Genomic DNA, 57,671 nt, shown 5'->3' on the forward strand with positions numbered 1-57,671 from the left:
AAAACACCACCCCTTTTTTAAACCAAGAATCACGAAACTTATCTTTCGTATCATTTTCTCTATCTTCATAAACAAACGTTCCAAAAGAATAATTCCAACCATTTATATAAAAATCTAGCAACTCTTTCTCATACAATTCAACAAATTCTTGAATTGCTACTGAACTTTTATTATCAGAAAATGGATAAGTTGGACGAAAAACTTCACCCGTTTTTTTATTAATAATTTCTATCCCCCAGAACGAACAAATCGGCTCACACATATCATCAAAACGCCATTTCTTAATTACTTTCACACAACGAATTTTAACTCACCCACTCACTAACTTTCTTTTTATTCATTAAATAATAGCGTTTGATAGTATTTAAAGCCCAACTGCGTAAACCTGATGTTATATCTTCACTACCATATGCTTTTTGATAAAGTTTTTCAATTTCATCAACCGCTTCTTGATAACAAGCGTCATAACAATCAGACATTGAACCATAAATTGATATGTTCCAAATAAACCGATTGACAATTCTTTCATATTCTTTTTTATAATAATCATTTTTTGTATTAACCATAAAACTTACCTCTTTCATTGTTATTTATGACGTGTATCTCCACCATAAACAATCGCCCACGTTGCAAACGTTGCTAAACCAAATAAAAATATCACTTCAAATCACCTCTACTTAATTCTCCTTATTTTTTTGCAAAAGAAAAAGCCATGAATTTTCTTCATGACCTACATATAACTAATAATCTTTATCCAACTCTCGTTCAACATTCCTAATAATGATTTGTAAATTTTCAATCAAAACTGGAATATCTTTTAAAGCAATTTGAACAATCTCATATGAATCTGTTCCACCATAGTGATGATATGCTTTATCCCTAAATCTTTTTATCTCAGACCAAGGCAATAAATCAGCATATCTTTCTTGAAGCTCACTAGATAACTTACGAGAATCTAATTGCTCACCAATTTGCCCAATATGCATTGCTAACGAAGCAACAACCATTTCATCATATAAATCAATACCATAATGTTTTACTTTATCTAAAGTATTTTCAATTTCTTCTGCAAAGCTTAACATCTGCCTAAGATAAGAATAATCCAGTTCCAACTGCTCTCTTCTCATATAATAATACCTTATCCTTTTCAAAATTCTTATAAACTTCTTTACCAATATATGTAGAATTTGTTGAAAGTCCTTCCATAGTCATTAAATCAACTTCTACATCATCAAAAACAGCCTCTAATTCATCATAAAGTTTATAAAATGCAAAACCTAAAGCTCCTGAACCTTTTGAAACAATAACTAAATCAATATCACTATTCTCATCAGCTTCACCTCTTGCATATGAACCAAAAAGATAGACAGCAGATAGGTTATACTTCTCTGCTAATGGATTAATCTTTTCTTGTATCTGTTCTATTGTATAAACCATAACTACATACCTCTCTTTCTAGTACTATTATAACATACAACATTAGACTTTACTGTTTTCATACGTTCCTAAAGCCTTTCCCCTCACCAACTTTACCCGTTACAAAAACATGAGGATTGACACTATTTCCTTGAATATTATCTTCATCAACTGTAAGTGGATTAGCAGGTAATTCTTCTACTCTTTTAATCAATTGTTTTAATTCTGATTCATAGCTTCCTCTAATTCTTTCATACTGTTCTACTACATCATCAGGAATTAAACTTATAATAAACAAATCAAGATTCATTGGTTTATCAGCTAAACTATAAATACCACTATTATGCTCATAAAGTAACTCTAAAAAAGCATCTAATATTTTATGCTTAAGATAGTAATCAAGCTTATCAGTATCATATACTAACTTATTATTTACATCTTCTTTCAAATAAACATCACCTCACCTATTGCAAAATTCAAAACACAAACTAATATGCTTTAAGAAACCTACTAAGATTCTTAGTAGGCTTTTCAAAACAAAAAAGTGACTTATTGCTAAGCCACTTTAATATTTTAAGTACTTATTAAACCAACTTCAACTAATATGACAAACTTAACATTAACTGATACTACTTTTAAAATTGGAAAAAAGTACACTAAAAACAACTTTAACTTCAATACTGATTTTAAGTACAGTGAAAACACCTACTTAAAATCAAAGAAAACACAATGGTTAAAGCAATCATGGGCTCATATCTTCGCCAAATGCCATTTACTAAAGTAAACAGCAACACTACATTGCGTTTTCTTTTGGGATAAGTCACCAAGTTCCGTATTACTCAAAATACTCCCCTTGCTAGTGCTAAAAAGGCACTATTAAAACACCTTATCCCATAGCCCTTTCTTTTTTAAAAGAAAGAACATACCGTCCACCCTCGCGGGTCTCTTCATGCTTTTGACATGAAACAGTTCGTGGTTTTTGTACACATCAAGGAAACCAAAAGCAGTTCCAACCCATTTCTGAATCTTTCCTACCTTGAGCTTTCGCTCCGCCCAAACCTTAATACATTGTCAGACTTATCAATTTTCCACAAAACAATATGACATTATGTAGTAAACTAAACATCATACCGATTCGCAAAAGTCTTGACAAAATCAATTAAAATGCATACAATAAAGGTGTCGAATTTTTTATTGTACGTTGGATTTAACTGATTGTCAGTGAGAATCTGACGTATTTTTTATTCAATTAAGTTTTCTATACCTAAACATCTTTCGTTCACGAGATACTTTTTCATTTTACTTTTTTTTAAAAGCACCTTTATCTCTCTGAACAACAGAATTTAATAGAAAACCAATAACCTACTGGCTATAATCATAGTATATACCCAGCTGGATATTTTGTCAACCCCTTTTCTCAAACTTTTTTATATTTTTTTGAAAGGCTAAATTTATGTTCCCTGAACGCTTAAAAGCCCTGCGCAAAGAAGCAGGTTTAACACAAAAAGAAGTTGCAAAAAAATTGCAAATGTCACAACCACAATATGCAAGAACTGAAAACGGTGGTCGTAAACCTAATGGAGAGACACTAGAAAAATTTGCTGATTTCTTTAACGTATCAACCGACTATTTATTAGGAAAAACAGACATAAAAGAAAGAAACGAAAATAATTCTATAGAATCAACTGCTAATGTTCTTTTTAGGACTACAGTTAAAGATTTAAACTTAACACCTGAACAAGAAGAACAACTAAAAAAAGACCTTAATGAGTTTATTAAGAAACGTCGAAAGGCATTTGAAGATGATTTATGAAAATGGACTACCAAAAAATTTATCAACAAATTTCAAAAAAAGCACATACTGAAATTTACCATTTCATGAAAATGAATCAAATTTCAGCAAATGATTATATTTTTCAAACCTATTTTGACTTTATTGTAAAGAAGTATAAAATTAAAATACTAGAACACTACACATTAGATAGTTTAATATTGGGAATTACTATGATCGATGAGTATGGAATCTCTATATCTTATGATAAAAATTCTATTCCAACTCGTCAAAATTTCACTAAATGCCACGAAATCGGTCATCTTGTTTTAGAACATGAAGGAACTACATTTACAGAAATAAACAATAGCAATAAGAAAGATGAAATTGAAGCTGACTTCTTTTCATCTTTTGTCCTTATCCCTGACATTGTTTTATTCCATAAAATTGTTAATCAAAATAAAAGTTTTCCTACTATCTGTCAAGAACTTCAAATCTCACAAGAAGCTTTCAAATATAGATTAATTAATTTTTTACAATATCAAACGAAACTTCCACGTAATATTGCTGAAAAATACACTAAAGATTATCGATTCAAAAATAATAGTTCTAATCTCATTGCTATCTTTAACGACTACAAACCAACTATCATTAACAGTTATCAATCCGTAAAAATTGATTCATACTTGCAAGCAATAAACTTAATTCAAAAAAATGGTTTTATTACTCAATTAGACTGTACCCAATTAAACAATAAAGATATACAAGAAAAACTCTTGAAACAAAATAATATCAAAATTTGGTCTTACTATGATAAAGGTAAGACACTTTGGTATGCTTGGAATACAGATAAATTAACGGATATAGAAGCAAAACAAAAAGCAAAATTAATTCATACCTTAAAACTTCTTTGAATGTCCGTTTTATCAGACTTTTTAAAGAAAGTCCATTATAACAGCAATAAATATTAAAATTGAATCAACAAAAAAAGGCGACTAAAATTTTTAGTCGTCTTTTATTCATATGTTCCAACCTCTTTATAACCATTTTTCTTCAAAGCTTTCTTACAAGCTTCTGAATCTTTTTTATAATATGAGGCTTCATAAGAAGAACCATACAATGAATCTTCAGTTAATGTTAAAATGCCATCTTCATATGTATAAGGTACTACGTAATCCGAACCAGCATTAACTGTTATCTGTTTTTTATCTGTATCAACATTAGTAATTGAATATGTAACACCATCAACATCAATTGTACCACTAGCATTATCTGATATAGTAACCATTAATTCATTTCTATATTCATTAATCCAATAATATTCCCCACTTAAATCATCTTTTGATGAACACGCAACAAGCAAGAATACCGACATAACCGCTAACAACGTTGCTAACAACTTCTTTTTCATAAAAGCACCTCGCTTAATATATATCCCTATCTGATAGAAAAACTTTTAATCTATCAATATCACGTTCTGATAAGTGACCAATAATTTTTATTTTTACCTTATCACTATCAATCTCATAAAATCTTACAGTATCAATCCATGATGGCTTTCTAAGACCCGCCTTATACCAATCAATAATTTCAAAATATTTAGCTTTTATAACGTCTGACTTAAACTGATACTGACTTGTTATTCTAAAAGTTTTTACAACTTCATCTCCAACACTTACCACTAAAGCAGGACGAACTTTTGAACCTGTTCCATCAGCATACTCTATTCTAGCAACTACTATAGAATAGATATTTAAATCAGTCATTAAATACCTCCTCATATTCTGAAAAATCCTCATCACCGAAAAATTCTTGAACATCAACAGGATTATCAAAATCTACCTTTTTAGATGGTATTTTTTCTTCTATCATTTTGAGAAACTCCTCATCAGAAATAGCTGGCTTATCTAAAACGACATCAAAAGGCAAACTGCGTGTTCTCACACTTTGAATCAAAAACATTCTAACTGCTGTTGCCATATCAAGCCCTAAATCTTTATATATCTTTGAAGCTTCTTTTTTTAGTTTGTCATCTACACGTACTGTTACCATTGACATAACTAAAACCTCCGTACTCTATTTGTACTTATATTGTACTACTATTTTATACTTTTTTCAAATATAATATACAATAAATACACAATAAAATCTATTATTTTTTTAATAAATTGTATTCTATATTCACACTTAAAATACCAAAATTTGGTCAATTTTTGGTCAATAAAATCTAATTTAGTCTGATTTTTTATAACAAACAAAAAACGATAAGCTCCTTGATATGACAACATTTATAAGACTTTAGATATTTTCTTTAATTAACTTCAAATTTCTATAGGGAGGATTTTCCCACATCCCTGAAACCTTGCAACAGCAAGGTTTTTTCTTTTCTCAAATAAATTCTCACAATCAAAAAGCACGCCAAAAACAGCGTGCTTTTATAGTTATTGAAAAAAAAGAAAAGTTTTAAAGGATTAATACTATTGTATCATATTTCCTTCTCTCAACAACATTAGCTTTTAATATAAAGATTGTCACAGTGTAAATTCTGACCATGTCAGTCAAAACAACACAAAAAAGAGAACCAACAAAAAATGTATTATAGTATCACTCATCCAAAACAATCCTACCATCTTATACCATCAAAAAACGGCACTGTCCCCAGTGCCAATGGAGATGTAAACAATAATGTTTCGGATGAATTTATTTTATCATAATTTCTCCTAATCAAATCATACTTCACCAATAAATAACTTGTCAGACTGACAAAAACAGCTTTTATTCTCTTTTTTAATTACTTTATGCTAGAATGTAGGTGAAAAATTGTTCATGGAGGTTAAGCAATGGACACTCTCATTATTTACTCACATCCTTATGACAAAAGTTTCAACCATGCTATTTTAGAAAATGTCGAAGGGAATTTGATGCAAAAATAACAAAAGTTTACCCTTATTGACTTATACAAAGATTATTTTAACCCAGCCTACACGACCGAAGAATTGGCGTTATTCAAAGATGGGGGAACCACCGATCCCCTTGTCGTTCAATATCAAAAATTCCTCACCAATGCGAATCATGTCATTTTTATCTTTCCGATTTGGTGGAATGATACACCAGCAATGATAAAAGGTTTTATCGATAAAGTCATGAAAAAGAAATTCGCCTACGAAGTCGGAAAAACCGGAGTCGTTGGCCACCTGACACATATTGAAAAAGCTACTATTCTTACCACGTCTACATCACCAACTTGGTATCTAAAACTTTTCTGTGGTAACGCTATTAAGAAAGTCTTTATCAATGCTACCTTGAAACAACTTGGCATTAACCATATCACTTGGCAAAACATGGGAAATATCGATAAAAGCACAGCACAAGATCGCCAAGATTTTTTGAATAAGATTGACCTTTAACAAAAACAGCACCCCAAAAAGGGTGCTATTTTTAATCTCCGTTATGATACTCAAAAGCAATGACATAACTTTTTTCTTCATTAGCATGTAAGACAACATCCCCAAATCCCTTATGGTTAATAGCATCTGGTAAGAATTGGGCTTCGAGTGCTATCGCTTCAAATTCTTTTGCCATTTTTCCTTTATCACGCGCTGGGTAAATCCCATCAGGAATACCAACCATACTGTAGGCTACCCAGGCGTTACGGTCTGAATAAAGTCGAACAGCATCACCACTTTCTTCATCCTTTAATTCGCCGCAAGCTTTGTCAAGTGATGGAGCCACAAGAAAGGCATCATCAAAACCACCTGTCGCATTAATAGCATCTCCTAAGTTTTGACCATTTCTAAAATCGTAAGCTGTATCAGTCACATCAATAAGATTACCCGTTGGAATAAGGTTATCGTGTGTTTCCAAATAGTGGTTAGCTGCTAGTGTAAAGGTATGACGGCTCAAATCCTGTCTTTCACCAAGATTGAAGTAAACATGATTTGTTGGGTTAAAGAGAGTCGCTTGACCACCGTTTTTACCAGTGTAGATAATCGTAAAGCGATTGTTATTATCTAGGGTAAAGCGCACTTTAACAAGCATATCTCCCGGAAATCCATCAATGCTTTCTTTGGCATTATAAGCCATCTCTACACTTGCCTGATTACACTTAGTTTCAACGCTGGCTTTCCAAAGTTGCTTATGAAAACCTTGAGGGCCACCATGAAGCGTATTGCCATTTTCATTTTGTGGCAATCGAATATTTTCTCCATCAATGCTACATTTTCCAGCTCCAATACGACCTGCAACACGTCCAATGGATTGTCCCGCACACAAAGTATTTTTACCATACTCGGCTGGATTATCAAAACCAATGATAATATTTTTATGTCCACCTTTCCCATCTGGAACCAAAAATTCTTGCCAAGTTGCCCCCAAGGTTAGTAAACCAACTTGGACATCATTATCATTGATAATCGTGTATTTTTCAATATCTTTCCCATCAATATTAGCAACAACTTCTTGTACTACTTTCATTTTTCTCCCTCTTTCTTAGGTCTTGTCTTTATTTTACTCTTTGAAAAATAAAATGTAAACGTTTACCTGGTTATTTTACTGAGGTTTTACTAAAACCCCTTTACTAAAAAAGAGAGAACCCTTATCAGTCCTCCCTTGTTATTAATGTTTAGAACCGTTAATCATTTCATACCGTTAATAGCAATTGATAATTCTTGTCTAAAGGAGATTATGTTAGACAATATTGCAATTCTAAGTTTTTAGGTATAAGGTATATGTCATTTTGTTATTAAACTACTAGGTGAGTCTCAATTGCCATTAACCAATAGAAAAGATACTTTTTCTAAACACAATGCAGATTAATACAATGGGTGTTAAAAGGAGTTCTAAGTTTTTGCGTTAAAAATTAAAGAAAACATAATGTCTACACCCATCAAAAAACATTTTTAATAACTGTTTTGATAAACCACTCCTTTCAAAATTATTCCTTTATCATCTAAAATTTATTAGTAAGATACCCCAAAATATCTCAACCCACCCACGCTTTAACAACTAGTCTTATTTTTATCTACAACATCAATTAAACGTTTTTTGTAAATAATAGCTGAAGGTATTAAAATAACAACACTGCCACACCAAGCTGCTGGATTGGCACAAACCACACCAGCATAACCGACAGTTGCGAGTCCAACAATTGAAACCACAACACGCATGATTAATTCCATACCCCCTGCAAGTGTCGGTGCAAAACTGCGTCCTAATCCTTGAATGAAACTTCGTACGATAAAAAGAATAGCCAAAATCCAGTAACACAAACCGTTAATCATATAAGCAATTTTTGCTAAATGATAGACATTTTCAGAAGGATGATTGATAAAAAGTCCGGAGAAGAAACGGTCAAATGTCACCAGAAGTAGGGCGAAGGCGATTGCCCAAATAACAACAATGTACAGCGTGTGGCGAAGTCCTTCTATTAGGCGTTTAAATTTGTGGGCTCCGTAGTTTTGCGCTGTAAAGGTTGACATGGCTTGCGCGAGATTCATCATTGGAAGCATAGCTAATTGGTCTGTTTTTGCAGTAATGCTTTGAGCAGCAATTGCAACTGTTCCCAAATTATTTAAAACAATTTGGAGTGTTAGCGAACCAAGGGCAATAATACTGTTTTGAAATGCCATTGGAAATCCTAACCTCGCATGAAGTTTCAAATCAGCAGAGTTCAATCTGTAGTCGCTTCTTTTCAGATGGAAGTACGGAACTTTTCTTTTAATGTAAATAAGTAAAAAAATTACTGAAAAAAGTTGTGCTTCTACTGTTGCAACCCCTGCACCAAAAACTCCCATATGCAAAGCTAAAATATAGAGAAAATCAAGACCAATATTCATCAGACAAGCTAAGACTAGGGCAATCAGAGGCGTCGTTGAATTCCCGACTGCTCGTAATACATTTGATAGATAGTTAAATAGTACTGTAAATACTGCACCACCAAAGATAGATATTAGAAAGCGCTCACAATATTTTATTAGGCTATCTGGCGTTTGCATCAATTCCAGTAACTGTCTTAAAAAGAGTAATGAAAAGATACTCAAAATCAAACTAACGACTATCGTATAAAACAAGCCGTGAACGTAACTACGTTTCAGACCGACATAATCTTTAGCGCCAAAGCGCTGGGCGACAATGATGGAAAAACCACCTGTCAGCCCTTGAGCAAATCCGATAATTAAGAAAGTCAAGCTTCCTGTCGCTCCAATACTTGCAAATGCTGTTTGACCTAGTGTGTGGCCAACAATCATAGCATCAGCAAAGTTATAAGCCAGTTGAAAAAAGCTCCCTACAATTAATGGAATCGTAAATAGAATAATAACCTTAATCGGTTTTCCTTGCGTTAAATCCTGCATGTAACACCTCTTAAAAGGACAAAGCTACTTAGATAACTCTCCTTTCGTGCTACCATATCGCTCCTTATTCTGGAATACGAATAGTTGCTACAGACATTGGTGGGATTGTGATTGATAATTGACCATCAACCAATTTTGCACCATCAAAGTCTTTGATAGTAATGTTTTCTGGATGTTCAAAATTATTGTGTTCATCCATTTTATCAGCTGTAATGTAACGTGCTTCTGCGATAGTATCACCAAATTCACCAGCCACATCAAGTGTTTGTGTATCAGTCAATGAATAGTTGCAAAGTGAAATTGAAATCATGCCATCTTTCTTAGAAACGGTGTAAGAAAGTGTGTCAGATTCATCACCATATGATGCCACTACATCAGCATCTTGGTGAACTTTGTACAAATCAAAGACATGATAACTTGGTGTTTTCACCATTTTATCGCCTTCAGTCAAAATCATTGCTTGCAAGACGTTAACAGTTTGCGCAATATTTGCCATATGAACACGGTCAGCGTGTTTGTGGAAGATATTCAATGTCAAAGCAGCAACCATGGCATCACGAATTGTATTTTGTTGGTAAAGGAATCCTGGGTTTGTACCTGGTTCGACAGCAAGCCATGAACCCCATTCATCAACAATCAAACCAACACGTTTTTCAGGGTCGTATTTATCCATGATAGTGCTGTGTTTTGTGATGAGTTCATCCATTTTCTTAGCACTTTTAAGAAGTGACCACCATTGTGATTCTTCAAAACCAAGTGCTGGTCCTTTGTCTTCCCAAGCACCAGTAAGTGCATAGTGGTGCAAACTAATACCGTCCATAAATGGTGCAGCAATTGACATGACACGGTCCATCCAGTTGTAGTCATCAATATTTGGACCACAAGCAATTTTATAAATTTTGTCTTTACCATATTGGCGGACAAATGTTTGATAGCGACGGTAAACATCTGCGTAGTAATCTGGACGCATGTTACCACCACAGCCCCAGCTTTCATTACCAACACCGAAGAATTTTACTTTCCATGGGTCATCATGACCATTTTCACGACGAAGGTTTGCCATTGGAGATTCGCCGTCCATAGTCATGTACTCAATCCATTCTTGCATTTCTTGGACTGTACCACTACCGACGTTACCATTGATGTAAGCTTCACAGCCGAGTTGGCGAAGCAATTCAAAATATTCGTGTGTACCGAAGTGGTTATTTTCAGTTACACCACCCCAGTTAGTGTTAACGATTTTTTTACGGTTTTCTTTTGGACCAATACCATCTTTCCAGTGATATTCATCCGCAAAGCAACCACCAGGCCAACGAAGAACTGGGATTTTAATATTTTTTAGAGCTTCGACGACATCCGTACGCATACCGTTGACATTTGGAATTGATGAATCTTCACCGACATAAATCCCTTCATAAATACAACGTCCTAGGTGTTCAGCAAAATGCCCATAAATGTATTTTGAAATTTTAGGTCCTTTTTCTTTTGTTAAGGTAATTTTCATTTTTTCTCCTTATCACACTAAGTTTATTTACCTTGGAATGCTTTCCAATCTGCCATGAATTGTTTCAAGCCATTGTCAGTTAGTGGGTGTTGTGCCATTTTGTCAAACAATGGTGCTGGGATAGTCGCAATGTGTGCACCGCATTTTGCAACACCTTCAACTTGAGCTCGATTACGAATACTTGCTGCGATGATTTCCGTATCAAAATCATAAAAATCAATAATGTCTCGCAAATCTGAAATCAATTCATAAGCATCTGTTCCAATATCTTCAAGACGTCCAACAAATGGGCTAATAAATGTCGCACCAGCTTTGATTGCCATGAGCCCTTGAGACACTGTAAAAATCAGCGTCACGTTTGTTTTAATATGTTCTTTAGAAAGGACATTAACAGCTTTCAAACCTTCCATAGTCATTGGGATTTTGACAACAATGTTATCAGCCCATTTCGCAATGTCATGTGCTTGAGCAATCATTTCTTCGGCTGTTGTGCCAGTGACTTCTGCTGAAACAGGACCATCGACAATCTGACAAATTTCTTTGATGACTGTTTCGAAATCACGTCCCTCACGTGAAATGATTGTCGGATTTGTTGTCACACCATCCACAATACCTAATTCATTTACAGCTTTGATTGCTGCCACATCTGCTGTGTCTAAAAAGAATTTCACTTTTTTCTCCTTACCTTTTCTTATTTCACTGCAACTCGAATCATATTCCAAGATAAACCATCAAGAGTAACCTTAAGTTGGTCACCGTTAACAGCGTATTTATCAGAAGCAACTGGTTTAATGTCATCAGAAGTTAGGCTGTTGACTGCTTTAATATCGTGACCTGACATGTGAGTAAATTCAAGCACGTCTCCAAAAGCGAGCCCTAAACTATCCACAGACAAATCCATTTCTTCACGTGAACGGTTGACTGCAAAAATTGTCAATTCTGTTTCATCTTCATTCAAAACTGAAATAGTTTCAAGATATGGTACTTTGTCATAGTTTTCAGTCTTGTAACCATCACATGAAACAAGCGGTGTCATAACAGTACCTTTACCATGTTGTGCAGCTTGCATAAATGGATAGAAAATTGTTTGACGCCATGCTGGGCTTTCATTGTCATTTTCTTCAGTGAAGATTGGAGCAATAACATTAACAAGTTGTGCTAGGCAAGCAATCTTGATACGATCAGCGTGCTTCAACAATGTGATTAAAAGTGTTCCAAGTACCAAAACATCTTCAAAATTATAATGATCTTCTAGTTGTGGTGGTGCGATTAACCAAGGTTTGATTTGTTTATCATTTTCGTTTGAGTGGTACCAGATATTCCATTCATCAAATGAAAGATTCATCTGTTTCTTGCTGTGTTTTTTAGCCTTAACCGCATCACAGATAGCAACCACACCTTTGATAAAGTCATCCATATCAAGTGATGAGGCAAGATATTCTTCAAGGTTGTTAGCTGGATTGCCATAATATTGATGAAGTGAAAGGTAATCAACGTAATCATAAGTATGGTCTAGAACAGTCAATTCCCAATCACCAAAAGTTGGCATATGGCTGGTAGAGCTACCACAAGCAACAAGTTCGATAGAATCATCAACCAATTTCATTGCTTTAGCTGTTTCTGCTGCTGCACGACCATATTCTTCAGCTGTTTTGTGACCAATTTGCCATGGACCATCCATTTCATTTCCGATGCACCATGTTTTGAAACCAAACGGTTCTTTTTGACCGTTCTCGATACGTTTGTCACTCCAATAAGTTCCACCTTCAAAGTTACAATATTCAACTAAATGGCGGGCTTCGTCGATGCCTCTAGTTCCCATATTGACTGCCATATTGACCTCAACACCGACTTCTTTTGCCCATTTTGCAAATTCGTGAATACCGACTTGGTTGGTTTCAATTGCACGCCACGCTAAATCTGTTCGAACAGGACGTTTGTCTTTGGGACCTACACCATCTTCCCAGTTATAACCTGATAAGAAATTTCCACCAGGATAACGCACCAAAGTCACACCAAGTTCTTTAACTAACTCTTTAACGTCGTTACGGAAGCCATCTTCGTCACTAGAGATGTGATCAGGTTGGTAGATTCCTCCATAAACAGCTCTTCCCATGTGTTCAATAAATGAACCAAAGAGCCTTTTATCAACTTTTGAAATTGTCATATCTTTGACAACTCGTAAAGAAGCTTTCTGCATAATTTTCTCTTTTCTAAGACACCTAATAAATTAGGTCCCAAAACTTTAAATCTTTCTTGCTATAATGCCATAACCTTCAGTTGTCATCCCCGAAAGGACTTGTTCAGTATTTCCATCAACCATTTCTAACCAAGTTTTTACGAGATTTCCTTGCCACTTGAACTCATTGTCATCTGTTTTTTGATAGTCATTCTTTTTAATCGTTTCAGTAGTACTTTCTTGTAAATGACTGTATTTATCAAAACGGATGACCTTCCAATCACCAGCAAGTTCCAAACTTTTCTGTTCACAATCTTCTTCATACAAACAAGGCGACACCACTGGCCAGCCATTTGATAACCAGGTTAATTTTCTAACATTTAGGAAAAATTCATCCGAAAATGCTTTTCGTCTAGCATGGTGCACCATGAATAATTGATTATCTGAACGTTTAAAAATCGAATTGTGCCCCGGAGCAAGTACCACCTTTTCACCAGAAAACTGATAACTGCCTAGCACTTTCATACCAATTTCATCAGGATGATGTGTAAAATCATCCATCGCATAACCTTTGCAATCAATATAAGGACCGTCGATGTGACGTGAACGCGCAACTCGAATATTATAAGTATCATTCAAAGAATCATAAGAACAAAATAGATAATAATAATCCGTATCTGGATTGTAATAAATAAATCCACCTTCAATGGCTGTATCGACACTTTGCGGACGCATGGCTACGCGTCTGCCAAAACCTGTTTCACTAGGTTTACCTGTTTTTTTATCCAAAGGCAAAATGTACAAGCCACCAAAGAATGACCCATACAACAACCACTGACTGCCTTCTTTGTCTGTCACAACATTTGCATCAATAGCATTATGATGACAAAGTTCAGAACTTGTCTTAACAACCAAACCTTGGTCTTTAAATGGACCAATGGGTGTTTTTGCAGTGGCTAAGCCAATATAAGATTTCGTACTGCCAAATGTTGACGTTGAATAATACATGCGATATTCATCGCCATAATGAATAATCTCAGGTGCCCAAAGGCCAAGAGCGTTACTCCACTCTTTAGCCTCTTTTGGAACACCAGGTAGGGCTTGCCCGATGAATGCCCAATCAACTAAATCTCGTGACATTCGTATAGGCACTCCTGAAGTTTCAGGTTGTCTAGTATCTGTCGAATACAGAAAATACCGCCCATCATGCTCTATAATCGTCGGATCATGAACACCAAAGGTTAATTGATTCTCTTGCATCTCAATTCCTTTTTATCGTCTTTTCTTTTCATAAAAAATTCCTAGAACACCAGCTGCTACAACACCACAAACTGCTGATAACAAGCTTGGTTTTACAGAATTTTCTTTTCTCATCTCTTTAGTTTTATTAGTAGATGCTGCAACTACTGAACTCTTTTGGATTTTCTTAACTGTTTTAACTTTAGGAGAGTTGGTTTGATTTTGTTTTTCATGAGGAGTTGTCACATTATCAGAAACACTCATTTTTCGTGCAGCATGAGGAGTTGCTGCTAAAGTATTTGTTTTTGATAAAAGTGTTTGATTAATAATTTGTTTAAATCCAAAAGTTGTATCAGCTTGTGCTTTTGCTACTACTATTTTTTGATTAGCTCGAGTCGTTTTTGTCGCCGATTTTTGAGTGACCTTGTAAGGTTTAACACCCCAAATCACTTCGTTATTATTGCCGACTAGGGCAAAAACAAGGCAAGGATTATGACTAGCACTTTCATCTTTTTGAACATCAAAGACACCTTTGTAAGTGACATTTTTTGTCTTGATGGTAATGTAGTAATTATTTCCTTTTTTAGTTTTTGTCCAAGTACCTGTCAAAGCTCCAGTCACGGTACCATTCGCATTTAATTGTAGACGTGATTTTGGTAACGGTTGACCCGAAGTATCACGACCATGATTAACAAATTCATAATCACCTACGAATTGACTTTCGCTTGCTTTTGTTAATGTCAAGTCTGATTTACGGTATTCAAACGGCAAAGCAACTGGCCAATTATCTTCTGTCATGCGCATTGGGTGCACACGAACTTCGTGGTATTCAGTTCCTTGATTAAATCTAGTATGGTTAACCAAATACCAATTACCATCTTTATCAATGAATGCTGAATTGTGTCCTGGTGACATATAAGCTGACTGCAGACTATCTAAGTTATAGTTCCCCATAACCTTGATACCGTAGGCATCATTAACAGGATCAGCAGTCCAACTTGTGTAAGTTGGGTGTTTGCCTTTAGCATCAACATAAAGTCCATCCACGCGTTTTGAACGGAATAAACGCATGTTGTAGCCACCTTCACGACCAAGACCACCATAAGTGATAAACATGTAGTAATAGTCAGTGTTCTTATCATAAATGATATAAGGTGCTTCACCTGATTGGTGATAGCCACCAATTAAATGAGTACCAAAGTATTTATCAATATGACGTCCATCAGCTGTCTTACCATCTTTTCCTGGATAAATAGCTTTACCAGTTGTTTTATCCAATTCTAGAAGGTAAATACCGCCTGACCAAGAGCCGTAACTCATATAAAGCTTGCCAGATTTATCATAAAAGACATTTGGGTCAATAGCATTTGGTGCGTAGTCATTATTGTAAGTATGACCATTATCACGGTTCCAGATTTCTGAAAATCCTGGTTCAATAACGCCAGCGGCCATCAATTCATCAATGTTAGTACCTTTGTAATTAGTATTACGAGTGCTGCCGTCTGTCGAATCTTCTCTTGTAAAACCAGAATAAATCAAACTGTCAACGTAATCATATGGTCCTTCAACTGTTTTTGAAACAGCGTAGCTAATGACTGAACGTCGCCAAGTTGATGACGTACAGAAATAATACATGTAAGCACCAGTTGAACCATCAGCCCATTTATAATCTGGATTCCAGACCACATCAGGCGCCCAAATTGCATAATGTCCGCCAGCACAATCCGCATCATCATATCCAGCCCATTCAAACGGCTTAGCAAGATTTTTATTTAAATCACCAAGAACACTTGATGGATTTTCATACTCATGATTGAAAAGCGGTGTCCAGTTTTGTAAATCTTTTGATTTTGCTTGCCCCAAATGAGAACCAAAGATGTAATAAGTTCCTGTTTTTTCGTCGTAAAAAATAGAAGGGTCGTGAACAGAAACACGTTTAAAATCTTTATCTTTGGCAGTTGCTGTGACAGTCACCTTGCTATCTGTTAAATCAACAGCAGGTGCTTGATTATCAGCAAGTGTCTTTGTTTCAAGAGTCGTGCTTTCGTTATCCGCTGCTTGAGTAGGATTAACGTCAGAAGGAGTTTCAACTGACTCAACAGTTTTGTCTTGAGTTGTAGAAACTACTGTTTCTGACTGTGATTCAAGCTCTGTATCTACTTGATTTGCTACTTGTGTGTCAGTAGATACTTGTGACTCATTGTCAGAAGTCTGTGAATTAGCATCAACTTCTGTAGGATTTGTTTGATTCTCTTCAGGCAATGACTGCGATTGGCTGAGCAAAATCGGTGGCTCAGAAACTGCATTAGTTTCTTCTGCTTGGACAGTCACACCGCCTGATAACAAAGCAATGGACACTCCCAGTAGTACACTGCTTGCACCAAGATGACTTTTGCGAATTGAAAAGCGTTGGCGAACATTTCCATTTGTCTGCATGATTTTTCCTCCAAATACCCTTTTTAATATCCTAAAACCATGTCTTTTATCAACTATTACATTACTTGACCAGGCTCACCAAATACTGGAAATCCTTTATCATCCCAAGAAAAGATTTGAGCATTGGCGTGTCGGTTTGGATTATCAAGCGGATCACCTGCTTTATTTTTTTCAGGACGCGCATGGAAAATGAGAACATCTTTCGTATCATCTTCACTACGTGTGAATGAATTATGACCTGGACCATAAAGGTGATGGCGTTCAGATGAAACAAATACTGGTCTTTCTGATTTGTGCCAAGAATAACCATCTAGCAAATCATCATCAACATTTGCCCAAAGTAGCCCCATCGCATAATTTTCATCCGTTGCGCTGGCTGAATAAGTCACAAAAACTTTACCGTTTCGGATTAAAACTGCTGGTCCTTCATTAACCAAGAATCCTATTTTCTCCCAATCATACTCAGGAATGGTCAATAATTTTTGCGGACCTGTTAGTGTCCATGGATTTTCCATTTTTGAAATATAAAGGTTTGAATTGCCTGGAATGCGTGGATCAAGTTGTGCCCAAATGTAATACAAGTCATCTCCCAATTCAAAAGCTGTCGCATCAATGCTAAAGCTTTCGTACTGTGTTTTCACTTGTCCTTTTTCCACCCACTCACCCTCCATAGGGTTAGCGCTTTCATTTTCAAGTACAAACATACGATGATGATGAAATTGACTACGTTCAACCGCATCATCACTCGCTGCAAAGTAAATGTACCATTTACCTCGTAGATAATGAATTTCTGGCGCCCAGACCAATTCACTTAGTGGTCCAGATTCGTGCGCATGCCAAATCGTTTTAACCTCAGCTGACTCCCCCAAGCCATTTAAGGTTTTTGCACGACGCAACTCAATCGTTTGATAACCAGGAACAGAACCTGTAAAGTAATAATAACCATCTGTGTGTTTATACACCCAAGGGTCAGCACGCTCCAGTACAATTGGATTGTGATAATCCTCAACATTATTCATATTTATCGTCTCCAAACTTTTTCTTAAAAAACATAATCTCATCTATCATAAATCGAAAAACTTCTACTTTTACTTCTCTCTCATCAAAGTTCTACACCATTTTTAACTTTGTAATATGCCTTTGTACGTGCAGCATAAACAATCAAAGCTGACAAATAGAAGAACACTCCAATCAAATCAAACGAAGCAAATTGAACAATAATACATACGATAATCCAAGCAATGATTTTTTTATTGAGAATCTCATCATCAATAAAGCGTGTCACGAGAAATGTGATAATCCCCATTACTAAGATTACTAAGCCGAAAATCATAATAAATTTTGTCAAACTATCTAACAAGCTAACTGAAGCATAGCTAACTTGTTTATGATGTTCGAAACTAGACATGCCTTCTTTTTGAAACCAATCAGAATATCCAAAAATCGTCAACAAAGCGGTAATAACATTCCAAATTGATCCAAGTATAAGTAGAATTTTTTCTGATTTACGTTTCATGAATTATACTAACCTTTCACACCTGCGTTTAAGTTCATTGATTGTACGAAGTATTTTTGTGCAAACAAGAACAACAAAACTGTTGGGATAATTGCAAGTAATGCAGAACCCATCAATTGACCAATCAAACGGTAGTTACCGTAAATATCTTGAAGTAGCAACAAACCTGCTGTGATTGGCATTTTTTCAACATCATTGTAAACAATTACTGGCCACAAGAAATCATTCCAAGAACCTGTAAATGAGAACAAAGCACATACAATCAAGACCGGTTTAATAAGCGGTACAATGATTCGAGAGTAAATAACAAACTCACTAGCACCATCAACCCTTGCTGATTCGTCAAATGACTCTGGAATACCTTTCATGAATTGTCGTGCCAAGAAGATATTACCAACACCAGCCAAACCTGGGATAATCATTGCCATTGGTGAGTTTACCCAACCAAGAGTTTCAATGATTTTGTATGATGGAATCAAGTTAACGACACTTGGGAACATTGAAATACCAAGTACTGTGAAGAAAATTTGGTCACGGTATTTGAATTTCAATCGTGAGTAACCGTATGCTGTAACTGAAACTACAATAACAACTAGAATTGTGTGGCTTGTAGCGATAAACAAAGAGTTCCACAACCATCTAACGATTGGTGCTGTAGAGGTATTATTTAAGATTTCAACATAGTTGTCCATAATCCAGTTAACTGGCAACAATCTAAATCCGACAGATACAACTTCTGTTTGTGAACGAAATGATGTTATAAAGCCAAACAATAATGGAACAATCCAAATAATACTTAAAGCTATTAAGAAGATGTATGATAGCCATTTTGAAATTTCTATTTTTTTCATCTTTACCTCCTCAGTCCGCATTCTTATTCATGACATAGTATTGTGCGGCAGAGACAATCAAGATGACAACACCAAGGATAACCGCCATGGCAGAAGCCATACCTGCGATAGATTCCCCTTGTCCAAATGCAAGTGATCTGATGTACATCATTAGTACGTGAGTTCCTTGTTCTGGACCACCTTTAGTCATCATCAATGGTTGAGCGAATACGTTGAACGCTCCAGCTGTTGACATTACAAATGTGTAAATCAATGGGAAACGAATAGCTGGAAGTGTGATATTGAAGAATTTTTGAACAGGAGTTGCACCATCAATATCAGCAGATTCGTATAAGTCTTGAGAGACACCAGCAATCGCTGCGCGGTAGATAATCAAGTTACCACCAATTCCTCCCCAAAGAGAAACAAAGATAATCAAAAGCCAAGCATAAGGTTGTTTAGCTCCCCATGAAACATCCAAACCAAACAAGTTATTAACAATACCTAGTTTTGAGTGGAAAAGTAAAGACCAAATCAAAGCTGCGGCTGAGATTGAAATCAATCCTGGCACATACAAAATAGCTTGGAAAAGATTTTTAAATTTAACTTTCTTATGTTCTAGTGCTACTGCAACGAGCAACGGAATGATAATCATCAACGGTACGATTAACACCACATAAACCAGTGTATTTTTCATACCATTAAAGAATTGAAAATGGAAAGTTGATTTTGCATTAAACAAAATAGTTTTATAGTTAGCTAACCCAACCCATTCAGGCTGACCAACTAAGTTCCACTTTGTAAATGACACGTAAATACCGTAAACAGTTGGAATAACAATAAAAGTTAAAAATAGCAACATGTGTGGCCCAATGAAAAACAGAGGTTTTAAATTCAGTTTTTTCTTCGTTTTCAACTTTCTCCCTCCTTCTAAAGATGAGGTGGTATTCCAGCCACCTCATCCTTTCTTTTTATTTGATAAAACACCTAAAATCAATTAACTATTCTTGAGGATTTTTTTCGTTTTCAGCGATTTTATCTTCAGCAAATTTTTGAATAGCTTTTAGACCTTTATCGATATCTTTCTTACCGTAAATAATATCCATTGCGTAAGTGTTAACTGCTTCATCTACATATGAGTAGTATTTGTAGTCATAAATGTGAAGTGAGTTAATTTCTTCTGGAGATGAAGTGAAGAATGATTGTTTGTAGTTCTTGAAGTCATCACTTTCAACAACATCTTTACTTGCTACGATTTGACCAGCTTTGGCCCATTCGATAGAGTTTTTACGAACGTATTCCAAGAATTTACCGATACCTTTTTCTTTACCTTTTGTACGTTCAGAACTCTTCAACAAAGCAAACATATGAGAAGAAGCACGGTTAGTGAATTTATCAGGAGAGAATGAGTAAACGTTTGTTACACCATAGTTCAAGCCTTTAACAGCATCGTGAGCTGTTGAAGTCCAAGTACCATCAGTTGAGAAGAGAACGTTTCCTGATTGGAACATCAAGTAACCATCTTCACCATTTGGAGTCATTAGACCTGCACTAGCCAAGTTTTTAAGTGATTCAAATGTTTTACGCATTTCAGGTGTATCCAAGTTTGGTTTACCATCTTTTTCAATAGTACCGCCTTGGTTAGCAATTTCACCTAAGATAACCCATGAAATCAATGAGTTGTTCAAAACGTAGTCACCTTTTTTCATTTTACCTGCAAGTGACATCATTTCATCGAAAGTTACAACATTATCATCTAGGAAGTTTTCACAACCATATTTTTTAAGAAGATCTCTGTTGTAGTACATTGCATTAGCATGGATATCAAGTGGAACTGTGTATTGTTTACCATCGAATTGTCCAGCATTCCAAGCTTGTGGAAGGTAGTTTTCTGATTTAATATTCTTTTGTTGTTTCAAGATACCAGTCATTGGTTTTAACATGCCTGAATCAGCAAAAGCTGGAACACGGTCAGCGTGAATCAATGTCAAATCAGGAATACCTTTTTTAGAGTTCATCGCAGTGTAGATTTTTGTGTACATATCAGAAGTTACCACTGCTTTAACTGGATATTCTGGTTTAGTCTTGTTATATTCTTTAACAATGTTGTTCATGTAGGCACCGTCGTCACCTGTCAACGGGTTCCAAAATGTAATTTCTTTTGGATTAGTTTTTTGTCCACATCCAACTAAGAGTGTTGCTGCAAGTGTTGTTGCTGCAACCATTGCAATCTTTTTAAAAACTTTCATTTTTTTACCTCAATCAAATTCCCTTTTTAATTTACGTTTTTGTTTATCCCAATATAAATTCCCCTTCTGAAATAAACAAAACATTTAATTTTAAGATTGACATTTTTATTAACTTTCTTGTTCCATCTGCACCTCTCTCTTTTGCGTTAAAAGCGCTTTCATGTTTCGTATGATTTTATTATAGCACTTTAAGGTAACATTTCAAGTATTTTTTCTAGTTTTTTTGATATATTTTTATTCTTTTTTCTCTAAAATTAAGTTAATCATAAAGTTTATTTTTAGTTAATTCATAATATTACCGTTTACAAACATTAATAAATGTATTAATATTAATTCAAAAGGAGGTTCTTAATATGCAACTTGAAATCAATTCTGAAGCTCTGCCTGTTTACGAAGCACTCGCAAGTAAGGTAAGATTACAAATCATTCAACTGCTTTCTAAAAAGCGGATGCACATCAAAGAAATCGCCGATGAATTACATTTGAGTAGTGCTATTATCACACAGCACATAAAAAAATTAGAAGAAGCTCAAATTGTAAAAACTGAACGTATCGGCCACCAAAAAGTGGTTAGTCTTGGAATTGACCGCATCGAAATTAATTTTCCTAAGAAAATTTTTAATGCGTATTCAACTATTGAGACATCTATCCCTGTCGGTCACTACACAGACTACTCTGTTGAACCGACTTGTGGTTTAGCTAGCAAAGATGACTTTATCGGTCCTGTAGATGAGCCTCGTTACTTCATGGTTCCTGAACGTATGAAAGCCCAAATCGTTTGGTTTACTCAAGGTTTCTTGGAGTATCAGGCACCGAACTTGCTTAAAAAAGATGACACCTTGAAGATGATGGAAATTTCTTTTGAAATCGCATCTGAGTTTCCATTTACCAACAACAACTGGCCATCTGATATCACATTTTCACTAAACGACCAAGAATTAGGTTCATGGACAAGCCCAGGTGACTTCGGAGATATCCGAGGAAAATACACTCCAAAATGGTATCCTGATCATCTAAATCAATACGGTCTTCTAAAAACAATTCGTATCACCGAGCACGGAACTAACATCGACGGCGACTTCCTATCACCACTTAAAATTTCTGACTTGGATGCTTCTGCTGATACTTGGAAATTCCGTTTTGAAGTTAAGGGTGATGCCAAAAATATCGGTGGCTGTACACTATTTGGCGAAAACTTTGGTAATTACAAGCAAGACATTAAAGTTAAACTCTTTTATAGCTAATAAAGACATAAAAGGGACGGCTAAAAGCCATCCTTTTTCTTACCATTTTCCTTCTGGGCATGTTTTAACAGCTAAGGCTGTTCTGAATTTATAGTAGCAGCCACATTTTCCGCAGGTGTGACCTACGCGTTGTGGACAAATCTGACAGATTTCCTGACGACGTTGCCACTCAGTATCATCAACCAAATTAAACTCTAAAGCCAATTGTTGCTCAATTGACTCTTCGATTTCTTGGTCTGACAAGGTCACTTTTGCAGCGCAGCCAAAGCATGGTGCGGTCATGGTACATTTCTCCTTATTTCTGGAAACCAAACTTGCATATCTGTCTCACCTTGATTGCCCCAAAAATAATAAGGCATCATGACCAAATCAGATAAACGTGAGGTTTCTTCATAATCAAACTGATAAAGTGTCTTCTCTTGCCAAGCATCAACTTTTTGGCAAGGAAGCGCCAAGCTAGTACATACTCCAAAATCTTTTGTCTCTTTTACAGCATGAGCTTGATTAACCAATTTAGAATCTAAGCGACAGTACTTCAAATTTGGATTGTCAACAGCTTGCGCACAATAAATAAATGGTCCTTTTTGAATAGCTACTTTGCCAATATCAGCTCGTACTTCTGGATTACTATGCACAGCTAAGACAGGCTGACCAAAATGCAAAACAATATGAGCACCGTCTTCTAGATAAACTTTTATGCGACGACCTTCACGTTGTAAAACTTTAGCATTCTCACAAGTCACAACAAGGTCTTTTGCCCAATAAGGCTCTTGCAAATACAAAGTCTTCTGTACCCCAGAGTAAGTAATTTCAAGTTTGTTTTCAAATGGAAAATCAGTTTTTTGTTTCAAAACAAAATCCTTACCCTTCAACTGACTTGCGATGTAAAGATTAATAAACAGTTCATTGCCACTTTCTAGATAAATATAGCGCCCAATCGAGCCGATGGTGCGAGCAAAATTTGGCGGACAACAAGCACAACCTAACCAATCAGGACGTTGTGTCTTAACGTGACCTTTACCAGGATTATGGTGACAAGAAACAACATCAACTTCTAAAGGATTAACATAAAAGAAATGCTTTCCATCGGCAGAAGCCCCTGACAAAATGCCGTTATAAAGCACGCGCTCCATGACATCGATATACTCTGCTTTTGGTGAAATTTGAAATAGCTCGTAAGCAAAATAAAGCAAAGCGATTGAAGCACATGTTTCACAGTACATGGTATCATTTGGCAAATCATAAGGACCAACAAAAGCTTCGCCGTGGACTGTCGAGCCAACCCCACCAGTTACATACATTTTACGATGCACAATATCATCCCAAATATCTAGACAAGCTTGATAAAGCTCAGCATCAAAATCACGCGCCACAATCTTTGCCATACCAGTTGCCATATAAAGCATACGCACCGCATGCCCAACAGCGTGTTTTTGGTGTTTTGGCTGCGTGTAAGCCTGCAAATACTCCAAATCAATCATTGGATTATCATCTGATAAACCATCAGCCAAATTTGCAGCTACTTCTTCCCGATAAAAATCTGGATTTTTTCCACGAACATCAATAAAGAATTGTGCCAAACGCAAATAAGACTCATCCTTGGTATAATCATATAATTTTACAAGCGCTAATTCAATTTCCTGATGTCCATCGGCACCTTGAATCTGATTGTCACCATAACCAAAATGCTCAGCGATATTGCTAACAAAGCGTTTAGCGACCTGCAATAACTTATCTTTCCCTGTCGCCTTATCGTAAGCAATTGCAGCTTCAATCAAATGCCCAGCGCAGTACAATTCATGACTAAAATAAAGCTGACGGTATTTCAATTTAGGAAATTTCAATTGGAAGTAAGTATCCAGGTACCCATCGTCTTCCTGAGCCTGATCAATAATAGCAATCACTTCATCAGCTTTTGCTTCAAGTTTCGCATCTGACTGGCTTTGTAAAATAACACCAACTGACTCTATCCATTTGTAAACATCGCTATCTTGGAAAAACCACCCAAAATGCTCTCCCGCAGAAAGTCCTGCAGCAATTTTAAAATTCTCAATCGCATGACTTTTTCCTGCTGGCAAACTATCATCCTTGCGCTCTGCTTGGACATCTACTGCAATCTCATCTTTTAGAACTTGCAATTGATAAGGAATCGTTTTTTCCTTGATTAAACGTAAATAATCTTGCCAAAAAGGCGAGGTAATTGTAACATCTTTTAAATCGAATTCTTTCATAACCTATTCACCTGCATTAAAACTTCCAACTACCGAAAAAAGAGACCGCCAAACACATATCACACATGATTGACGACCTCCCTTCTCGTGTTAGAATAGTTAGATTTATAAGTATTAGTTTTTAAATATTAAAATGAAATCATTAGCAACAATTAATTAATATTTTCCCATTGCCAATTTTGAACTTCAGGAATATCATCACCATTTTCACGGATGTAAGCAGTGTGATAAGCCACTTTGTCATCCATTTCTTTAGCAAATTCAACCGCTTTGTCACCAAGAACAGCTTGGGCAGCATCTTTTGCGATATGGAATCGGTCCATTTCTGAAAGAACACGCATATCAAATGGTGTTGTGATATCACCATTTTCACGGTAACCATGAACGTAAACGTTGTGGTTAGCACGATTGAAGAACAAATCGCGAATCATGTTTTCATAGCCGTGGAAACCAAAGATGACTGGTTTATCTGTTGTGAAGAGTTTGTTAAATTCTTCATCAGAAAGACCACGAGGGTCAACTTTTGGTGAACGAAGTTTAAGAATATCCACAACATTAATAAAGCGAATCTTGATATCTGGGAAAGCTTTGTGAAGAATTGAAATACCAGCTAGAACTTCCAAGTTTGGTTCTGTACCAGCCGCAGCAAAGACAACATCAGGTTCTTGACCGTGGTCATTTGAAGCCCAGTCGATTACTTTATAACCTTCACGCACCAATTCTTCTGCTTCTTCAACAGAATAGAATTGAGGACGCGGGTGTTTAGATGTGACAAGGACATTGATTTTATCTTCATCAGCAAGAGCTTTTTCCATGACTGCAAAGAGTGTGTTTGAGTCAGCTGGCAAGTATTCACGAATGAATTCTGGTGTTTTTTCTGCCAAGTGAGTCAAGAGCCCTGGGTCTTGGTGAGTGTAACCATTGTGGTCTTGTTGGAAAACAGTTGATGTTGCAATCAAGTTAAGTGATGGGTAGTTTTTACGCCAATCAGTGTGTGTTTTTGATTTACGCAACCATTTGAAGTGTTGGGTAATCATTGAATCAACAACACGAAGGAATGATTCATAAGATGCAAAGAAGCCGTGACGTCCAGTCAAGACATAACCTTCCAAGAAACCTTCTGCTTGGTGTTCTGACAATTGTGAATCAATAACACGACCAACTGGTGAAATCCATTCATCATATGAGTCATCACGACGACCAAGCCATTGACGATTAGTCACTTTGAAGACATTGTTCAAACGGTTTGATTTTGTTTCATCAGGACCAAAGATACGGAAGTTGTCTGGATTTACTTGCATCAAGTCAGCAACATAATTACCAAACTCAATCATATCTTGTTTCATGACGCTACCAGGTTTTGTAGTATCAATAGCGTGTTTGCGCCAATCAGCAAGGTCAAGTTTTTTAACAACACCGGCATTAGTGATTGGGTTCATTGACATACGGCGGTCATCTTTTGGTGAAATCGTGCGGATTTCTTCTTTGATGTAACCTTTTTCGTCAAAGAGTTCTTCTGGACGATATGAATTCAACCAACTTGTCAAATGGTCAATATATTCCATGTGACCTGCTTCAACTGGAATTGGAACTTGGTGAGCACGGAAACCACCTTCAATTGGTTCACCATTCCATTCTTTTGGACCAGTCCAACCTTTTGGAATACGAACAATAAGCACTGGCCAAACTGGTTGTGCAGCTTCTTCTGCTGGATGTTTACGAGCTTCAGCTTGGATAGCTTTGATTTCTTCGATAACAGCATCAAGCGTTTCTGCCATTTGACTGTGAATAACTTCAGGGTCTTTACCTTCTACAAAGTAAGGTTTCCAACCAAATCCTTCAAACAAGTGAGTCAATTCTTCATCTGTTTTACGAGCAAGAATTGTTGGATTGTGAATTTTACCACCATTTAGGTAAAGGATTGGAAGAACAGCACCATCATTAACTGGGTTGATGAATGTATTTGAGAACCAACCAGCATTAAGCGGACCAGTTTCAGCTTCACCATCACCGATAACAGTTGCGGCAATCACATCAGGATTATCAAGGATAGCACCTGTGGCATGTGAAAGAGCATAACCAAGTTCACCACCTTCGTGGATAGATCCTGGTGTTTCTGGCGCAGCGTGTGATGCAATGCCGCCAGGGAATGAGAAGATTTTACAAAGTTTTTTAAGACCTGCTTCATCTTGTGTAATTTGTGGATAACGTTCAGTGTATGAACCGTCAATGTATGAGTTAGAAACCATAACTTGTCCACCGTGACCAGGTCCTTCAATGTAAAACATGTTAAGGTCGTATTTATTGATAACACGGTTCAAGTGAGCATAAATAAAGTTTTGCCCAGCAATTGTTCCCCAGTGACCAATTGGGTGAACTTTAACATCTTCTTTAGTCACTTCACGACGCATCAATGGATTATCTTTCAAATACATTTGCGCTACTGAAATGTAGTTAGCTGCTCGCCACCAAGCATCAACTTTTGATAGGTATTCTTTTGAATTAAAGTCTGTCATAACCATCGCTTTCTTTTCTAAAAAATTTTTTAAAAATAATGGGAGAAAGACTGATTGCACACAGTCAATCTCTCATCGATACAAACAAATAAATAGGAGTGAGGAGTATTTTCTTCTAATTAGGGATTATTATTTAATGACTACGTAATCAACACCGACCATTTTAGCCCAAGCAACAACTTGGTCAGATGTAGCGTTAAGTGAAACAACTGTGTGGTGACCGCCACCAGCTTCAATCCAAGATTTCACACCTTCGTGGAAGTTTGGTTTTACTTCCCAAAGAACACGTGCTACTGGAAGGTTTGGTGCAGCTTCTGTTGGTTCGAAGGCTTCAACTTCGTTAATCAAAAGTTTGAAGTTTGTACCGAAGTCAGCCATTGAAACGACAACACCAGAACCTGCTTTACCATCAAAGATTAAACGAGCTGGATCTTCTTTACCACCGATACCAAGTGGGTTAACACTGATTTTTGGTTTGTTGTGAGCAAGAGTTGGGTCAACTTCAAGCATGTGAGATTCAAGAGCAGCTTCTTTACCTGCAGCAAGTTCATAAGTGTAATCTTCCATAAATCCAGTGCTTTGGTTGTGAGACATTACTTTCATGAAGCGGTCAAGCGCAGCTGTTTTCCAGTCACCTTCACCAGCAAATCCATAACCTTGTGCCATCAAACGTTGAACAGCAAGACCTGGAAGTTGTTTCATACCATGAAGGTCTTCAAAGTTATCTGAGAAGGCAGTGTAGCCACCAGCATCCAAGAAACGTTTCAAAGCAATTTCATAACGCGCTTGTTCTTTGACATGGCTTTCCCAAGTTTCAACATCGTAATTACCATAATCAAAGTCATAAAGTTCTTTGTATTCAGCAAAGAGAGCATCGACTTCTTCGTCAGTGACTTGATTAATCACTTCAACCAAATCTCCGATACCAAAGTAATCTACTATCCAACCAAATTTAATTTGTGCTTCGATTTTATCACCGTCAGTAACAGCAACGTTACGCATGTTATCACCGAAACGAGCAACTTTGATTTCAAAACCAGAATTGTAAGCTACAGCGACATCCATCCAGTCACCGATTTGTTTTTGAACATCTTCGTTTTTCCAGTAACCAACAACGACTTTATTATTTTTTTGGAGACGAGCATTGATATAACCATATTCACGGTCACCGTGAGCTGATTGGTTCAAGTTCATGAAGTCCATGTCGATTGTTGCCCAAGGAATTGATTCGTTAAATTGAGTTGCCAAGTGCAACAATGGTTTTTGAAGCAATTTTGTTCCACGAATCCACATTTTAGCAGGTGAGAATGTGTGCATCCAAGTCACAACACCAGCAACTTCATCACGATAGTTAATTTCTTTCATCAATTTTGTGATGTTGTCAGCTGAAACAGCCAATTCTTCTTGGAAAACAAGTGGGTAAGGAAGGTTACCGCTAGCATTCAAAGTTGCGACCATTTCACGCGCATGTTTTTTAACTTCTTCAAGAGCATCTTCACCATACAAATGTTGTGAACCAACGACAAACCAAAATTCTTTTTTTGCTTCTAACATAATAAACTCCTTTATATTTTTCTTTAATTCTTAATCACAAGTTAACGATTTGCTTGACCGTAATAGGCATTTTTACCATGTTTACGGTTATAGTGTTTATCAGAGATGTATTGTGGCAACTCTGGTGCAAATGGGTTTAGGAAGCGTGTGATAGCATTCATGCGACAAACTTCTTCCAAGACCACTGCATGCATGACAGCGTCATAAGCATCTGTTCCCCACGTAAATGGACCGTGCCCTTGCAAAAGCACTCCAGGAACAGCCATCGGGTCCAAGCCACGTTCAGTAAATGTTTCGACGATAACATTACCTGTTTCGTGTTCATATCCTGCATCCAATTCTTCTTTTGTTAAGAAGCGTGCGCAAGGAACTGAACCGTAAAATGTGTCGGCATGAGTTGTTCCCATCGCTGGAACATCAAGACCAGATTGTGCCCAACTTGCTGCCCAAGGTGAGTGAGTATGAACGATACCACCAATCTCTGGGTAAGTTTTGTAGAGCACCGCATGGGTTGGCATATCTGATGATGGTCGAAGGTCACCTTCAACAACATTTCCATCAAAATCACAAACCACCATATCATCTGCTGTCATCTTGTCATAATCAACACCTGATGGTTTGATGACAAAGAGTCCTGACTCACGGTCAACCTCACTGACATTTCCCCATGTGTATTGGATAAGGTGACGTTTTGGTAATTCCAAGTTAGCTTGATAGACTTTTTCTTTTAAATCTTCTAACATGTCTTTCTCCTAAATCGTTTCAACTGCTGCTCGTTCAACAGCTAATCCCTTTTTGTATTTTTCCAAGAAAGCTTTAAAGCCTTCAACATCTGCAGCATCTGGTTCAATAGTTGCTACATCAGCGTCTGCAAAGACAACTTCTTCAAGATAATCAGCAAGTGAACGTTCAGTGTGGGTCATATAATCTGCAAGGAGAGCAATTCCCCAAGCACCACCTTCACCAGCTGTTTCCATTACAGATACCGGACTGTTAATCGCAGCTGCTAACAAACTTTGGCCAACTTTAGGTGTTTTGAAAATACCGCCATGACCAAGAATCTTGTCAATTTGGATATTTTCTTCATCGACCAAGATTTCCATCCCAATTGCAAGTGTTGAGAATGCTGATAGGATGTGGCTGCGCATCAAATTTGAAACGTTGAAATTGCTATCTGGTGTGCGAACAAGAACCGGACGACCTTCGTTGATATTTGTAATGCTTTCGCCTGAGTAATAACCGTAGCTTAGAACACCACCACAATCTTTATCACCTGACAAAGCAGTGTTAAAAAGAAGTGGATAGATGTAAGCTGTACTGATTGGTTTACCACACAAACCTGAGAATTCTTGGAACATTTTCACCCAGGCATTAATATCAGAAGTACAGTTATTAGCGTGAACCATAGCCACTGAATCACCAACCGGTGTTGTGACAATATCAATTTCTGGATGAAGTTTCTTCAAGGCTTTTTCAAGAACAATCATGGCAAAAATTGAAGTTCCTGCTGAGACGTTACCAGTTCGTTTAGCCACACTATTTGTCGCTAACATACCAGTTCCAGCATCACCTTCTGGTGGGCAAAGTTTTGAGCCTGCTTCCAATTCACCACTTGAATCTAGAAGTTTAGCACCTTCTTCTGTCAAAACACCAGCTAGCGTACCTGCTGTTAAAACTTTTGGCAACAAGTCTTTTAATTGCCACGGAACGTCGTAAGATTCAATTTTCTTAGCAAAGAGATTCAAAAATTCTTGGTTATAATCGCCTGTTTCTGAATCAATCGGAAACATTCCTGAAGCATCTCCGACACCGAGAACTTTCTCACCAGTCAATTGCCAGTGAATGTAGCCAGCTAAAGTTGTCAGATAATCAATATTTGAAACGTGTTCTTCTTTGTTTAACATCGCTTGGTAGAGGTGAGCGATACTCCAACGTTCTGGAATATTAAAATCAAATAAATCACTTAATTCCTTAGCGGCTTGAGCTGTAATGGTATTTCGCCAAGTTCTAAATGGAACTAGCAAGTTGCCTTCTTTGTCAAAAGCCATGTAGCCGTGCATCATTGCACTAAAACCAATTTGTCCGATCTTTTTAAGTGGAACTTGATATTTCTTAGCAACATCTGCTTTTAAATTACGGTAAGATGTCTGTAAACCTGTCCATATGTCTTCTAATGAATATGTCCAAATTCCATCGACAAGTTTATTTTCCCAATTGTAACTTCCAGAAGCAATTGGTCTTTGCTTGCTATCAATTAACACTGATTTTATGCGGGTTGAGCCAAATTCAACCCCTAGTGATACGTGACCATTTTTAATGTCATCAATAACATGCACCATGGATAGCCCTCCTTTTGTATCCGTTTTCAATTTCCGAGATTATTATAACACTTATGTTCGGACATGTAAATAGATAAAATTAAATTTGTTCGGACAAAAAGAAAAATAAGGCACAAAAAAAGTCCCATAAATGGGACAGCATCAAGCTTTTTCTATCATTTTTTTAACGTCAAAAAATTTTTTTAAATTTCTTTTACAGAATCTCGTTCAATCATCTCAGGCGCATAAAGAATCGATGTCATCTCAGTATTCTTTTCGATAGCATTGATTAATTGTTGCGCAGCCTCTTGACCAAGCTGCTTTTTAGGATGTTTAACGCTTGTAATTAATTGCGCTTGAGCCAAATATGAATTATCGTGACTAACCAAGGAAATATCTTTAGGCACAGTTAACCCAACCTCACGCAATGCCTGAATGAGTTGACTTGCCACTTGGTCGTTGTAGCAGACAATTGCCGTTGGAGCATCTGTTGAAGCCAAAATGTCCTCAACGTATCGCACGATTGCCTCTTTTTGATTTTTCGTCGTAAAGGTTGCAATATAACGAGATTGGAATGGCAAACCAGCTTCTTCGTGCATCTTGATAAAGCCTTTCATACGCAATTTACCTTGCATATCATCCATCTTGGCAATAAGCCCAACCTTAGTATGGCCTTTACCGATAAGATATTTGGTTGCTTCATAACCAGCTTGTTCATCATCAAGACTCGCATAAGGCACATCCAGCATGTCATAGCAAGCATTCAAAAAATAAACTGGCACGCCATCTTCACGCAATTGAGAGTAATAAGCAATATTAGGATTGTATTCATTACTTGAAGTCGGTTCAACCAAAAAGCCGTCAACCCCTTGGGAAATCATACTTTTAAGGCACTCCTCTTCTTGTGCAGGGTCATTATTTGTTGCATTAAGCATCAGAGAATAACCGTGCTCACGAAGCACTTCTTCAATCCCTTCAATAATTGTTGGGAAGATATAATCAGACAAATAAGTCGTAATAACACCAATTGTTTTGGTAGCTTGGGTCTTATTTTTTGATGCATCTTTATAATTCAAAACAAAGGTTCCTGAACCTTTTTCAGCTTTCAAATATCCTTGTTGAATCAACAAACTAAGAGCTTGTCGCACAGTATGGCGGCTAACTTGATAAATCTCTTGCAGCTTGCTTTCTGGTGGAATCACACTTCCAATCGGGTATTCACCGTTTAAAACTTTTTCTAAAAGATTATCTGCAAGTATCTGGTACTTAGCTGCCATAATTTTTCTCCTTCTAACATGTACGTACATTAAGTTTATCACAAGTTAAAGATGTCTGCAAGTTTTTATTAGCGTTGTTAATAAAAATACAAAAACGCACAGGATTCAACCTGTGCGTCATTTTTTTATTTACATCAAAAAACTTATTTTACAACAATGTTAACAAGTTTATTAGGTACCGCAATCACTTTGATAATGTCTTTACCAGCGATTTCAGCTTGAATTTTTTCGTTTGCAAGAGCAAGTTTTTCAAGTTCTTCACGGCTTGAGTCTTTTGGTACAACGAGTTTTGCACGTACTTTACCTTTGATTTGGATAACAATTTCAACGTCGTTTTCAACGAGTTTTGATTCGTCCCATGTTGGCCATGCAACGTATGAAATTGATTCACCTGATTGTGTCAAGACTTGCCACAATTCTTCAGAAAGGTGTGGTGCAAATGGTGCTAACAATTGAACAAATCCTTTAGCGTAGTCAGCAAAGAGTTTGTCTTCTTTATTTGCTGCGTTAACAAATACCATCAATTGTGCGATAGCTGTGTTGAATTTCATGGCTTCAAGTTGTTCAGTAACAGCTTTGACAGTTTCGTTGTAGACTTTATCCAAATTGCCATTATTTTCTGCAACAATTTCTTTTGTTGTCAACAAGCGGTATACGCGGTCGAGGAATTTACGTGAGCCTTCAAGACCTTCTTCAGACCATGCGATTGAGGCATCAAGTGGTCCCATGAACATTTCGTACACGCGAAGTGTATCTGCACCATAATGTTCAACCACATCATCAGGGTTAACAACGTTTTTAAGTGATTTAGACATTTTCGCTGGTGCTTGTTCAAGTTCTTCACCAGTTTCAATGTGGAAGAATGAACCGTCACGTTTTTCAACTTTGTCAGTTGCCACAAGCGCACCACGGTGATCGCGGTAGCTTGTTCCCAAAATCATCCCTTGGTTAAAGAGTTTTTGGAATGGTTCTTTGGTTGGAACGACACCTAAATCATAAAGGAATTTATGCCAGAAACGAGCATAAAGAAGGTGAAGCACAGCGTGTTCTGCACCACCGATGTAAATATCAACTGGCAACCATTGTTTCAACAATTCTTCATCAGCTAATTTTTCATCGTTGTGTGGATCAATGTAGCGTAGGAAGTACCAGCTTGAACCAGCCCATTGTGGCATTGTATTGGTTTCGCGACGACCTTTAACACCGTCTTCACGTGTCACTTCAAGCCAATCAGTCAAGTTAGCAAGTGGTGATTCACCTGTACCTGAAGGTTTGATATCTTTTGTTACTGGCAATACAAGTGGAAGTTGATCTTCTGGAACAGCTGTTGTTGTACCATCTTCCCAGTGGATGATTGGGATTGGTTCACCCCAATAACGTTGACGTGAGAAGAGCCAGTCACGCAAACGGTAAGTCACTTTCTTGTTACCAACACCTTCTGCTTCAAGCCATTCAACCATCTTATCGATAGCTTGTGCTTTATCAAGACCATCTAGGAAACCAGAGTTGATGTGAAGACCATCTTCTGTGTAAGCTTCTTCCTCAACATTTCCGCCTTCAAGAACTGGGATGATTTCCAAGTTAAATTGTTTTGCGAATTCCCAGTCGCGTGTATCGTGGGCAGGAACTGCCATGATAGCACCAGTACCATAGCTTACAAGAACATAATCAGCAATCCAGATTGGCATTTCTTTACCATTTACTGGGTTGATAGCATAGCTACCAGTCCAAACACCTGTTTTTTCTTTAGCAAGGTCTGTACGAGCAAGGTCTGATTTAAGGCTTGCTTGGTGTTTATAATCAGCAACTGCTTGAGCTTGTTCTGGTGTTGTAATAGCTTCAACAAGTGGGTGTTCAGGAGCTAAAACAGCGTAAGTTGCACCAAATAGTGTATCTGGACGAGTTGTAAAGACAGTGAAGTCTTTATCAGTATCTTTTACTTTGAAAGTAACATTAGCACCAGTTGATTTACCAATCCAGTTACGTTGCATGTCTTTGATTGATTCTGGCCAATCAAGGTCATCCAAGTCTTCAAGCAAACGTTCTGCGTATGCTGTGATTTTAAGCATCCATTGACGCATTGGTTTACGAACAACTGGGTAACCACCACGTTCAGATGTTCCGTCAGGAAGCACTTCTTCGTTGGCAATAGCTGTACCTAGTTCTTCAACCCAGTTAACTGGTACTTCAGCTTCGTATGCCAAACCTTTTTCATACAATTTTGTGAAAATCCACTGAGTCCATTTGTAGTAGTTAGGGTCAGTAGTATTCACTTCACGGTCCCAGTCATATGAGAAACCAAGTGAGTTGATTTGACGTTTGAAGTTGGCAATGTTTTTAGCTGTAAATTCAGCTGGGTCATTACCAGTGTCCATTGCGTATTGTTCTGCTGGAAGACCAAAAGCATCCCAACCCATTGGGTGAAGCACGTTGTAACCTTGAGCACGTTTGAAACGGCTAAGGATATCAGTCGCAGTGTATCCTTCTGGGTGTCCTACGTGAAGACCCGCTCCAGATGGGTATGGGAACATGTCTAATGCGTAGAAGTTTGGTTTATCCGCATCTGTTCCTGTTTTAAAAGTATGGTTATCAGCCCAAAAGGCCTGCCATTTTTTCTCAATCTCTTTATGATTATAAGTTGCCATGTCATTTCTCCATGTTCTTAGTATTGGTTACTATTATACCACGAAAAGAATAAAGAAAAAAGGCGAAATCACGGGGGATTTCACGCCTTTTGTTAGTTGATGAGACAAGTTTGATATCAAATCAAATCTTCGCTCATTATTTTGCTAAATATTCCTTCAAGTTTGTCATATCTTCTTTGGCATCTGCTAAGCCGACTTGGTAAATTTCTTCGTATTTTTCAGGATTTGTTTCAAGACGCCCGATTTCTAAATTTTGGCTTGGGCGAATGGCAAAAAGTTCGCCTTTATTTTCCAAGTCAATGATGTGCTCAACGGTATTATTGTAATGCTCGTAACGTTTTGAAGCAACTTCTACAAATTTAGGATATTTTCTATAAAAAAGTCTATAAAGACGACCGCTGCTTGGTTTTTTGCGGTAATCAATTGGACGTGTTAAGACAACAATCAATTTATCAAATCCTAAACTTCTTGCAAAATCTACTGGGATACTATCTGAAAGACCACCGTCAAGATATTTTTGGCCATTCCATTCTACAATTTTTGAAGCTAATGGCAGAGCTGAGCTTGCTCGAAGCAACTCCATTTGCTCAAAGACATTATCAACTTTATGATATTCAGGTTTTCCTGTTGCTAAATTCGTTACCGTTGCATAAAAAGGAACGCCTGATTCTTCAAAGGCTTTTTCATCAAAAACATCTAGTTCCATGGGGACTTTGTAGTAAGCAAAGTCTTTATTAACCACGTTTCCCGTCTTTAGCCATGAACGAAGTCCCATATAATTAGGATAAGAAGCATATTTTTTATTGTATCGAATAGCACGACCTCTTTGTTTTGATAGAAAATTAACACCAAATAAAGCACCTGCAGATACCGAAACAATACCGTCAACCTTGATACCAGCATCTAAAAAAGCATCTAGCACTCCTGCCGTATACAAGCCACGCATGCCACCGCCTTCTAATACTAAACCAACAGACATTCTCTTCCTCCGTTCTTTCTAATTTTGTTACTTATTATACCAAAAAACAAGCTATTTAGAGCGTTTCTGCTATGTTATAATGGTTCTAACAAGACCAAGGAGCCATTTATGAGAAAGAAAATCTATAATATCATCGAACCAAACAAAAATCTAACCACTGTCGAAAAAATCTATGATGTTTTCATGGTTATCGTGATTATTGCAAGTTTGTTGCCTTTAACCATCAAAACGCATTCCACTTTTTATGCGCATCTAGAAAATATAACAACTATTATTTTTATTGTCGATTATGTCTTGCGTCTAATAACCGCTGACTTTAAACTAAAACAAGGAAAATGGTCATTTGTCAAATACCCTTTTACTTTTCTAGCAATGACTGACTTGCTAGCCATCTTGTCATCACTTCTCTTTTGGAATAATACTTTTCGTCTGCTAAAAATTATTCGCATGGTTCGTACCATTCGAGTCTTTAAACTCTTTCGATACTCTAGAAGCCTTAATCTTCTCCTCCATGTACTTAAAAAGCAAAAAGAATCTTTGCTGATTGTCGGAGCCTTGGTCATCACTTATATTTTTATCTCTGCTTTGATTATCTTCAACGTCGAGCCGACAACTTTTAATACCTTTTTTGATGCTCTGTACTGGGCAACCATTTCTTTAACAACCGTTGGTTACGGAGATATTTACGCCGTATCAGCTATCGGTAAATTAATCACCATGATTTCATCAATTCTTGGCGTTGCTATCATCGCACTTCCTGTCAGCATCATGACAGCTGGTTACCTTGAAGAAATTGAAGAGCAAAAACGCCGTCGTAGACACTAAAATAATCAAAAAGCTGAACTTCTTTAAAGAGGTTCAGCTTGTTTGGATTATTACAATTCAGCGATTTGGTAAAGTTCCAATTCAGCTTGTGTTTCAGTTCCGAACATGTTAATCATCAATTTAACTTTATTATTTTCGATTTCAACAACACGTCCTTCTTGACCAACGAAAGCACCATCGATGATTTGAACCACATCACCTGGTTTGATGTTTGTATCAACGACATCAACAGTTTGTCCCATTGAGATAAGGATTGCGCGAATTTCTTCTTCCAAAAGTGGTGTTGGTTTTGAACGGTTACCATGTGAACCAACGAATCCAGTAACGTTTGGTGTATTACGAACAACAAACCAAGCTTCGTCTGTCATAACCATTTCAACCAAAACATAACCTGGGAAGCGATTTTCTTCAACTTCTTTGACTTTACCATTTTTTTCAACGTTAACTGTTTGTGTTGGAATTTCGACACGCAAGATGTTATCCAACATGTTATAAGTTTGTGCACGTTGCAACAATGTTTCTTTAACTTTGTTTTCGTAACCAGAGTAAGTCTGTAGGACAAACCAACCTTTATCAAAAGAATCTAACATAATTTCCTCCATTATAAAAAAGCCCCTAAGGGCTCTTTAGGTGTTTTTCTTTATTTTATTATAGGAAAAATAGCTGGCGCTGTCAACGAATTGCTGCTAAAGAAGCTTGTTTAAGAGTCTAAAAAACAAAAGAATATTACCAAAGATAATAACTAAGGTCACCAATGCATAAAGATATAAGTAATAATCATCTAAGCCAAAATACAAAAGAAAAACGAAGCAGATTAAACCACTAATAACGCCCCCAACTAGCCCTGGAACATATCTCCTCAACACTAGACTTTGCGCAATATGCCCAATAATATGGTAAATATAAGCAATAATAGCCGTCACATAAAATCCAAAGCGATTACTATAATAGCTAATCCCTAAAATTAACAACAAAAGCAGCAGTTGCTCAAAGACCGTAAGATTAAAAATCAGCGGTTTACAATATTCTCGAATTTTTTTAGTTTTCTTAGAGGTCGGTAAACTTGAAACAAATTTAGGCATAAAAATCAATTCTTCCATTTCATGTATCATAAATAATGCCGGAAAAATCATAAAAAAAATTCTACCATGCTCATCACCAATACCCCATAATTCTACTTGTTATTTCACTACCATTATATGCCTTGGCTGCAAAAATAAAAAAACCGTAGCTTTAGGCTACGGTTACATTTTAAAATCGATTTAATAAATCCATCACTCCCAGTGAGAGCAATTTATCGAAAATGAAAATAACAATGGTAAAGAATGCTGTATATTCAAGTACAGAGATATAATCTTTCCAACGTTGTTTACGATTTGGCCAAGTTGTTTCACTTAAAATCGTAAAAACTCCCTTAATGAATGCCACAGGCGACTCCTCCTTATTCTATCATCTCGCTCATTACTCTAAAGCTGAGAATGACCGCTACCAATTATCGTGTTTCTTTGTGTAGCGTATATTTTTTACAATGTTTACAATATTTATTAACTTCTAATCGTACAGGTTTGGGGTTGCTACTAACTCCGATAGAGTAGTTACGGCTTCCACATTCTGTACAAGCTAAACTTGCTTTTTTCTGTGCCATAATTCCTCCGAGACCTTATTTTATCATGTTTTTCGTAACTTGGCAAGTGGCTTAGTTAGTCTGCTTATTGAACCAACTTGAGAAGCTATCCCAAGCATCTTTTACCGCACGTCCAATCTTATCTCCTGCATCTTGAGCTGATTCTTGAACTTTATCAAGAATGTTATCAGAACTTGAGGATTGACTTGTACTTGTTTGACCATTTGCGCTATAAACCAAGTCATAACCATTTTGGCTATAAGCATTTTCAACGGTAAATTCAGTTCCTTCAGTGTATGGCAAAATGCTACTTGCTACAGCACTAAAGATTGTCGAAGCAGTACCTGAACTTGCATCAGTCAAGTAGTGGTTTTCATCTGTCGAATCATAACCAATCCATTGTGCGATAACCACATCTGGCGTGTAACCAATAACCCATTGGTCACTCGTCAAATCCGCATTAAAGTTGGCTTCCACAGTACCTGTCTTACCAGCAATAGTGTAACCATAAGCATTGGCATTAACAGCTGAACCATTTGAGAAAGTTCCAAGCATCATACTTGTCATCTTATCAGACACAGACTTACTAATCACACGCTTCGTTGATGGTTTAAACTCTGCAATCACATCGCCGCTGGCATTTTCAATCTTAGAAATCAAATGTCCTTTAGGCATTACGCCACCATTAGCAAATGTTGAGTAAGCTTGAGCCATTTCAAGTGGATTGGTTGTCACTCCACTACCGAGGGCCACACCCAATTCTTCCTTAACATTTTTCATGTTAAGACCAAATTTCTGACCATAACTCATTCCCTTGCTTACACCGATTTTATGAAGCAAATAAACGGCTGGAATGTTGTATGAATTTGCTAAAGCTTGATACATTGGAAGGTCCGCTGTTTCAATTCCTGCATAGTTAGTTGGTGAATAACCATCATAATCTCTAGGAGTATTTGGCAAATCAGTCGTAATAGCATAGCCTGAAGCAACAGCTGGTGAATAAACTACCAGAGGTTTAATAGTTGAACCTGGGCTACGTGAAGCTTGTGTCGCATAGTTAAAGCTACGGAAAGTTGCTGAGCTTGGGCTGACACGTCCGACCAAACCACGAACCGCACCAGTTGATGGATCCATCGCCACACTTGCACCTTGAGCTGTTTGACCATCATAATCAGACACTGGGAAATAAGCCGTGTTATCAAAAACAGCTTGCATGTTAGCCTGGTAGTTTTGGTCTAACTCTGTGTAAATCTTATAACCGTTATTGACAATATCATTTTCAGACAAGCCATATTTTTTCTCAGCTTCCTGAATCACCGCATCAAAATAAGAACCATATTGATAATCATCTGAGTTACCAGTATAAGTATCATTCAACTCATTAGCAATATTGACTTGCTTAGCCTGATCAGCTTCTGCTTGTGTAATCTTGCCAGCATCCACCATAACACTTAAGACGGTATTGCGACGGTTAGTCGCATTTGCTATAGAATAATAAGGATTGTAAATTTCAGGTCCTTTTAACATCCCCGCTAAGATAGCTGATTGTTCAACTGTCAAATTCGCAGCATCCGTTCCAAAATATTTGCGACTGGCATCTTGAACACCCCAAACAGAATTACCAAAATAAGCGTTATTAAGATACATGGTTAAGATATCATCTTTGCTGTATTTTTTAGTCAATTCAATCGCTAGGAAAAATTCTTTTGCCTTACGTGTGATGGTTTGTTCTTGAGTCAAATAAGCATTTTTAGCTAATTGTTGTGTGATGGTTGACCCACCACCAAAATGTCCCATGGTAAACAAAGCCAAGAAGAAACGAGAGTAATTAATCCCGCCATTTTTATAAAATGAACGGTCTTCTGTAGCAATAACTGCATTTTTCATGTTATCGCTGATAGCATTTAACTCAACGTAAGTTCCTTTTTGCCCTGAAAGGGAACCGACTTGATTCTCATCTTTGTCATAGATAACTGTTGTAGCTTTCAAAGCGTCCTGCAAATCCGAGACATTGGTTGATTTGGCAACCGCAAATAGATAAGAACCAATTGCTAGAACTGTAATTCCAACTAAGATTAGTAGGATTTTTCCAACTCGGTAACGACGCCAAAAACGTCTAATGGGATTCTTTGGCGATGGCATAAAGCGAGAAATTTTTTGCATCCAAGCTGGCTGTTTCTTTGCTTTCTCATGATATCCTTTACTGCGTTGGTAAGTTGGAGCTTTAGGCTCTTCAATGTTTCCAGTTTCAAAGTCACTTAAATCATCAGCCAGATAATCATCCAAACTATCTTCTTTTTCACTGTCCTGGCTGGTGTGATTTTTGAAAGGCAGTTCTTTCTTTACTTGATTTAAAAAAGAAAGAACTTTTTCTTTAATCATTTTAAATTTTGTCATACCCACATTATAACAGTTCTTTTTAAAATCGTCAGATGAAAAGGGATTTCATCTTGGATACAACGTTTTCATCTCTTTTATGGTAAAATAAAAGTATCAATAAAACGTTCACAACTAATCTGGTTGTTACTCTTGTCCACGATACTCGTTTTGAGTATTAGAAAGGATTTTACCATGAATAAAGGATTTGAAGCATTCAAAAAAACATTGTCACACGATAGTTTAAAAGCAGTTTATGATGAAACCAAACTCGAAGTTTCTGAAAGTGAAGCTGAAGGCACAGAAGCTTATTCAATGGCTGTCGCGACACAAATGGCAGTTAACCTTTTAGAAAAATACCATGATTGGTTGCACGAAAACGATCAAAAATAAACCACTAACGCGCCTGATATGGTGCGTTTTTACTTGCACTCATGCTATAATAACATTATGACTTTATCATTTACGCTTAAAAATCCTTACCCAGATTGTACCGTTAAGGAACTATTAGAAGAGCATTTGCTTATTCCACGAAAAATTCGCCACTTTTTGCGCACAAAAAAACACTTACTAATCAACGGCGAAACCATCAATTGGCAAAGTCTGGTGAAAACTGGCGACAAGATTCATTTAATTTTTGATGACGAAGATTATCCCCAAAAAGAGATTCCTTTCGGACAAGCCGACTTGGTTGATTGTCTTTACCAAGATGAACATCTCATTATCGTTAACAAGCCAGAAGGCATGAAAACGCACGGTAATGAGCCAAATGAAATTGCTCTGCTCAACCACGTCTCAGCCTATGTTGGACAAACTTGCTACGTCATCCACCGTTTAGATATGGAAACTAGCGGAGCAGTTATGTTTGCTAAAAACCCCTTTGTTCTGCCAATTCTCAATCGTCTGCTAGAAAATAAAGACATTTCACGTGAATACTGGGCACTAGCTCAAGGAAAATTTGAGCCAAAACATCAGGTTTTCCAAGATAAAATTGGACGTGATCGACATGATCGCAGAAAACGTGTTGTGGACCGCAGAAATGGCCAAACGGCCTTAACTATTGTAGACCGCCTCAAGGTCTTTCCAAAAGGGTCGCTGGTCAAATGCCGCCTAAAAACAGGACGCACGCATCAAATTCGCGTACATTTATCCGCACATGGTCATGCTATCATCGGTGATCCATTATACAGTAATATTCCTGCTAAGCGCCTCATGCTCCACGCGCATAAACTCAGCTTCACACACCCATTTACTCTTGAAAAAATCAGCGTTGAAGCAAAATCAAAAACATTTGAAGCTGGATTACATTAAAAGGGAGTGAGACAGAAATCAGTAGTTTCGCAGAAACTTGATTTCGTCGTCTCACCCCCGCAAGGTTGAGTAGGGTTGTAAAAGCTGATTTATCAGCGTATTAGAACCCACTCAACTACTGCGTCTTGTAATAATAACTATGTAAACAAAGAAGCTGGGTACTTTTGTCTCAGACTTTTACTTTATTTCTTACTTAAAGTTTTTCCAAGCATTGGTTTACTATAATCAAAATCAGCATCTTTATTGGCTTGCCATACCACTAGAGTAAGCTTGTTACCATCTACCTTAATGCCAAATGTATACTTAACACCTACACCACCTAAACCACTTACTACAAAGACGCTTGTATCAGCATCGTCTCCATAAACAAAGTGGTAAACGTTATTTCCTTTATCTTCAATACCAGTAACTTTAGTTTGTTTTTTATTATTTTTAGTTGTTTGAGTGACTGTACCATCAGCATCAAAAGTAAATGAGGTATCATTTTTATCATCCACTTTCCATGTTCCTAACATGGCTTCTGGGAAGAGAGAATCGACTTTTATTTGATTATCTTCATTGGTCACAGTGATGCTCTTTTGTCCTGAATTAGCAACCACATAGCTCGTTCCTACTTTCTTCAAGGTCAATTTACCTTCTAAGGTTTGAATCACTTCTCCAGAAGTTTGCTTTTCAGGATCTGTTGATTTATCGTAATGGAAATCATAAGTTGCTGTAAAGCCTGCGACATAAGTTTCTTTACCAACTTGAGAAAGACTAGTCAATGTAATATTAGGCACTGTTAAACTTGTTGCCTTGCGGCTGTCTGTTTGCATCTTAGCCTTGATACTTTCTTTTAACCCTTTATAAAACTCATTGTTCCCACCATCTTCAAAAACAGTGGATACTGTTGGCGAATCCTGACCAGCGTTCAAATAGAGAATCATTTGATCAAAAGCAGATACCAATACTTTACCAGCAGTTTCATTATCTAAAAGATTATCGACATTTAAAGCCACCGTATCCCCATCAGAAATACTTGAGAGGACTTGCTTTTGCGATTTTAAATCCCCGTCTGAGAATTTTTTCTTAACATAAGCTTGTGCAGAATCGGTTAATGGATAATCGCTAACCTCGTACTCACCATTTTCCAAAGTACCTACGCGCGTGTCATCAAAATAAAGGTCGCCATCTACTAAATTACTAGTTACTTTAAAGTTCTTAAAACTAACTGACAAATCTAGCAAAGTATTCTTGCCATCATAGGCTTTGCTAAGTTTAACTGGCTTGCCATTGTATTTACCTGAAATACTTGCGGTATAATCTGCAATAGGTAAACGCTCAAGATTGACTTGATAGTCATCTGAATCACTGATTGCAACTTTCTTTTTATTTAGCAAAACATCAACCTTGTTGACATTAGTCTTAATGGTCAAATTCAAAGGTTTCAAGGCAATGCGATAATTTGGGAAAATCAAAAACTTATGACCGATTTTCTTCACATAAGCATCATCAGAAGCATCAGCTTTCTCCAACTCACTACTTAGCTTGTCAGCTTCTGTTTTTGAAAGTTTACTAAATGTGGCATACTTGGCCTCATCAGTTGTCACTTTTTCATTATTATCTGCCCAGACAATATAGCCCTTGATATTATCAAAAGTATCTCCAGATTTTTGATACGCTGAGACATAATCTCGAATCACTTGTTTTTTGGAATAGTGAAAACTTCCCCACACCACAAAAACGATTAGCAATGTTGCTAAAATCAAACTAGGAATCCAAATTTTTTTACGTTTTAACGTGTGTTTAAACTTTTTCATTTTAAGTCTCCCTATCTTAACGAATCTTGAATTATCATTATACCAAAAACTTTTTAAACACCTATTACAGAAAAATCACACCATATTACAACTAAAAAAGGCGGCTCTAAAAAACCACCTTTTACTATTCAGAAATCATCTTTGTTATCAATGATAACAAGATAAATCGCACCTAAAACCGCACCTGTAACACCTAACCAAAACATCATAAGCCTACTCCCTTCATCCAGTAAGCATATATAAAACTAAACCAGCATTTTCTAACCTTAGTATACTACAGACACAGCTTTTTTACGATTATTTTTATCTTTTCAGCATTTGCTTTTTTCAGAAAAAGAAAAAACGAACTCCACCAAATCAAAAGAGTTCGTTTTTCCTTTAAGTTTTTTTAGTGTAGCTGTCAGTCTTTTCAGAAAGTTATACAGTCAAGCTGCACCAGCATATTTTCAGCTGCCCCCAACTGAAAATACGATGTCAAAATAAATAAGTCTATAAGAATACCAAGATTTTAATGTGTGAACAATCAAAGAGCTTAGGCATTCTCAATAAACCCTATCTCATGTCATATCTCTCGGAAATGTACTAATTTTGAATTGAACGTATAATACTACTAATACTACAGACGGTGTCGCTCAATAAGAAAAAAAGATATGACTTATACACCTCAATCAAATAATTCAGGTGTCAAGATTAGCATATTGCTAACTCTCCTGGATATAAATCCATTCCCTTGAAGCAATACTCGTTATAACATATGACTCCCAAAAATCAAAAGCTCCCAATCAATTGATCCCTTCATATGTCAAACATCTTGCCTAACCAAGAATAATATTGCTCCGTAAGCACTACTTAAAATACTTACACGTATAATATACCACGGAAAAAAAGCTTTTTAGAAAATTCGCAAATATGAAAATTCAATTTTTGTTTTTTCATATATGATAATTTTAAGTTTTCCCTGTTTTTTACGATAAAATAAAGGTAATAGGAGGTCATTAGAATGTATAAGAAACTTATCGTACTAACAGCGCTTCTTCTTACTCTTAGAATTTGGCCTTTTTAACCTAACCAAAAATTTGTTCTTTCTAATTAAAAATCAAGGGATTTAATCCCTTGGTTTTTATTTTTTATATAGCTGGATAAATTGTTCTAGATGTTTTTCCAAGAGATTTGCCATCGTGGGATTTCCAAGCTTTTCAACCATTTCAATACAATCTCTCACTGGCTGAATATCATCAGTATCACCTTTCAAATAAGCCAAAGTATTTCTTAAAAAGGTTAAAAATACCACTGTAAACATATCTTGATAATTAATCATACTTTCCAATTTATTCATAAAATAATTCGTATAATAAAGTTGCTGATGTTCTATTAAAACCAAAATAATGTTAATAAAAGTCAATTGCGCTGCCTTTTTATGTTGAGAAAGAGACAAATAAAATTCATTACGTTCAGCAAATGCTCTTCCTAAGAAAATCAGATCAGCATCAGATAAAATAGACATAGTATTACTAAAAAGATAAAGTTCATACTCTGTCCACTGCTCAATACTGTAAAGATAATGTGTCAAAAACTGCTTATCATCTTCACTGATTTCATAACTTGAATCAAGAGAATAAATAGCACTAATAATATCAATCCGTGTCAAACGATTATAGGTGTCAAAATTTTCATCAGCTTCAAAATTTTTAAGCACCTCCTTTAAACCATCGATATCACCCGCAACCTGTAAATTAGCCAATTGATTACCAAGCTTAAAATAACTACTTTCTTGATAGTGATTAAGGGCATGTCCAAATTCTGAAAAACTCATGTGGATAGCTGAGATAGCTACTAGAAGCTTATCTGCAGTAAGCATCGTTTGCCCATTCTCAAATTTCGATAACTGGGAAATTGATAAATTTTCGCCAGCAACATCTTTTAGTTTTAATCCACGCGCCATGCGCAACTCACGATACAACTCACCCAAACTCATCATTTCTTTCTCGTCCACTATAACACACCCTCTTCCTAATCAGAATTTATATCTTCTTCATTATATCAAATTACTTCTGAATATTAGAAATTCATAACATCACAAAAAAACACCTCAAATGAGGTGTTTTTTTAATCTATTTAGCTTTTGGTTTAGAAGCCACCCATCATTGATGGCTCCATACCTGGAGCTGCTGGAGTTGATGAAGCAGGTTCTGGATGGTTAGCAACAACTGCTTCTGTTGTCAAGATAAGGCTTGCTACTGAAGCAGCGTTTTGAAGAGCTGAACGTGTAACTTTAACTGGGTCAATGATACCAGCTTCTACCATGTCAACCCATTCACCGTTAGCAGCGTTAAATCCTGTACCAACTTCTGAGTTTTTCAAACGTTCAATGATAACTGAACCTTCATAACCAGCGTTGAAAGCAATTTGGCGAACTGGTTCTTCAAGGGCACGAAGGACAATGTTACGTCCAGTTGCTTCATCGCCTTCAAGATCTAGTTTAGCCACTTTTGAAATGACGTTAACAAGGGCTGTACCACCACCAGCAACAATACCTTCTTCAACAGCAGCGCGTGTCGCATTAAGGGCATCTTCAATACGCAATTTCATTTCTTTAAGAGCTGTTTCTGTAGCCGCACCAACTTTGATAACAGCAACACCACCAGCTAATTTAGCCAAACGTTCTTGAAGTTTTTCGCGGTCAAATTCTGATGTTGTTGAAACAAGTTGTGATTTAATCACGTTGACACGGTTAGCGATAGCATCTGCATCACCAGCACCTTCAACGATAACTGTGCTGTCTTTATCAACAGTTACTTTAGCTGCTTGACCAAGAGCTGCCATGTTAGCATCTTTCAACTCAAGACCAAGATCTTCTGTAATCACTGTAGCACCAGTCAAAATAGCGATATCTTCAAGCATTGCTTTACGACGGTCACCAAATCCTGGAGCTTTAACAGCTACAACATTGAAAGTACCACGGATTTTGTTAAGAACAAGTGTTGGAAGAGCTTCGCCATCAACGTCATCAGCGATGATGAGAAGTGGACGGCTTGTTTTAAGCACTTCTTCAAGAAGTGGCAAGATATCTTGGATGTTTGAGATTTTCTTATCTGTAATCAAGATGTATGGATTTTCAAGATCGGCTACCATTTTTTCATTGTCAGTAACCATGTATTGTGAAAGGTAACCACGATCAAATTGCATACCTTCAACAACGTCAAGTTCTGTTTCCATACCACGTGATTCTTCAATAGTGATAACACCATCGTTACCAACTTTTTCCATCGCTTCTGAAATGTATTCACCAACTTTTTCAGAACGTGATGAAACGGCAGCAACTTGAGCAATCGCTTCTTTATTAGCAACTGGTTGAGCAATTTCTTTCAATTCGTTAACTGCGACAGCAACAGCTGATTCAATACCACGACGGATACCAATTGGGTTAGCACCCGCAGTTACATTTTTAAGACCTTCACGAACGATAGCTTGTGTCAATACTGTAGCAGTTGTTGTACCGTCACCAGCGATGTCATTTGTTTTTGAGGCAACTTCTGAAACAAGTTTAGCTCCCATGTTTTCAAAGTGGTCTTCTAGTTCGATTTCTTTGGCAATTGTCACACCATCATTTGTAATAAGTGGTGAACCAAATGATTTTTCAAGAACAACGTTACGACCTTTAGGACCTAAGGTTACTTTAACTGTATCTGCTAAAATATCTACCCCACGCATCATACTTGCGCGTGCATCTGATGAAAATTTAATATCTTTTGCCATATCTATTCCTCTGTTTGATTTCTATTAATATACTATTTTATTAATCTATCTTACGCCAATACGGCTAAAATTTCAGCTTCACGAACGATAGTAACAGTATCGTCACCATCTTTCACTTCGACACCTGCACCATTTTCAATAATAACTTTATCTCCAGCTGCAACACTTGGTGCGACCAATTCACCTGTCAGTGTACGGGCACCAGTACCAACAGCTACAACAGTTGCCGTTTGTGTGCTTTCTTTGCCTGCGCCAGCAAGGACAAAACCACCAACTGTTTGTTCTTTTTCTTCTTCAACTTTCAAGACCACACGGTCACCTAATGGTTTCAACATGCTTTTGCCTCCAATATTTTTATTATGGTTAGCACTCTTTATATTAGAGTGCTAACATCTACAAAAACTATTCTAACACTTGGTCAGAAATAGTCAAGAAAAAAACACTATTTCTAACAAAAGAAAATACAGGAGTTTTCACTCCTGCATTTACGATTTTTCCTCGAGTAAATCACATTTTTACCCCAACACTAGGGCATCGTCATTTAGGACTTGACCACTATTTTTATGGAAGAGGTCCATGAGTTGAGCAACAGTTAAATTTTTCTTTTCTTCGCCACGAACGTCAACGACGATTTTACCGTGGTAAAGCATAACCAAACGGTTACCATACTCAATAGCGTGTTCCATATTGTGGGTAATCATCAAGGTTGTGAGTTCTTGCTCTTCAACGACTTTCTTAGTCAGTTGCATCACCATATCACTCGTTTTGGGATCGAGAGCAGCTGTGTGTTCGTCAAGAAGCAAGACTTTTGGTCGTACTAAAGTTGCCATGGCAAGTGTGAGCGCTTGGCGTTGACCACCTGATAGGAAAGCTGCATCGGTTTTCATACGGTTTTCTAGTCCCAATCCTAGCTCAGCCAATTTCTCTTTGAAAAGTTGACGTTCTGCTTCTGTAACTGATTTTTTGAAAAAGCTACGCTTTTTGCCACGACGGTAAGCAATGGCCATATTTTCTTCAATGGTTAGATTAGTTGCCGTTCCCATTCGTGGGTCCTGGAAAACACGGCTAATGTCTTTTGAACGTGCGGCAACTGATGCTTTGCGAATGGATTGACCATCTAGGACAATATCTCCTTCGTCAATCTCAACCACACCTGCGATAGAGTTCATCAAGGTAGATTTACCAGCACCATTTCCCCCGATAACTGAGATAAAATCACCTTGTTCGATGTCCAAGTTTAAGCCACGTAAAACGTGATTTTCGTTAACTGTCCCTTTTTCAAAGGTTTTATGAATATTTGATAAGCTTAAAAGTGCCATTAGTCGTTACCTCCTGGAGTCAATGTTTTTGAGGGTTTAATGTGTAGTTTATTGCGAATTTCTGGAACATAGAGAATCAAAGCAAGAAGAAGCGCTGAGGCCAATTTAAGCATTTGGGCATCCACATTCATGGCTAGGATAATAACAAGTACCAAGCGGTATAGAATTGAACCAAGAACAATTGACCAGAGGCGTTTACCGAGTGGCAAGTATTTGACAATCACTTCAGCCAAAATAATTGAAGCCAAGCCATTAACGATTGTTCCCGTTCCCATATTCATATCAGCGTAGCCGTTATTTTGCGCTAAGAGTGAACCAGCAAGAGCAATCAAACCATTTGAAATCATGTAACCTAGAATCTTCATACGGTCAACTTTAATCCCGTTAGCTTCACCCATAGCAAGGTTATCACCTGTCGCACGAAGAGCAAGTCCCATTTGTGTGTTCAACAAGACCACAAGTAATAGAATGACCAAAGCTACAAAGATAACACCAATCAAAATCACGGCGTAAAGTTTTGAAAGGCTGAGAGCTGACGTCATCACTGTTACAAGAGTTTCTTGACCAGCTAGTGACACATTGGCACTACCCAAAACCAAAAGGTTAACAGAATAAAGAGCTGTTAAGACGATAATCCCTGTTAAGAGCGCTGGAATTTTCATCTTGGTGTGCAAGAAGCCAGCAACTGCACCGGCTAACATACCAGCCACAAAACCACCAATTGTCGCAAGCAATGGATTAATGCCATTAACAATCATAATAGCTGTTGAAGCTGCACCAAGTGGGAATGAACCTTCAGCAGAAAGATCTGCAATGTCCAAAATACGGAAAGTAATAAACACACCGATAGCCATGATAGCCCACAAGAGACCTTGTGAAATAGCTGTTAAAATGATATCAATCCAAGCATTTGAGCTTGATTTATCAGATTTGCTTGATTGGTTAGCAGCAGATTTCTCTTGACTGCCAGTTGATGCACTTGTCTTTGTTGTCTCCTCAGAAGAAGCTTCTGTCGTTTCGTTTTCAATGCTACTTAAATCAATACCAAGCGTTTTAGCCATATCATCATTAGCAACAACATTGAGAGCTTTAGGATATTCTGCAGCAACCTTACTTACATCTTCACCTTTAATAATACGAACAGCTAACTTAGCCGTTTGACGACCAAGTGCTTCATAATTTGCACCATAAGTAAAAAGAACACCTTGGTCAACCACGTCTGCAGAACCACCAACAACTGGAACTTTCATTTCTTTTGATAGTTCTGTAAGTAATGAAATGGCGCTGACAATCATATTATCTGTTGGGATGAAAAGAACTTGTGTTTGACTCATTAAGCTTTTAGCAGTGTCTTGAACATCATTAGTTGATGAAATCCCTTTGGTAATAACATTGATACCTGCTTTAGCAAATTCTTTCTGCGCTTCTTCAACTTGAACTTCTGAATTACGTTCATTAGTTGTGTACATAATCCCAACTTTTTTCACATCAGGCATAACTTTTTGCAACAATTCTACCTGTTTTGAGATAGGAGACATATCGCTCGTTCCAGTCGCAATGCCGTTAGGAGTTTCCATAGTATCTACTAGTTTTGCTGATACTGGGTCCGTTACTGCTGTAAACAACACCGGAACATCTGTTGATAGATTTGACAATGTTTGCGCAGCCGGTGTCGCAATCCCTAAAACCAAATCATTATTTGACAACAAATTTGTTGAAATGGTTTGAAGATTTGACTGGTCACCTTGAGCATTTTCATAATCTAATTTAAGGTTTTTCCCGTCAACATATCCTTCTTTTTTCAATTCAGCGACAAATCCCTTGCGAGCTGCACTCAGAGAAGGGTGTTCCACATACTGAAGAATCCCAATATGAACTACGTCTTTATTTGCATTTTTTGATGATGAACACCCACCTAAGGTGAGCGCGGCTAACATGACAGCCATCAAAGTTGCTAAACATTTTTTCATAATGACCTACCTTTACTTTTTGCCCACTTGCCTTACTTAACCAAAGACAAGATATTAATAATTTTTCCTAAATCAACCACAATAAAAACCAGCTAGCTCAAAAGTCTAACTGGTTTTTTGGCGTATACAAAAAGTAAAAAATACCTGAAAGCCAGTTAGATCTCTAAGTATCTAATCGGCTTTTTCAAAACAGTCAAAATGCTTTAGCTTCATAGATACAAACGCAGGTGACGTTTGCATCCATGATTGGCTACAAACGTCTATCTAAAGAAACTAAAGTAATAGTATCGATTCAGTTTTTTAGTCAGAATAGACGAATTTTTAAGCATACTATTTTCTCCTGTTAAGATTCACAAATCAATGAGTGCTAGGTATTGACTTGCGTAAATTGTTTTTGATTGTTTACAGTTTACCCCTATTTTATCTATTTGTCAATATATTTTTAAAATTCAGAAAAATAAAACATAAAAAGATTCCTAGCAAGGAGATTACGTACTAGGAACCTTTTTATGTTGAATGTTTGAGTAAGTAATTGTAATTTTTTGTATTGTTATTTTAGAATAGTTTTTAAAAAGAGTTTACACATTTTGATTTAAAATGATTGGAGTTTTGTTTCAAAATCGTCAATAACTTTGGCAAGATTTTTCTTACCATGGTAGATACCATAGCCAAATATTAACATGCCCAAACTTCCAAGGATCATCACGACAAAACCGAGAATTAGCAAAATGATTTGTTTGTTAAAGAAATAAATGAGTAAAAATCCTAAACTCGTTACTGCTAGAAGTAAAGTCAACCAACGACCTAAATTTTCAAGCATATGTTTTTGATAAGCTATTTCAGTTTCATAACCTCTGATAAGTTCTGATTTTGTCATGATATTTCTCCTCTAGAAGTATGTAAATTAGTAAGACAAACCTGGGTTGAAGAAACCAACAAGTACACCGACAAAGGCAATAACTACGAGCAATAGCATAACTTTGATTGGTGAGATGTTTTTCTTAGCCATCAACCACCAGCAAAATACGATGAATAATGCTGTTAGGAAACCTGGATAAACGGCATCCAATTTGTCTTGAAGAACCAAGTATGGGTGTTTAGCGTTACCAAGTTGGAATGAAGTTTTAACTGATACCCAAGTAGCGGCAACACCACCGACAACCATACCACCAACGATTGATACAGCTTTACGGATAGCTTGACCTTGAGCACCAACTAGGAATTCAACGGCTTTATCACCAAGTTCATAACCTTTGAAGTATGCAAATTTCATACCAAGGTATGCAAGCAAGTTCCATACAACGATGTAGAAAATTGCACCGATTGGAGAGCCACCTGTTGAAAGACCAAGGGCAATACCTAAGATAACTGGAATCAAAGTACCAACGACAAGAGAGTCACCGATACCTGCAACTGGTCCCATAAGACCTGCACGAAGTCCGTTGATTGTTTCGTCATCAACTTCTTCAGAACCATTAGCACGAGCCTCTTCAAGCCCTGCTGTGATACCAACGATAAGAGCACCAAGTTGAGGTTCAGTATTAAAGAAAGCTGTATAGGTTTGCATTGAACGTGCTTGATCTTCTTTGTTATCATATAATTCTTCCACGATTGGTAGCATAGAAGTTAGGTAACCAAATGTTTGCATGTGTTCTTGTGAGAAACATGTCAAGTTACCATAGTACCAATGATGGAAAGATTTCATTAAAGTTTTCTTAGTTAATTTTTTTTGAGCCATCTTAGATATCCTCCTCATCATCGTCAAAGTCATCTGCTGCTGCAGTTGCTTTTACATGTTTAGCCATTTCAAGTTCGTAGAACAATACTGCAAAGATCAATGAAATAACTGCACATGAAACCAAGTTCAAACCAAGTGAAGCCGCCAAAGTAAATCCAACAAAGAATGGAATAAAGTCAACAGCTTTTTCAACAATTTGTTTCAAAAGAATTGCGATTCCGACACATGGTAGCAAAGCACCGACTGTGAAGAGGGTTTTCATTGGAATACCATCCATTGGAAGAGCATCTTTCATTGCTGTTACGGCAGTTGCACCAAGTTTACACATGATCAAAGTTGGAACAAATGAGAAAACGATGTGTGAAATCCAAGGATATAGCCAGTCAACTTTGTAAAGTTGTTTGAAGTTTCCTTTTTCAACAGCACGCCAACCAATATGTTGCCATACAAGGTTCATTGTAGCTGTTCCGTAGAAAAGAACTGTACCAACAGTACCTACAAGAGTACCCATTGATTTAGCCAAATTAGCCGCATCAGCTGAGTCAGCTGACAAACCTTGTGAATGGATGGCTACCATTGCCAAAGGGATACCAATATAAGATACTGCACGTACATCGGCTGAAACAGTACCACCTGGTGTGACAAGAGCAATGTAAACCAATTGCATGGCCACACCACAAATAACACCTGTTTTGATGTCACCAAGGATAAGACCACAGACAAGACCACCGACAAGAGGACGACCAAGAGTATAGTTACCAATAGTTGTACCACCAAGTCCTGGCATTGAAGACAAACATGCAAACAAACCTAACAAGGCCGCTTGAAACCAAGAAATTGTCATAATACTTCTTCTCCTATATTATTTAAAAAATTTTTTATTAAGTCATCAGAAGCCTTAGCTTCTAGATAAACTGTCAATATTAATAACCAAATTTAGATTTGAAATCTGACCAGTATCCAATTGAAACGTCAGGTAGAAGTTGGAATTTAACTTTGTAACCTGCTTTTTCGATTGCTTCAATCGCATCAGCTTCTTCTTGTGTGATTGATTGGTTGTTACCAAGTTTTACAGCACCTGGACGGTCGTTACATGGGCCAACGATGATTTCTTTAACATCGCTTGGAACAAAACCTTGGTCAACCAAAAGTTTTTTCATGTCAATTGGGTTTTTAGTGATAACAAAATATTTTGTATCTGAATCCAAAACTTTTTGTGATTTTTTACCAAAGGCATCTACTGTCCAAACAAAAGTTTTCTTGTCTGAAGCACCTTTATAAGCTTGTGTCAAAACTTTGTTGCTTGCAGCAGCATCGTTTACGGCAATCAAACCATCACATGGATATTCTTTTGCCCAGCGTGTTACAGTTTGGCCGTGGATCATACGGTCGTCAATACGTACAAATGAAACAGTCATTGTTAATCTCCTTTTTAATTATTAAATGTCGTCTTCTTCATCATCTGAAGCGATTTTGAATTCTTGAAGAGCTGCTTGAGCTTCTGGCAAAACAGCTTGAACAAAAGCATCACCCTCGAGCATATCTTTCATAACTGCTGAGGTAATTGCCATTGGTAAATTCATACCACCTAGGATAACAGCGTCATCAAGTTTGCCAAGTTCGTCCAAAACACTGCAAGCTGTTGTAAGTGGGCTACCACCAACAATATCTGCAAGAACGATAACTGAATCTTCAGCTGTCAAACCTGAAATGGCTTGTCTGAAATCTTGCGCAAAATCATCAACAGTTTTTCCGTTTTTCAAACCAACTGCAATGACTTGGTCCATCTTATCTTCAGCAAACATAGCCAAAGAAGTTTTGAGACCTTCTGCAAAACCACCATGACTCACCAGTAGTAAATACTTCATAGTTTTATCTCTCCTTATCTGTCTATTATTCTATCAGTGTATTAAGCGTTTTCACACTCTCGATTGTCATATCATGGCAATGACAATCGCCATATTGAAAATGACAAATGTCATTTTTAGAAAACATGAAAAAAGCCTGGAACAATTTATTCCAGACTTTCTTTTTTATTTTAAACTATCCTCAATTTCTTTTTGAATAGCAAACAAATCACTATCAATACTGTTATTAGCTAGTGATTTATTGATGATGTAATCTGCTTGATTCATCACGCTGTTGTAAGTTTTAAAGGTTGGCTTCGTCACACCTTGGCTAAGCATGGAATCTAGTGTTGAAACAGTCAGTGACTCAGAACCAAAACCGTCTTCTTTCAATTTATCTTCTGTTGCTTGACTACGCATGACAGATTTCAAAACTGAACTTCCTTGAGAGTAATTAAAGACAGATTGTTGAACTTTTTCATCTGTACACAAGAATTTTAGAAATTGCCAAGCTGCGCTGCGATGTTTCGTTTTTGACGAAATCGCATAGAGTGATGTTGAAACCTGCGTCGCATCAACACCTTTTTGGCTGGCTGGCATGGTTACACAAGACCAAGAAAATGTTGAATACTTAGCAACGTGGTAAGGGTAAGGTTTGTAAGTTCGATACATGGCTAATGACATTGGAATAAAGGCAACTTTTCCTTCATCAAAGTCTTTCATTGTCACTTCATAATTTCCATTTAAAGCTTTTAGCTGAGTAATTAAGCCCAAGGCTTTTTTAACCTTTTCACTATCAAAATACGCTTTGCTACCTGTTTCATTGAAAAGTTTTGCGCCGTAAGCAGCAACAGCTTGCTGCCAAGTATAGCCAACGCAACCATACTGATCAATGACCCCGTCACCATCTGTATCCTTAGTTACTTGTTTACAAATATTATAAAAATCATCAACCGTCCAACCTGATTTTGGAATGCTAATGCCTTCTTTTTCAAGAAGATCAATGTTAATACACATCATGGTTGGATTACTTTCAAACGGTAATGCATAATGGCTATGATTATACTCTCCTGCTTGATAAGACGAGTTATAAAAGATTGAATCATAAAAACTAGTGCTGATACTACTGTCCAAATTTGACAGAGCACCTGTTGATGACAAAAGGTTAAAATCATCTTCTGGCACGATAAACACATCAGGTTGTTTCCCAGCCACAATCTGATCTGTCAACCAAGTTGAATAATCGGCTTTTGAAATCCCACTTTCATAGACAACCTTGACCTTAGGGTGTAGTTTTTCAAAGCGTTTAATAGCTGTATCAATCACTTTATAATCGTTACCATTTGGCACATCCCAACTGCTGCCAGCATAGACACCAATTTTTAAAATTGTCTTTTGTTGCATTTGATAATAGACATAACCACCAATACAAGCACTTAAAAGAACAATCGCTGAAAGCCAAAGTTTTATCTTGGTTAGTTTAGTCATGGTCATCATCCTCAAATGATTTGAGCGTTACACCTGTCTGAACCGCCCAAATCGCTAATTGCGTACGATCTCGCAAGTTGAGTTTTGACAAAATGTTAGAAAGGTAATTGCGCACCGTTCCTTCTGACAAATACAACTTCGCAGCAATTTCTTTGTTTGACAAACCAAAACCAATTTGTTGAATGATACGCCATTCCATTTTACTAATGTCGTGAACCAAATCATCGTCAACTTGGATAGCAAAATTAGATTGAGCCATTTGTGAAAAAAGTTTGAAAACTTTTGTGGCAATATCTGGGTTTATCATGGCACGTCCTTCATTGGCTGTTACAACAGCATCATGCAAATCATCCATTGACGTTCCTTTTAGCATGTAACCTGTCGCACCGTATTTAAGAGCGCTGTAGATAAAATCATCATCATCAAATGTCGTCAAAATGATAACCTTGATATTTGGATAATGCTCTTTGACCGCTTTGGTACACAAAACGCCATCCATTTTAGGCATACGAATATCCATCAAAATAACATCAGGTTTGCTCGTTGGCAGAGTTTCTAGAACCTCTGTTCCATCACTCACAGCCCCAACAACTTCAATATCAGGATAAGCTGATAAAACAATCTTCAAAGATTCGCGAATCAACTCCTGATCATCTGCAATAAGTACTCGTATCATCCTTCTTCTCCTTGTATTTTAGGGATATGAATCGTTGTAGAAAATCCATCTTTACCAGAAAAGGCAACGCGACCACCAATAATAGCTAAACGTTCTGTCATCTGCGTTAAGCCAAAACCATACTTGATGTTTTCACTTCCTGTTCCATTATCCTTAATCAATAAAACATAATCACTCTCACTCAGCATGCTAATTTTAATCTTGGTTGCACGACCATGTCGCAAAGAATTCGTCACAGATTCCTGAATAACTCGGAAAATAACGTCCTCCTTGGTCTTATCAAAGTCAACATTATCCCAGTGATAATTTAAATCAATTTGCAAGTGTGACAGCTCTTGGTACTCTGAAAGCATCTTTTCTAGAGCATCTTTCAACGTACGATTTTCAAGAGCACCTGGTCGCATTTTATTAAGAGAACGTCGAACATCGACAATCCCTTCGCGAACAACATTTGATACACTGCTTAATTGTTTTTTAGCATGTTCTGGGTCAAGGTCAATCAAAACCGTCACGGCATCAATCCCTGCCGAAATCCCCGTCAAAGCATGCCCAATTGTGTCGTGAATCTCACGCGCAATACGTCTACGTTCCCTATCTTCGGTAATCTTTTCAGACACCGCAACGTACTCCTTCAAACGTGTATTGGCTTGCGCAGCCATCAATAATTCTTCCTCAATCTTATGATTTT

54 protein-coding genes and 1 pseudogene (2 of these 55 cut by a window edge) are annotated in these 57,671 nt (G+C 37.0%); 7 read left to right on the plus strand and 48 right to left on the minus strand.

Annotation, left to right across the window (positions count from 1 at the left end):
* From B4D49_RS06110 to B4D49_RS06130, 5 genes are all read right to left on the minus strand, one after another.
* Window positions 1-295: the 5' portion of a hypothetical protein gene (locus B4D49_RS06110; RefSeq protein ID WP_286783541.1), read on the minus strand. Its footprint begins 5 nt before the window's first position; 295 of the gene's 300 nt are visible here — the first part of the coding sequence; the start codon lies at window positions 293-295; its stop codon lies beyond the left edge, outside the window.
* Window positions 296-305: 10 nt separating this feature from the next.
* Window positions 306-566: a hypothetical protein gene (locus tag B4D49_RS06115; protein ID WP_286783542.1), complete on the minus strand. Its 261-nt coding sequence runs from the start codon at window positions 564-566 to the stop codon at window positions 306-308.
* A gap of 174 nt (window positions 567-740) precedes the next feature.
* Complete coding sequence (locus B4D49_RS06120) at window positions 741-1,082, minus strand: DUF86 domain-containing protein (RefSeq protein ID WP_286783543.1); 342 nt, start codon at window positions 1,080-1,082, stop codon at window positions 741-743.
* Window positions 1,083-1,086: 4 nt separating this feature from the next.
* The gene (locus B4D49_RS06125) at window positions 1,087-1,437 is read right to left on the minus strand and encodes a nucleotidyltransferase family protein (protein ID WP_099390936.1); all 351 of its coding nucleotides are present in this window, start codon (window positions 1,435-1,437) and stop codon (window positions 1,087-1,089) included.
* 58 nt (window positions 1,438-1,495) lie between these two features.
* Window positions 1,496-1,864 (minus strand): hypothetical protein, encoded by a 369-nt coding sequence (locus B4D49_RS06130; RefSeq protein ID WP_286783544.1) that lies wholly within the window; start codon window positions 1,862-1,864, stop codon window positions 1,496-1,498.
* Between the two features lie 1,005 nt (window positions 1,865-2,869).
* Here B4D49_RS06130 and B4D49_RS06135 point away from each other — a divergent pair.
* Both B4D49_RS06135 and B4D49_RS06140 read left to right on the plus strand, forming a co-directional pair.
* Window positions 2,870-3,229: a helix-turn-helix domain-containing protein gene (locus B4D49_RS06135; RefSeq protein WP_286783545.1), complete on the plus strand. Its 360-nt coding sequence runs from the start codon at window positions 2,870-2,872 to the stop codon at window positions 3,227-3,229.
* Window positions 3,226-4,101, plus strand: coding sequence for an ImmA/IrrE family metallo-endopeptidase (locus B4D49_RS06140; protein WP_286783546.1), 876 nt, complete (start codon window positions 3,226-3,228; stop codon window positions 4,099-4,101). The genes B4D49_RS06135 and B4D49_RS06140 overlap by 4 nt, the downstream gene beginning before the upstream one ends.
* 101 nt (window positions 4,102-4,202) lie before the next feature.
* On the opposite strand, the gene B4D49_RS06145 is transcribed toward B4D49_RS06140, so the two are convergent.
* The 3 genes from B4D49_RS06145 to B4D49_RS06155 are packed head-to-tail and all read right to left on the minus strand — an operon-like array spanning window position 4,203 to window position 5,245.
* The gene (locus B4D49_RS06145; RefSeq protein WP_286783547.1) at window positions 4,203-4,598 is read right to left on the minus strand and encodes a hypothetical protein; all 396 of its coding nucleotides are present in this window, start codon (window positions 4,596-4,598) and stop codon (window positions 4,203-4,205) included.
* Between the two features lie 13 nt (window positions 4,599-4,611).
* The gene (locus B4D49_RS06150) at window positions 4,612-4,953 is read right to left on the minus strand and encodes a type II toxin-antitoxin system PemK/MazF family toxin (protein ID WP_074596746.1); all 342 of its coding nucleotides are present in this window, start codon (window positions 4,951-4,953) and stop codon (window positions 4,612-4,614) included.
* Window positions 4,946-5,245: a type II toxin-antitoxin system RelB/DinJ family antitoxin gene (locus tag B4D49_RS06155; protein ID WP_286783548.1), complete on the minus strand. Its 300-nt coding sequence runs from the start codon at window positions 5,243-5,245 to the stop codon at window positions 4,946-4,948. Before B4D49_RS06155 ends, B4D49_RS06150 begins: the two co-directional genes overlap by 8 nt.
* Before the next feature lie 782 nt (window positions 5,246-6,027).
* On the opposite strand from B4D49_RS06155, the pseudogene B4D49_RS06160 reads away from it, so the two are divergent.
* Window positions 6,028-6,594 (plus strand): annotated as a pseudogene (locus B4D49_RS06160) (NAD(P)H-dependent oxidoreductase).
* 31 nt (window positions 6,595-6,625) lie between these two features.
* Here the strand turns inward: B4D49_RS06160 and B4D49_RS06165 are convergent.
* The 12 genes from B4D49_RS06165 to B4D49_RS06220 form a co-directional block, all read right to left on the minus strand.
* Window positions 6,626-7,660, minus strand: a complete 1,035-nt coding sequence (locus tag B4D49_RS06165; protein ID WP_286783549.1) for an aldose epimerase family protein — start codon at window positions 7,658-7,660, stop codon at window positions 6,626-6,628.
* A 524-nt stretch (window positions 7,661-8,184) separates the two neighbouring features.
* Window positions 8,185-9,537 (minus strand): MATE family efflux transporter, encoded by a 1,353-nt coding sequence (locus B4D49_RS06170; RefSeq protein WP_286783550.1) that lies wholly within the window; start codon window positions 9,535-9,537, stop codon window positions 8,185-8,187.
* Between the two features lie 64 nt (window positions 9,538-9,601).
* Complete coding sequence (locus B4D49_RS06175) at window positions 9,602-11,041, minus strand: alpha-N-arabinofuranosidase (RefSeq protein WP_286783551.1); 1,440 nt, start codon at window positions 11,039-11,041, stop codon at window positions 9,602-9,604.
* Between the two features lie 23 nt (window positions 11,042-11,064).
* Entirely contained in the window at window positions 11,065-11,712 is a 648-nt protein-coding gene (gene fsa, locus B4D49_RS06180) for a fructose-6-phosphate aldolase (protein WP_021141518.1), read from the minus strand.
* A gap of 20 nt (window positions 11,713-11,732) precedes the next feature.
* Entirely contained in the window at window positions 11,733-13,241 is a 1,509-nt protein-coding gene (locus B4D49_RS06185) for an alpha-N-arabinofuranosidase (RefSeq protein WP_074480423.1), read from the minus strand.
* A gap of 45 nt (window positions 13,242-13,286) precedes the next feature.
* The gene (locus B4D49_RS06190) at window positions 13,287-14,480 is read right to left on the minus strand and encodes an arabinan endo-1,5-alpha-L-arabinosidase (RefSeq protein ID WP_286783552.1); all 1,194 of its coding nucleotides are present in this window, start codon (window positions 14,478-14,480) and stop codon (window positions 13,287-13,289) included.
* A gap of 12 nt (window positions 14,481-14,492) precedes the next feature.
* Window positions 14,493-16,895, minus strand: a complete 2,403-nt coding sequence (locus tag B4D49_RS06195) for a glycoside hydrolase family 43 protein (RefSeq protein ID WP_286783553.1) — start codon at window positions 16,893-16,895, stop codon at window positions 14,493-14,495.
* 56 nt (window positions 16,896-16,951) lie between these two features.
* Window positions 16,952-17,914, minus strand: a complete 963-nt coding sequence (locus B4D49_RS06200; protein WP_274656190.1) for a glycoside hydrolase family 43 protein — start codon at window positions 17,912-17,914, stop codon at window positions 16,952-16,954.
* Between the two features lie 83 nt (window positions 17,915-17,997).
* A complete protein-coding gene (locus B4D49_RS06205; RefSeq protein ID WP_074567023.1) occupies window positions 17,998-18,411 on the minus strand; it encodes a DUF4064 domain-containing protein in 414 nt (137 codons plus the stop codon).
* An 8-nt stretch (window positions 18,412-18,419) separates the two neighbouring features.
* Window positions 18,420-19,262: a carbohydrate ABC transporter permease gene (locus B4D49_RS06210; RefSeq protein ID WP_021141511.1), complete on the minus strand. Its 843-nt coding sequence runs from the start codon at window positions 19,260-19,262 to the stop codon at window positions 18,420-18,422.
* Window positions 19,263-19,272: 10 nt separating this feature from the next.
* Window positions 19,273-20,103, minus strand: coding sequence for a carbohydrate ABC transporter permease (locus B4D49_RS06215; RefSeq protein WP_052068166.1), 831 nt, complete (start codon window positions 20,101-20,103; stop codon window positions 19,273-19,275).
* A gap of 139 nt (window positions 20,104-20,242) precedes the next feature.
* A complete protein-coding gene (locus B4D49_RS06220) occupies window positions 20,243-21,490 on the minus strand; it encodes an extracellular solute-binding protein (protein ID WP_286783554.1) in 1,248 nt (415 codons plus the stop codon).
* 353 nt (window positions 21,491-21,843) lie between these two features.
* On the opposite strand from B4D49_RS06220, the gene B4D49_RS06225 reads away from it, so the two are divergent.
* Window positions 21,844-22,734, plus strand: a complete 891-nt coding sequence (locus B4D49_RS06225; protein ID WP_286783555.1) for an ArsR/SmtB family transcription factor — start codon at window positions 21,844-21,846, stop codon at window positions 22,732-22,734.
* A 39-nt stretch (window positions 22,735-22,773) separates the two neighbouring features.
* Here the strand turns inward: B4D49_RS06225 and B4D49_RS06230 are convergent, their stop codons facing one another.
* The 9 genes from B4D49_RS06230 to B4D49_RS06270 all read right to left on the minus strand — a co-directional run bounded on the left by B4D49_RS06230 (window position 22,774) and on the right by B4D49_RS06270 (window position 36,254).
* Window positions 22,774-23,016, minus strand: a complete 243-nt coding sequence (locus tag B4D49_RS06230; protein ID WP_074603411.1) for a DUF6171 family protein — start codon at window positions 23,014-23,016, stop codon at window positions 22,774-22,776.
* Window positions 23,013-24,965, minus strand: coding sequence for a glycoside hydrolase family 127 protein (locus tag B4D49_RS06235; RefSeq protein ID WP_286783556.1), 1,953 nt, complete (start codon window positions 24,963-24,965; stop codon window positions 23,013-23,015). The genes B4D49_RS06230 and B4D49_RS06235 overlap by 4 nt, the downstream gene beginning before the upstream one ends.
* Window positions 24,966-25,117: 152 nt before the next feature.
* On the minus strand, window positions 25,118-27,481 hold the full coding sequence (locus B4D49_RS06240) for a phosphoketolase family protein (RefSeq protein ID WP_286783557.1): 2,364 nt from the start codon (window positions 27,479-27,481) through the stop codon (window positions 25,118-25,120).
* Between the two features lie 129 nt (window positions 27,482-27,610).
* Window positions 27,611-29,035, minus strand: coding sequence for an L-arabinose isomerase (gene araA, locus B4D49_RS06245; RefSeq protein ID WP_286783558.1), 1,425 nt, complete (start codon window positions 29,033-29,035; stop codon window positions 27,611-27,613).
* 41 nt (window positions 29,036-29,076) lie between these two features.
* Window positions 29,077-29,778 (minus strand): L-ribulose-5-phosphate 4-epimerase, encoded by a 702-nt coding sequence (locus tag B4D49_RS06250; protein ID WP_021141502.1) that lies wholly within the window; start codon window positions 29,776-29,778, stop codon window positions 29,077-29,079.
* A gap of 9 nt (window positions 29,779-29,787) precedes the next feature.
* The gene (locus B4D49_RS06255) at window positions 29,788-31,374 is read right to left on the minus strand and encodes a xylulokinase (RefSeq protein WP_286783559.1); all 1,587 of its coding nucleotides are present in this window, start codon (window positions 31,372-31,374) and stop codon (window positions 29,788-29,790) included.
* A gap of 182 nt (window positions 31,375-31,556) precedes the next feature.
* Window positions 31,557-32,630, minus strand: coding sequence for a GntR family transcriptional regulator (locus tag B4D49_RS06260; RefSeq protein ID WP_286783560.1), 1,074 nt, complete (start codon window positions 32,628-32,630; stop codon window positions 31,557-31,559).
* A gap of 143 nt (window positions 32,631-32,773) precedes the next feature.
* Window positions 32,774-35,275 carry a leucine--tRNA ligase gene (gene leuS / locus B4D49_RS06265; RefSeq protein ID WP_286783561.1) on the minus strand — a complete coding sequence of 834 codons (2,502 nt, stop codon included), beginning with the start codon at window positions 35,273-35,275 and terminating at the stop codon, window positions 32,774-32,776.
* 136 nt (window positions 35,276-35,411) lie between these two features.
* On the minus strand, window positions 35,412-36,254 hold the full coding sequence (locus B4D49_RS06270) for a patatin-like phospholipase family protein (RefSeq protein ID WP_286783562.1): 843 nt from the start codon (window positions 36,252-36,254) through the stop codon (window positions 35,412-35,414).
* Between the two features lie 108 nt (window positions 36,255-36,362).
* Here B4D49_RS06270 and B4D49_RS06275 point away from each other — a divergent pair, with 108 nt between their 5' ends.
* A complete protein-coding gene (locus B4D49_RS06275; protein ID WP_199544679.1) occupies window positions 36,363-37,079 on the plus strand; it encodes an ion transporter in 717 nt (238 codons plus the stop codon).
* A gap of 50 nt (window positions 37,080-37,129) precedes the next feature.
* Here B4D49_RS06275 and nusG read toward each other — a convergent pair whose 3' ends face one another.
* From nusG to pbp2a, 5 genes are all read right to left on the minus strand, one after another.
* A complete protein-coding gene (gene nusG / locus B4D49_RS06280) occupies window positions 37,130-37,669 on the minus strand; it encodes a transcription termination/antitermination protein NusG (protein WP_074482854.1) in 540 nt (179 codons plus the stop codon).
* Between the two features lie 96 nt (window positions 37,670-37,765).
* Window positions 37,766-38,212 (minus strand): HXXEE domain-containing protein, encoded by a 447-nt coding sequence (locus B4D49_RS06285; RefSeq protein WP_286783563.1) that lies wholly within the window; start codon window positions 38,210-38,212, stop codon window positions 37,766-37,768.
* Between the two features lie 118 nt (window positions 38,213-38,330).
* The gene (gene secE / locus B4D49_RS06290; RefSeq protein WP_074482712.1) at window positions 38,331-38,507 is read right to left on the minus strand and encodes a preprotein translocase subunit SecE; all 177 of its coding nucleotides are present in this window, start codon (window positions 38,505-38,507) and stop codon (window positions 38,331-38,333) included.
* Window positions 38,508-38,571: 64 nt separating this feature from the next.
* On the minus strand, window positions 38,572-38,724 hold the full coding sequence (gene rpmG / locus B4D49_RS06295; RefSeq protein WP_003067827.1) for a 50S ribosomal protein L33: 153 nt from the start codon (window positions 38,722-38,724) through the stop codon (window positions 38,572-38,574).
* Window positions 38,725-38,775: 51 nt separating this feature from the next.
* On the minus strand, window positions 38,776-41,100 hold the full coding sequence (gene pbp2a, locus B4D49_RS06300) for a penicillin-binding protein PBP2A (RefSeq protein ID WP_286783564.1): 2,325 nt from the start codon (window positions 41,098-41,100) through the stop codon (window positions 38,776-38,778).
* Between the two features lie 174 nt (window positions 41,101-41,274).
* Here pbp2a and B4D49_RS06305 point away from each other — a divergent pair, with 174 nt between their 5' ends.
* Window positions 41,275-41,472, plus strand: a complete 198-nt coding sequence (locus tag B4D49_RS06305) for a hypothetical protein (RefSeq protein WP_074482713.1) — start codon at window positions 41,275-41,277, stop codon at window positions 41,470-41,472.
* A 57-nt stretch (window positions 41,473-41,529) separates the two neighbouring features.
* Complete coding sequence (locus B4D49_RS06310; RefSeq protein WP_199544682.1) at window positions 41,530-42,390, plus strand: RluA family pseudouridine synthase; 861 nt, start codon at window positions 41,530-41,532, stop codon at window positions 42,388-42,390.
* A gap of 182 nt (window positions 42,391-42,572) precedes the next feature.
* Here the strand turns inward: B4D49_RS06310 and B4D49_RS06315 are convergent, their stop codons facing one another.
* The 14 genes from B4D49_RS06315 to B4D49_RS06380 form a co-directional block, all read right to left on the minus strand.
* Window positions 42,573-44,189 (minus strand): zinc ribbon domain-containing protein, encoded by a 1,617-nt coding sequence (locus tag B4D49_RS06315; RefSeq protein ID WP_286783565.1) that lies wholly within the window; start codon window positions 44,187-44,189, stop codon window positions 42,573-42,575.
* Window positions 44,190-45,309: 1,120 nt separating this feature from the next.
* A complete protein-coding gene (locus B4D49_RS06320) occupies window positions 45,310-46,164 on the minus strand; it encodes an Rgg/GadR/MutR family transcriptional regulator (RefSeq protein WP_414717964.1) in 855 nt (284 codons plus the stop codon).
* Between the two features lie 152 nt (window positions 46,165-46,316).
* Window positions 46,317-47,945 carry a chaperonin GroEL gene (gene groL / locus B4D49_RS06325; RefSeq protein WP_286783567.1) on the minus strand — a complete coding sequence of 543 codons (1,629 nt, stop codon included), beginning with the start codon at window positions 47,943-47,945 and terminating at the stop codon, window positions 46,317-46,319.
* Window positions 47,946-47,995: 50 nt separating this feature from the next.
* Complete coding sequence (gene groES / locus B4D49_RS06330) at window positions 47,996-48,280, minus strand: co-chaperone GroES (protein ID WP_286783568.1); 285 nt, start codon at window positions 48,278-48,280, stop codon at window positions 47,996-47,998.
* A 180-nt stretch (window positions 48,281-48,460) separates the two neighbouring features.
* Window positions 48,461-49,264: an ABC transporter ATP-binding protein gene (locus tag B4D49_RS06335; protein ID WP_074869749.1), complete on the minus strand. Its 804-nt coding sequence runs from the start codon at window positions 49,262-49,264 to the stop codon at window positions 48,461-48,463.
* Window positions 49,264-51,234, minus strand: coding sequence for an ABC transporter substrate binding protein (locus B4D49_RS06340; RefSeq protein WP_286783569.1), 1,971 nt, complete (start codon window positions 51,232-51,234; stop codon window positions 49,264-49,266). Before B4D49_RS06340 ends, B4D49_RS06335 begins: the two co-directional genes overlap by 1 nt.
* Window positions 51,235-51,826: 592 nt before the next feature.
* A complete protein-coding gene (locus B4D49_RS06345) occupies window positions 51,827-52,111 on the minus strand; it encodes a hypothetical protein (protein ID WP_021141460.1) in 285 nt (94 codons plus the stop codon).
* Between the two features lie 27 nt (window positions 52,112-52,138).
* The gene (locus tag B4D49_RS06350) at window positions 52,139-52,972 is read right to left on the minus strand and encodes a PTS system mannose/fructose/sorbose family transporter subunit IID (RefSeq protein WP_074630158.1); all 834 of its coding nucleotides are present in this window, start codon (window positions 52,970-52,972) and stop codon (window positions 52,139-52,141) included.
* 1 nt (window position 52,973) lies between these two features.
* Window positions 52,974-53,816 (minus strand): PTS mannose/fructose/sorbose/N-acetylgalactosamine transporter subunit IIC, encoded by an 843-nt coding sequence (locus B4D49_RS06355; protein ID WP_286783570.1) that lies wholly within the window; start codon window positions 53,814-53,816, stop codon window positions 52,974-52,976.
* A 79-nt stretch (window positions 53,817-53,895) separates the two neighbouring features.
* A complete protein-coding gene (locus tag B4D49_RS06360) occupies window positions 53,896-54,390 on the minus strand; it encodes a PTS system mannose/fructose/N-acetylgalactosamine-transporter subunit IIB (protein ID WP_009853259.1) in 495 nt (164 codons plus the stop codon).
* A gap of 21 nt (window positions 54,391-54,411) precedes the next feature.
* Window positions 54,412-54,840, minus strand: a complete 429-nt coding sequence (locus B4D49_RS06365; protein ID WP_003067864.1) for a PTS sugar transporter subunit IIA — start codon at window positions 54,838-54,840, stop codon at window positions 54,412-54,414.
* Between the two features lie 165 nt (window positions 54,841-55,005).
* A complete protein-coding gene (locus tag B4D49_RS06370) occupies window positions 55,006-56,313 on the minus strand; it encodes an ABC transporter substrate-binding protein (protein ID WP_414717965.1) in 1,308 nt (435 codons plus the stop codon).
* A complete protein-coding gene (locus B4D49_RS06375) occupies window positions 56,300-56,983 on the minus strand; it encodes a response regulator transcription factor (RefSeq protein WP_003067868.1) in 684 nt (227 codons plus the stop codon). Before B4D49_RS06375 ends, B4D49_RS06370 begins: the two co-directional genes overlap by 14 nt.
* A protein-coding gene (locus B4D49_RS06380; RefSeq protein WP_027968033.1) for a sensor histidine kinase crosses the window boundary here: on the minus strand, window positions 56,980-57,671 show its 3' portion. The gene runs 625 nt beyond the window's last position; the window shows 692 of its 1,317 coding nt (coding positions 626-1,317); its start codon lies off the right edge, out of view — the gene reads right to left on this strand; it ends in the stop codon at window positions 56,980-56,982. Before B4D49_RS06380 ends, B4D49_RS06375 begins: the two co-directional genes overlap by 4 nt.

It is taken from the genome of Streptococcus sp. UBA4344 (assembly GCF_002393675.1).
Classification (GTDB): domain Bacteria; phylum Bacillota; class Bacilli; order Lactobacillales; family Streptococcaceae; genus Streptococcus; species Streptococcus vicugnae.

What these genes read in the sequence shown, in the direction of transcription:
- B4D49_RS06115 (WP_286783542.1), bottom strand. Translation starts at nt 566, where the DNA reads ATGGTTAATACAAAAAATGATTATTATAAAAAAGAATATGAAAGAATT.
- B4D49_RS06120 (WP_286783543.1), bottom strand. Translation starts at nt 1,082, where the DNA reads ATGTTAAGCTTTGCAGAAGAAATTGAAAATACTTTAGATAAAGTAAAA.
- B4D49_RS06125 (WP_099390936.1), bottom strand. Translation starts at nt 1,437, where the DNA reads ATGGTTTATACAATAGAACAGATACAAGAAAAGATTAATCCATTAGCA.
- B4D49_RS06135 (WP_286783545.1), top strand. Translation starts at nt 2,870, where the DNA reads ATGTTCCCTGAACGCTTAAAAGCCCTGCGCAAAGAAGCAGGTTTAACA.
- B4D49_RS06140 (WP_286783546.1), top strand. Translation starts at nt 3,226, where the DNA reads ATGAAAATGGACTACCAAAAAATTTATCAACAAATTTCAAAAAAAGCA.
- B4D49_RS06145 (WP_286783547.1), bottom strand. Translation starts at nt 4,598, where the DNA reads ATGAAAAAGAAGTTGTTAGCAACGTTGTTAGCGGTTATGTCGGTATTC.
- B4D49_RS06150 (WP_074596746.1), bottom strand. Translation starts at nt 4,953, where the DNA reads ATGACTGATTTAAATATCTATTCTATAGTAGTTGCTAGAATAGAGTAT.
- B4D49_RS06155 (WP_286783548.1), bottom strand. Translation starts at nt 5,245, where the DNA reads ATGTCAATGGTAACAGTACGTGTAGATGACAAACTAAAAAAAGAAGCT.
- B4D49_RS06165 (WP_286783549.1), bottom strand. Translation starts at nt 7,660, where the DNA reads ATGAAAGTAGTACAAGAAGTTGTTGCTAATATTGATGGGAAAGATATT.
- B4D49_RS06170 (WP_286783550.1), bottom strand. Translation starts at nt 9,537, where the DNA reads ATGCAGGATTTAACGCAAGGAAAACCGATTAAGGTTATTATTCTATTT.
- B4D49_RS06175 (WP_286783551.1), bottom strand. Translation starts at nt 11,041, where the DNA reads ATGAAAATTACCTTAACAAAAGAAAAAGGACCTAAAATTTCAAAATAC.
- B4D49_RS06185 (WP_074480423.1), bottom strand. Translation starts at nt 13,241, where the DNA reads ATGCAGAAAGCTTCTTTACGAGTTGTCAAAGATATGACAATTTCAAAA.
- B4D49_RS06190 (WP_286783552.1), bottom strand. Translation starts at nt 14,480, where the DNA reads ATGCAAGAGAATCAATTAACCTTTGGTGTTCATGATCCGACGATTATA.
- B4D49_RS06195 (WP_286783553.1), bottom strand. Translation starts at nt 16,895, where the DNA reads ATGCAGACAAATGGAAATGTTCGCCAACGCTTTTCAATTCGCAAAAGT.
- B4D49_RS06200 (WP_274656190.1), bottom strand. Translation starts at nt 17,914, where the DNA reads ATGAATAATGTTGAGGATTATCACAATCCAATTGTACTGGAGCGTGCT.
- B4D49_RS06205 (WP_074567023.1), bottom strand. Translation starts at nt 18,411, where the DNA reads ATGAAACGTAAATCAGAAAAAATTCTACTTATACTTGGATCAATTTGG.
- B4D49_RS06210 (WP_021141511.1), bottom strand. Translation starts at nt 19,262, where the DNA reads ATGAAAAAAATAGAAATTTCAAAATGGCTATCATACATCTTCTTAATA.
- B4D49_RS06215 (WP_052068166.1), bottom strand. Translation starts at nt 20,103, where the DNA reads ATGTTGCTATTTTTAACTTTTATTGTTATTCCAACTGTTTACGGTATT.
- B4D49_RS06220 (WP_286783554.1), bottom strand. Translation starts at nt 21,490, where the DNA reads ATGAAAGTTTTTAAAAAGATTGCAATGGTTGCAGCAACAACACTTGCA.
- B4D49_RS06225 (WP_286783555.1), top strand. Translation starts at nt 21,844, where the DNA reads ATGCAACTTGAAATCAATTCTGAAGCTCTGCCTGTTTACGAAGCACTC.
- B4D49_RS06230 (WP_074603411.1), bottom strand. Translation starts at nt 23,016, where the DNA reads ATGACCGCACCATGCTTTGGCTGCGCTGCAAAAGTGACCTTGTCAGAC.
- B4D49_RS06235 (WP_286783556.1), bottom strand. Translation starts at nt 24,965, where the DNA reads ATGAAAGAATTCGATTTAAAAGATGTTACAATTACCTCGCCTTTTTGG.
- B4D49_RS06240 (WP_286783557.1), bottom strand. Translation starts at nt 27,481, where the DNA reads ATGACAGACTTTAATTCAAAAGAATACCTATCAAAAGTTGATGCTTGG.
- araA (WP_286783558.1), bottom strand. Translation starts at nt 29,035, where the DNA reads ATGTTAGAAGCAAAAAAAGAATTTTGGTTTGTCGTTGGTTCACAACAT.
- B4D49_RS06250 (WP_021141502.1), bottom strand. Translation starts at nt 29,778, where the DNA reads ATGTTAGAAGATTTAAAAGAAAAAGTCTATCAAGCTAACTTGGAATTA.
- B4D49_RS06255 (WP_286783559.1), bottom strand. Translation starts at nt 31,374, where the DNA reads ATGGTGCATGTTATTGATGACATTAAAAATGGTCACGTATCACTAGGG.
- B4D49_RS06260 (WP_286783560.1), bottom strand. Translation starts at nt 32,630, where the DNA reads ATGGCAGCTAAGTACCAGATACTTGCAGATAATCTTTTAGAAAAAGTT.
- leuS (WP_286783561.1), bottom strand. Translation starts at nt 35,275, where the DNA reads ATGGCAACTTATAATCATAAAGAGATTGAGAAAAAATGGCAGGCCTTT.
- B4D49_RS06270 (WP_286783562.1), bottom strand. Translation starts at nt 36,254, where the DNA reads ATGTCTGTTGGTTTAGTATTAGAAGGCGGTGGCATGCGTGGCTTGTAT.
- B4D49_RS06275 (WP_199544679.1), top strand. Translation starts at nt 36,363, where the DNA reads ATGAGAAAGAAAATCTATAATATCATCGAACCAAACAAAAATCTAACC.
- nusG (WP_074482854.1), bottom strand. Translation starts at nt 37,669, where the DNA reads ATGTTAGATTCTTTTGATAAAGGTTGGTTTGTCCTACAGACTTACTCT.
- B4D49_RS06285 (WP_286783563.1), bottom strand. Translation starts at nt 38,212, where the DNA reads ATGATTTTTCCGGCATTATTTATGATACATGAAATGGAAGAATTGATT.
- rpmG (WP_003067827.1), bottom strand. Translation starts at nt 38,724, where the DNA reads ATGGCACAGAAAAAAGCAAGTTTAGCTTGTACAGAATGTGGAAGCCGT.
- pbp2a (WP_286783564.1), bottom strand. Translation starts at nt 41,100, where the DNA reads ATGACAAAATTTAAAATGATTAAAGAAAAAGTTCTTTCTTTTTTAAAT.
- B4D49_RS06305 (WP_074482713.1), top strand. Translation starts at nt 41,275, where the DNA reads ATGAATAAAGGATTTGAAGCATTCAAAAAAACATTGTCACACGATAGT.
- B4D49_RS06310 (WP_199544682.1), top strand. Translation starts at nt 41,530, where the DNA reads ATGACTTTATCATTTACGCTTAAAAATCCTTACCCAGATTGTACCGTT.
- B4D49_RS06315 (WP_286783565.1), bottom strand. Translation starts at nt 44,189, where the DNA reads ATGAAAAAGTTTAAACACACGTTAAAACGTAAAAAAATTTGGATTCCT.
- B4D49_RS06320 (WP_414717964.1), bottom strand. Translation starts at nt 46,164, where the DNA reads ATGAGTTTGGGTGAGTTGTATCGTGAGTTGCGCATGGCGCGTGGATTA.
- groL (WP_286783567.1), bottom strand. Translation starts at nt 47,945, where the DNA reads ATGGCAAAAGATATTAAATTTTCATCAGATGCACGCGCAAGTATGATG.
- groES (WP_286783568.1), bottom strand. Translation starts at nt 48,280, where the DNA reads ATGTTGAAACCATTAGGTGACCGTGTGGTCTTGAAAGTTGAAGAAGAA.
- B4D49_RS06335 (WP_074869749.1), bottom strand. Translation starts at nt 49,264, where the DNA reads ATGGCACTTTTAAGCTTATCAAATATTCATAAAACCTTTGAAAAAGGG.
- B4D49_RS06340 (WP_286783569.1), bottom strand. Translation starts at nt 51,234, where the DNA reads ATGAAAAAATGTTTAGCAACTTTGATGGCTGTCATGTTAGCCGCGCTC.
- B4D49_RS06345 (WP_021141460.1), bottom strand. Translation starts at nt 52,111, where the DNA reads ATGACAAAATCAGAACTTATCAGAGGTTATGAAACTGAAATAGCTTAT.
- B4D49_RS06350 (WP_074630158.1), bottom strand. Translation starts at nt 52,972, where the DNA reads ATGGCTCAAAAAAAATTAACTAAGAAAACTTTAATGAAATCTTTCCAT.
- B4D49_RS06355 (WP_286783570.1), bottom strand. Translation starts at nt 53,816, where the DNA reads ATGACAATTTCTTGGTTTCAAGCGGCCTTGTTAGGTTTGTTTGCATGT.
- B4D49_RS06360 (WP_009853259.1), bottom strand. Translation starts at nt 54,390, where the DNA reads ATGACTGTTTCATTTGTACGTATTGACGACCGTATGATCCACGGCCAA.
- B4D49_RS06365 (WP_003067864.1), bottom strand. Translation starts at nt 54,840, where the DNA reads ATGAAGTATTTACTACTGGTGAGTCATGGTGGTTTTGCAGAAGGTCTC.
- B4D49_RS06370 (WP_414717965.1), bottom strand. Translation starts at nt 56,313, where the DNA reads ATGACCATGACTAAACTAACCAAGATAAAACTTTGGCTTTCAGCGATT.
- B4D49_RS06375 (WP_003067868.1), bottom strand. Translation starts at nt 56,983, where the DNA reads ATGATACGAGTACTTATTGCAGATGATCAGGAGTTGATTCGCGAATCT.